Origin of the sequence: Paenibacillus allorhizosphaerae, assembly GCF_042659105.1 — a bacterium.
GTDB classification, from domain to species: Bacteria; Bacillota; Bacilli; order Paenibacillales; family NBRC-103111; genus Paenibacillus_G; species Paenibacillus_G allorhizosphaerae.
The window spans coordinates 230686-288356 of the sequence record NZ_JBHSRV010000003.1; the positions used below are offsets into that span (position 1 = coordinate 230686).

Below are 57671 nucleotides of genomic sequence, written 5' to 3' on the forward strand. Positions count from 1 at the left end.
AGTATCGCGAAATTCCTCACCCATATCCCGATCTGCAGCAGAACGTTCGACATGATAATCGTTTGTATGAAGCGATTGCGGAAAAGACTTGGGGCCTTGGCGGCAGCCTGTTGCGAATCCAAACTGAATACAACTCCTTTTACAAAAATGATTGGTGGTCCATCGCTTGCAATCTTATGATAAACCGAAACGTATCGGCAGGTTTCTTCTGAATTGCTGTCTTTTTATCTTCCTTTGGATATGATGGGCGCCGATCAAATTTTCCGAAAGCTTCTTGTTATCGCTCGTACCGCGCGTTCTCAGATCGGCCACCCAATCACTCGCTTTTCCCGCCAAGTCGGGACAGCCTTTCGATTTCACGAATAAAAAGTCGCCGGGTAGCAAATATTGATTATCGACGATCAAAAAGTGCTGCCAATCGTATGGCCCGGCGAATAGCCCCCCCCCTATTCAATGCCCACCCACGTAAAAAGACCGCACTCGCGTCAACCGCTTACGACACGAATGCGCTCCTTTCTTCTCGTTCCTTATGGGCTCACTTCCATGAGATCCAACAGCTTCTTGGGGCCGACTGCTTGAATTAACCATGGGATGCGTGGACCTTCATTTTGATTTAGGACCAAATTATAAATGATCGTAAATAAACGTTTTTGATTCGATCTCATTACTTTTTTATCTTCATCATGACAAATCGCGTATATTTGTTCCATTAATTGCTCGCCTTCTACTTCGGAACTTTTCAGCAAACCGCAAAATGCTTGCACCCATCCGCGTTCCGTCGAACTTAGCGTATTATAAAAGGCGGTGTCGGCGCACTCTTTCACCTCTACTTGCTTTTGCGGATACCAGCACTTAATCCAGTGCTCCGCGCGTCGGACGATCGGCTCAAGCTCCTCTATCGAGTACTCCTCGCCGTTTCGGGTTAAGATGTCCTTTAGCAGCGCCCTATCGAAATGAACCAGCGGCAATAAACTGGAAACGTGGCTGAATTTCGGCGTCTTTCCCCAGGGCTCCGTCGTCATCATGGACAATTCCAACGCTTCCTTGAGTTCGCTGTTCAACGTGCCGGAATCGTACCCCTCACGGTATCTTTCATATTCCGTATAATTCCGGATCACGTCCTCGTCCATCCCGATATGAAAAGCGGCGCTCGGTTGATACTTGGCGAACATGAACAATATCAGCTCCGGGCTGTATACGTTCAGCAGATCGTCAGGCGTATAGTTGTGTCCGGAAGAACTGGACATTTTGGTGTGACTGCCTTTGATGCTAATAAATTCGTAAGGCAAATACGCCGGCGGCACGTTCTCGAAAATGATTTCCGATAAGGCCTTGGCTACATTGTAGCTGCCGGTCTCCGATGAGTGGTCGCGGCCTCCAGGCTCGAACAACACGCCTTCTCTGCTCCAACGCATCGGCCAATCCAGTTTCCATTGCAGTTTGATGTTCGTTGCATCGGGGATATAGAGCATGTCTTGGCGACCGCATTGACAGCTATACGCCAACGTATCCGTTTGTTCATCGAACGATTGAATCGTGGTCGTATCCTTCCGGCAAACCTCGCAGTATACATGAACAGGAAAGTAACCATCACGTTCGTCCTCGCTGGCATCGCCCGTTTTGAAGGCCATGACGATATCGTAAATTTCTTTTCTCTTCCTAAGAACATGAAGGATGGATGGATTGTATCTTTTCGATTGATACTCCCGGCTCTGGTATATAAACTCCGGTTGTATGCCAAACACCGATAAAGCATTTTCGAACTGCCTCTCAAAATGCTGCGCGTAGGAATCGTGACATCCGTACGGACACGGAACCTCCGAGTAAGGCATCCCGATATATTTTTCAAAGGCTGGATCTATCCCGGCGGGAACTTTCCGGAACCGGTCGAAGTCGTCCCACGAAAATATAAATCGTAGGTTTTGGTCCGACTGTTCGAGCGCTCTCACGACAAAATAGGTCGTTACAATTTCCCTGAAATTGCCGATGTGTACAGCCCCTGACGGGCTGATCCCCGATGCGCACACAAACGTACTGCGGTCAGGATGCTGCTCAATTAAACGGTTTGCGATGCTATAAGCCCAATGCATAATTCTTCACCTCTGTTTTGGAATAATTAGAAAAAGCCCCCGTCCGCAAGATTGTCATCTTGAGGACGAGAGCTTATGTCAGCGCCGTGGTACCACCCCAGTTTGTGAATATGTTGCCATATTCACCTCTTCGGGTACGGCCATTACGCTTATACCCTATCTCTGTAACGGGAGATCCCGTCATACCATCCTTGAGCGCTGTGCTCAATTCCATATGAAGCTCCGAGTTTTTTTTCGTTAAGAACGCCGCTGCCCCATTTCACCGTGCTGGAGCTCTCTGTGAACGCCGGTTCTTAATTACTCTTCTCATCATCGCATTATTCGCGTTTGTTATTTTATGTAATATTAGCGTGAAGATGGGGTGATGTCAAATCCAATTTTTCAGAAAAAATTTGCAATTCAACCTTATGCGCCGATGCTCTTGAGCTCTTTCGTTAAACTGTCTAACGTTTCCGCACGGTCTTGCGCATCTTGGTCGTCGAATAATAGCTGCTCGATGAATTCCCATATATCCTCCAGTTTCCGTCTCCCTTGGTAAAACTGCAGCGCCTCGAGATTCACTTCGTAATTGACATGATGTTTCCGATACTCGCTAAAAAACATACCGTAGTACGGCTTGTCCACCATAAACATCAGATCCGCCTCCGCCGGCGCTAACCGCAGCCCTTCCCAATCAATCCATATGAGCTTCTCCCCGGACTGCATCAGATTCCAGTAATGTATGTCCGTATGGCATAAGACCATGCGCACCGAACTGTCCTTCAAGACGGCGGACAGCTTCTCAACCGTATTGATCCGTTCATGAAGCTGTGCGGAGAAAGGATGCAGCACTGAGCCGATATCGTCAGGAATATCCTTATTTCCCGGGTGCAGCACATCCCGTAACTGCTGCAAATACGGCACGTGATAGTTTTCTTGTATCGCACGCGTTTCCACGGTAATTTCCGCTCCATACTTGTGCAGTTCCGCAATCATTTGCGAAAGCTGGCTTACTTGCTCATCGCTTAACGCTTGATCGCCGATCGTGTCTCCTTCAATGTACTCGTAAAGCAGATAAACGCCGTGATCGTCCTCGCATTTATACTGGCCATTCTTGGTATGAACAGGCACGGGAATTTTTCCTTGCAAGCCGCTATGATGCATCAGCCAACCCATGATCGGCATATAGGCATCGATCAGAGCCGTCCATTTGGGTGTCGAAACTCTGCTTTTTTCATACATCTTCAAAAAGTACGGTCGTTCATGGCTTGTCACTCGAAACGCTAAAGCGGCCCATCCGCCCTTTTGCGGCGTTACGTCAATCGGATCGATACCGTAGTGCGCCTGTAGAACGGCGGTTAAATCGTATAAATGGTTCATCTCGTTCCCTCCCTTGCTCACTATTCTCTTCATCCTGTAGCTGTTCCCCATTCTTGTTATGCATAGCTGAGCGCGAATCTCCGCTGCCTGAAAATCCCTCGGTATCCTATATATGATAGATCAAAGCGGTCGCCTGATCAACAATCATTAGTGCGAAGATACTCCATTCGGTTCCGTAATTCATCATCTGTCCCAGTTTGGCAATCAACCTGTCGAGCATCTTGCGAACTTCACCTTCTTTTTCATTACGGTCCTCCAGTGTGCAGCGAAATTGCTCATTTGCGGTCAAACAAAGGCGTAACGGCTCGAATTACCAAACGTTTCAGCTTGACATCCGAGAGGCAGTTCACTATCATTTGAAACTATTCTACGATTTTTGTCGTAATAGAAGATAAGCGAGGTGATAGGATGAGATAAAAGAGAGTGAGATGCATTTATTGTTGTAGGTATCCGATGACAATAACAACAAGGGGAGGAATAAATTTATGAAAAAACTTGTCATTGCAATGGCTTTACTATTAACTGCTGTCGGGTGCTCGGCTGTTGACAATCCGAACCAATCCGCAGCCCCAGCCCCCACCAGTCCCCAAACCGATGCAACGGCTGCTCCGAACAATGTGCCGGAGACGACTCCACCTACAACGAATCCGCCGGCGGCACCTGCGCCTGCTCCGGTAGCGCCTGCTCCTGAACAGACCGCTCCAGCGCCGACTCCGCCCAAGCCAGTCATTCCTGCACCGCCAACTGGAGCAAAAGAAGTGCCATATGTGACCAAGCAGCAGATCGACTCCGTTGAACTGAACTCTACATACGATCAGGTGTCCACGAAGATCGGTCTCGGTAAACTCGTTTCCCAAAACGAACATCAAGCGATTTATCAGTATCAGGGAAAAAATGGAGGCACCGCGAAGTTAATATTTTGGGACGGAAAGCTGAACAGCAAAGGCGTTAGCGATTTGAATTAATCAAAAAGTTTGTGCAGCCCCTAAAAACGTACTGACGCGGCTGAATATGAAAAAGGGATATTGGCTGTACGTCGACAAGCACGATGTACTGTCAATATCCCTCTATTTGTTAATCCCCGTACCAGGGCGGCATTTTTTCATCCAATATAGGGTTATTTTCTCCATTACCCACGCATACTTTTTCCGATATTTGAGGTCCTCTTCCGTTTCAATCATATTCAAGGCCGTTTGCTTGACAATTTCATCATGATTATCAAGGCTGTACCGTTATCCTCCCGACAGTACCATTTTCCCCAAAAAGAAAAGGTTCAACCTCATGGCTGAACCTGCGGATATTCGGATTGCTATATCAATGATGTCATGGTTATGTAAACATGTGAAGCTGGGCTAACGCATTAGTCAACCCTTTGCGGTGCGCCTCCACAGACCCTGAATAGCGGTGGTCTTCCAACTCGATGCAAACCGGTCCGCGATATCCCGCTTGATCCAGCTCGAATGTCACCGTCAGCCAATGGATGCTCCCTTCACCGGGTATCGTATAACGCCACGGGCCCTCGCTGAACTTGGCAGTTTTTGCAAACACCGGACGTTGCGAACGGCCGAATAAATAGACGTTTTCGTCTAAAATGGCACAATCTTTCGCATGAACATGGGCGATCCGTTCGGCGAATTCGCGCAAGAAACGGATGTGGTCAATGCCCAGACGAACCAAATGCGACGGATCATAATTAATGCACAGCGCCGGCGAAGGAATGGCTGCAAACATTGCGCGCAGCATCTCCGGCGTGCAGCCGAGCGTCGGATAATGCGGGGCGGGTCCCGGGTAACCCTCAAGTACAAGCTTGATGCCAAGCCGCTCGGCCTGCTCCGTAATGGCCGGAAAGACGTCGCAAAACATGCCGAACGATTCGGATAGCGGCGTCGCCGCTTGTTCCGGCACAAGGCACATAAAGCATGTTGTCGCACCGAGTTCGGCCGCTTCGGACAGCTGGACGATCAGCTCCCGCACGGCTTCGTTACGTTTGCCCTCATCTCTGCTAAGCAGCTGCGGAACTTTACGGGCATCGAAGCTGCCGAGCGATAAACCGGCCTCGGATAGCGCCGTCATATTCTCTTTCGTGATCGACTGCAAGTCTACGTAACCGAATCCTGCCTCTTTCAGCCAATGAAACCATTCATTCCATTGCTCCGGTTCTTTTGCCATCGCAACACCTTGCGTCAGTCTGACGCCTACTCTGCTGGACATGCTGAATATTCAACCTCCTTCATTTCCGTAACATGTTTGGTTTAAAGCGAAATCCATTGCCCTGCATTTGCTGCGCTTGTCCAAGCAGCCTCCGTCAGCCGTGCGATGCGAAGTCCGCAGGAAGCGGGAGCGGCGGCTTCTTCTTTGCGGCCAAGAATGAGGTTGACGAAGTCTTTGTCGGGATCAGAGGATGCGGGAAATTCATCTGTGGTGATCGCAATGGGTTGATTTTGTCCTTCCCTGGCGACAAGCAGCGTATTGTTCCGATACATTGCCGTTCCTTTGTCTCCATGGAATGTAATGTCTTCATACAGGCCGATGCTGGCGCTGCCGACGACGTTGAACGTACCGAACGCGCCGCCCTTGAACCGGACCGTCAGCGCAGAATCGATGTCGACCGGAGTGCCCCGGTTATCGATGCAAGCCGATACGGACTGCGGCTCCAGTCCGGTAACCCACAGCACGACATCGAGCAGATGGCTGCCGGAGTCGTTCAGCTGTCCGCCGCAAGACAATGCGGGGTCCTGTCTCCATGTTCCTGCCGTTGCCTGCATCCATTTTTGCGCCTGGTAAGCGCATACATATTGAATGCGGCCCAGTTCGCCACTTTGCACCAAGTCTCTAAGGTACACGAATGGGCCCAACCCATGGCGTTGGTACGCAACGGCCAAATGTTTCTTGCACGCTTCGGCATGTTGAATGATGCGCTGCGCATTCTCCGAGCCCGCGACAAAAGGCTTCTCCATCAGCACGTGTAATCCTGCGTCAAGACAAGCCATCCCCTGCTCGTAATGCTGACTGTGCGGCGTTACGATCACTGCGGCATCCGCTGCCGTATGCTCCAGAGCCTGGCGGTAATCCGCATAGACCGGAACCTCGGCAAGCTGCGGAAACCTGCGTTTCGTCTCCTCCAGCGACTTTTCGGAAGGGTCCGCCAGCGCTGCAATTTCCGCTTCCGGCACTTGCAGCAGCTTCTGAATATGGCTTCTCCCCATTCCTCCGACACCGATCATCAAAAAACGAACTTTCTCCATCACAGCATCCTCCTCATTGGCTAAGGCTAACCATCGGATCGTCATCGGGAGCTCTTCGTCGATGCGTTGCAGAGTACATGATTCAGGCACAAGATGCGGTATCGAACTGGCCGGCTTATACTTCATATTCGATCGCTGTACGGTTTATGACCGATGGATGACCCGTTCTTATACGGGAAACCATCGGTCATCCGGCTCGCTCCGTTAGCCTGCGAGCAGAATAGCGGCAATGAACACAAGCTGCAGCACCGTTCTTAAGCCAAGCGGCGTGGGCGCTCTTCCGCCCAGCGTTATCGCGTTCCGTGCGGCGCGAACGTTGGCAGGAAACATCGCGATCAGCATCACGGCCAGACCAACGGAAGCGATGGATGCCGTGGGTGGATACAACAGAAGGAGCGCGCCTGCCATTTCGGCAATGCCGGTTAACGTCACAATCCAATCCGGCCTGGGCAAAGACGGAGGCACCATCCGGATCAAATCCGGCCTCCGCTTTCCCCAGTGAGCGGATGCGGCAATAAGCAGCATGGCGGAGACGGCGTATTGAAGCGATGTATGCCAGTCACCCATATACGTCCATCCTGAAAGACCGGCTCCGTACAGCACAAGGAACGTTGCAACCATAACGATAAACGGAATCATGTGCCTCTCTCCCCATTATATACTTTGACTGATCATCAAATAAAGAATAATGATCGGAAGCAGCGTCGCTGCCGTCCCGTAGATGGCCCATGACTTGGATGCGCGCTTATAGTCGGCCGATATCGCGCCTGTACCGAGCGCTTCCCGGCTGTAACGGATCATCCGCCGCTGAAGCGGGATTAAGACAGCAAGCCAAATGATGCCCGTTATCGCAAACAGGAACAGCGAAGACGTCAGCCAGTTGAATCCGGAGAAGGAATGCCCCGCTTGCACCGCCATCACGTTGCCGGAGACGATAATGAGAAGCAGTCCCGGCAGTGTAAAGCAATAGTCCGCCAACATGACGTTTTTGGCGGCGCTGTGGATGACTTCCGCATTGCCTCCGATATCGGCTCTCACTTTCCAGAACGCAGCCGTCATAATGTTGCCGACAAACAATATGACCCCAAGCACATGCAGGAACAACCAGAATGACATGTTCATTGCTCCCCTTTCTCAAATTTTATGCCGAGCAGATCGCCCATGAGCGCCGCATAGTCGGCGGAACGGAACGAGTGATTCAGGTTCACGCTCTCGCCAATCACCGAGCGGATGCGGATGCCGAAGGAGATAAGCACGAACAGCTCCGATGTTTTCGCAGCGTCGATTTTGCTTGAGAGCACGCCTTTTCGCTGTCCGGCTTCGATCCAGGATACGGAACGAAGCACCGATGCTTCGTAAAACCGGCGAAGAATTTCATTCACTGCCGGCAGTCCGGCTCTGCCGACCAAATAGGCGATGACCCGATTCGTAATCTCATCCCCCTTCTCGATTTCCGGCAAGCCCGCCGTAATTTGGCTCATCGGGCCGATTGCATCATCGCCATTCTCCTGAACCTTGCGAACGAACCGTTCATTGATTTGATCAAGCCGTTCTTCCAGCACTTTGGCGAACAATTCCTCTTTGCTGTCCACATAATGAAATATTGCACCCTTTGATAAGCCGGACTCTTCCATAATATGCTTCATCGTTATCGACTCGCAGCCTTTCTCGGCAATGAGCTTCTTCACGGTCTGAAGGAGAAGCTCTATTGTTTTTTGCCTGCGTTCTTCCTGTTTCACTCCAATCACCTCTTGTTCCTCATTATACATACCGACCATCGGTTTGTAAATAGACTATTTACAATCATTTACTGTTCCTTCCTTGCCAACGAAAAAAAACCATCACCTAGCGATGGTTCCCTCCCCTTTCACGTTCGAACGGCGTGGCCAGGCCGTCCAACTTCCATATCAAAGACGCGGCTATGGGATCGTTCGCCGAACTTTTATTTTGCCGCGAACTCGGCAAGAACACTCTGCAGCTCATAAATATCGAGGCTCTTGTTGAACTTTTTCACAAGCGGCACGCCGCTACCGGAGATGTAAATTTTTAGTTCCGCATCCAAATCGAAATGTCCCGCCGTCTCAATGCTGAAATGCGTAATAGCTCGATAAGGGATCGAATGATACTCGACTTTTCTTCCCGTTAACCCTTGCCTGTCAACGAGAATGAGCCGCTTGTCCGTGAAAATGAACATATCGCGGATCAATTTATACGCCTTTTCTATTTTTTCCGTTCTCGCCAAAATTTTTCCGTATTCCTTCTGTACATCGGCAATAGTGACTTCCGACGCATTTCCCATTAAGCCATCGAGAATCCCCATTCGCATCCCTCCAATAACCTTATTTAAATGGAATCATTGAATAGCGGCGCTTCATTCAGTCTTTAATTCCCGGGAGCCGATGTTCCAAGCATCGTATGAGCTCATCGTAAACTTGCCGCAGCTCGTTTATCGTGAGTAATTCAGGCGTGTTTTGCCGCTCTTCCTCCGTATGCGTTTGCAGGACGCCATCCAGACCGTGATAATTAAACGTTAAGTCCTTGTACGTTTGGTCCAATTTTTCCAAAACGACGCCAATCAAGGTTTGATATTTCTCCACCAGATCACCTCCCGCGACACCTCATTATATTCCTATAAATGAAATCGAATCAATGATTTTTGTTGGCTTCCGGATACTGCTTATTACTCTGAGCTACCCTACGCGCTCCATAGTTATGCCCCAACGGATGAACTAGTGCCCGCGGCTGTGATTTTCCCATTGGACATGCTGCCATATTCCAAATGCGATAAGGAGTACAGCCACGGCAATGAGCCCGTAACCGGTCCATCGCAATAGGCTGCTGCTGCCGCTCCGTTGTCGATCCGATCCGGTATGCCTAATAAACAACCATCCGACCCCTACCAACAATGCGATCACGACTACAAACGGTACATAGACGGTCATAGGCAACTCCTTTCATTCGCGTATTATGTTAATCCACTCTTTGCCATTTTACCAAATACGCCGGTAAATCATAACCCACATTCAACTGATGAGCTGGTGATAGCTTGGAAGGATTCTATTGACCAAACCCCAGTATATGGTATAATGTGCGAGCAGGAAGGTGTTCACAAGCACCTTCCTTTCCTTGTCTTCAAAGCACGTGTTACGAAAGGAGAGAGCGAATGCCGGAAGAAGACGCGATCCAATTATCCGTTATTCAGGATTACGTTGAGTGCTTGCGTCAAGCAACAGCCGTTTCAAAAATTCACAAAGGTTATTCATTTGACGGGAAATACTTGATATACGAGTCGTCAAGCGAAACTCCCGTTTACGTGCTTCGCACCGCTCCATTGAAACAGCTCGAACGCAAACGGGGCGAGTTTGAGGCGGTTCGGCACGTGTACGCGTTGGGTGTGAAAACTTCGGAGCCAATCGCGTTCGGGACGATGGAACCTCATGAGCTGTGCTATATGGTGCTGCGTTACGTCGAGGGGGAAGATGCGTTCGACGTTCTTCCATCGCTAACGGAGGAAGAACAATACCGCATCGGATTAACTGCAGGCCGGGAGCTGCGACTGATGCACCAATTAGAAGCGGCTGCCGATTTGCAGCCATGGCACATTCGTCAAACCGCCAAATACCACCGTCAATTCACGGGTTACAGGGATTGCGGCATCAAACTGCCAGAAGAGGACACCGTCGTCGCCTTTATTAACGATCACCTCCCGCTGATGGCCGGCCGCCCGAATCGCTTTCAGCATGACGACTTTCATGCGAGCAACCTGCTCGTTCATAACCGCCGGTACGCCGCAGCCATCGATTTTAACCGCTTTGACTGGGGCGATCCGTATCACGATTTCTTGAAAATCGCTTATTTTAGCCGTGAAGCCAGCATCCCGTTTTGCATCGGGCAAATTCACGGATATTTTGACGGGAACATCCCGGAACACTTCTGGCAATTGTATGCCTTATATACCGCCATCATCCTCTTCCCCAGCATCACCTGGACGCTTAAAGTCGTACCGCACCAACTCGATTCCATGCTTGCGCGGATCCGCATCATTCTGGAGGATCACCGCAATTTCGAAAGCGTAGTGCCCTCATGGTACACGTCAAACCCTATAAGGCTGTAAAATGGTTCAAAAAAAAGCCTATGGACGATGTCCAAAGGCTTTTTGTATCGCTATTTGTTCCCTCGTGTAAATCACGATTGCTTTCTCAGCACAAACAGCGCCGGATGAAGCCCCTTTAAATGGAGCGTCATCGTTTTGGAGCAGTCCAGCTCGGCACGCTCTGCGGCGGATTGTAGTGCAGCTTCCGCATCGGTTAAGCAAATTGCGCTGCCGTCCATTTTCAGCACCCGTTTCATCTCACCGAATAATTCGAGATACAGCTCGAGTATGTCTTCGTTCGCAGCGATTTGCTTGCCGAACGGCAAGTTGGTGACGATTTTGTCGACGCAACCGGCATCGATCGGCAGACTCCGGGCGTTCCAATGATGGATTTTGGCCCTCTCGCAATGGCCGATGTTTTCCGCAGCGCTGGCCACGGCTTCTCTGGATAAATCGCCGCCCTCCACTCGAAGGTACGGGTAGGTGAGACGCTCGGACATGATCGTCCCAGAGCCGCAGCACGGGTCAATGAATACGTCGCTCCTTTGAGGATCGGACAGCCACACAAGCGCATGAGCCACCGTGGGGCGCAGTGCGGCCTGAGTGAATCTTCGCTCCTCTCCCCGGAATCGATACGAGGCGTCGGTCAGTCTTACGGCGAGCACAGCTTCGTCATGCTGAACATCCATCCGGAATTCCACTTCGTGCATCCCGGTTTCGCAGGGTCGAAAACGGGAGTTACGCTTCCCAATTCCCCGTGCCGCCGCTTCCGCTGCCTCGAAACGGGAATACGTATGCTTGCCGACGCGGCTTGCGTTGACTTTAAAACGGGTCGTGCCTATACGATTCGCCTTGATCCAAGATAAGTCCAAACGGGAGATTTCCTGCTCGATTCCGGCCAAATGCAGCTTATGCAGGCCAACCTGGAAACGATGAATCCATTGGTACAAATTATCCGCCGTCCTCAGCACCATGAGCGCTTCTTCGGGCAGTCCCGAGGCAAAATAAACTTTGCCCCGCTCCGTGAATTCAATATGCGCACCGGCGAGTTTCGCCCGAATTTCATGTGCCAACACCTGTTCCAACCCCGGCAATACGGTTGCAATGTATCGTTTCATAGCGTATATACTCCTTCGTATTTGATATTTTGGGCATAAAAAAAACGCAAATGAACAAAGTTCATTCGCGTCTCCTATGCGACCAAACAAGGCATTGCCGTTTAGCAAGCCCGGAAAAGAGCGTGATTGAATATACCGTTCATTGACTGCCGACCGCATGAAACAAGCAACGGAAAGCTGAGCCCGGGAAACATGCGTTTGGGCCCTCTCATGCAAATCGTGTTATTCAGTTGATTATCAACCGATAACCGCTGTCAAAAATACGGACATCATCATCAACGCACTCATTCCTCCATCAATACGAATATGCAACATTATACCATCGATCGGTGAAATTAGACAACGCCAAGAAGCGGCCATAAGTCATGTCATGCAGTGCTCGTTGCTCTGGTTGCCCTCGTTGCTTCGGTGTATCCAAGCTTCGCTCTCCGCCGGATTGGAATGGATGATGGCTTGTGCGATATGGACCGGATCCGTTTCGCGGATCGCGTAAATTCGCGGCGGTCTAGGTATGCGTAAGCTTGTATGGTCATGAAAAACCTGCGTCACTAACGTCCCTAGCGCAATGTCGTTTTGGTAAATCACACTGCGGCACTGCTTGACGACGCTGCCGATGGAATCATGATTTGGATCGATTCCACCATTTCATCATGAAAAATCCAGTCAATATGCATCCTGCTACGATAAACAAAATCTTTAAATATTGTTCTACAAGGCTGAAGACATAATGCCACTGTTCCCCGAAAACATATCCGATGGCAAAGAAATCCATAACCCACAAGCAAGTGCCCAAATATGCATAAATAACGACCGTACGAAACGGAACGCGTATGATCCCTATGAAATACCCGATAAATTGCCGGATTCCGGGAATAAAAAAGCTGATGAGCAGCAGTTTGTTTCCGTATTTGTCGTAATAAAGGCGCGTTTTCTGCACCAGGGACGGCTTCACCGATAGCCACTTGCCGTACCGGTCGATCAGCGGCATGCCCAGCTTATAACCGATACCGTACGTGATCGTGACGCCCAAGATCGCTCCCGTCAAAGCCGCTAAGATTGCAGGCACTATATCCATTATGCCTTTATACGCTAAATAACCGGTATAGGTCAAAGTACTGTTGCCCGGTGGAATGGGCAGCACGATAAAATCCAAAGGAAGTCCGATCAACAGCACGAAATAACCGTATTGTTCGAACAATCGTTCTACTATGTGTATCAGGTTCATAGGTTCCCCTCGTTCATTTCATTGTTGTGCGCCACTTCTTCCAGTGTACTCTGAAAAGGTTAAGCAAAAGTAAAACCCTTGCATCAACAATGTATAAGATTATCTTAACATTACCTTAACTCTCCACGGCGGGCTTTTCTGGATGAACGATAAAAAACCGAAATGCTCCTCTCGCAAGGTGCACTTCGGTTTTCTCCGAAACCTCTAATTTGTTTTATGCATGGAAGTCTTGCCCCGCACGAACTTCCTTGATGTGGCCGGCACGGATGACGAAATCGCCGAAGTGCTCACCGTCGCGCCGCTCTTTCGCATACTGAGCGAGCATCGGCTTCAAGGAATCCAATATTTCCTGCTCGCCGATGTTTTCCTTGTACAGCTTATTCAACCGCTCGCCGGCAAACCCGCCGCCCAAATACATATTGTATTTGCCGGGCGCCTTGCCCACGAATGCGATTTCGGCCAGAAACGGACGTGCGCAGCCGTTCGGACAGCCGGTCATGCGGATGACGATGTCCTCGTCTCGCAGTCCGACTTCTTCAAGCATCGGCTCGATTTTGGACAACAGCTCTGGCAAGTAACGCTCCGATTCGGCCATCGCCAGTCCACAGGTCGGAAGCGCGACGCAAGCCATGGAATTTTGGCGCAGCGCCGAATTTTCAACGCCGTCGGTCAGTCCGAATTTCTTGGCCAGTTCGTCGATCTTTTTCTTTTGCTGCGTGCTCACGCTGCCGATAATGAGGTTCTGGTTCGCGGTCAGACGGAAGTCGCCGTTATGGATTTTGGCAATCTCACGCAACCCGGTCATCAGCTGATGCTGACCCTCGTCTTTCACGCGGCCGTTTTGAATGAACAACGTCAAATGCCATTTATTGTTGCTGCCCTTCACCCAGCCGTAGCGGTCGCCGTTCGAATCGAAATGATACGGGCGCGGCGCTTCCAGCTTCCAACCGAGACGTGCATGCAATTCGCCAATGAACCAGTCGATGCCGCGATCGTCGATCGTGTATTTGAAACGCGCATGCTTCCGAACGGAACGGTCGCCGTAGTCCCGCTGGATAGTGACCGTCTTCTCCGCTAAGTCGGTAACTTGCTCCGGTGTAATAAAACCGATCACCTGCGCCACTTGCGGGTACGTCTTCGGATCACCGTGAGACATTCCCATGCCGCCGCCTACCGTCACGTTGAAGCCTTGCAATCGCCCGTCTTCGACAATGGCGATGAACCCCAAGTCTTGGGAGAACACATCCACGTCGTTCGAAGGAGGGACGGCTATGCCGATCTTGAACTTACGCGGCAAGTAGACCGGCCCGTAAATCGGCTCCTGTACTTCGTTGTCGCGGCTGTCGATTACTTTCTCTTCGTCGAGCCAAATCTCGTGATACGCGCGCGTATGCGGATCAAGATGCTTGCTTACGCGGGAAGCCCACTCGTAGACTTCGGCATGCACATCCGACTGGTGCGGGTTCGGATTGCACATCACGTTGCGGTTCACGTCGCCGCAGGCGGCTAGCGTGCTGAGCAGCGCCTCGTTCACTTCCTTGATCGTCTGTTTCATGTTCCACTTGAGCACACCGTGCAATTGGAACGACTGTCTTGTCGTCAATCGAATCGTACCGTTCGCATACTTCTGGGCGATCCGATCCATCATCAGCCATTGATCCGGGGTTACAACCCCGCCGGCTGCGCGTACGCGCAGCATGAACTGATACGCCGGCTCAAGTTTTTGCTTTTGGCGCTCGTTGCGAAGATCCCGGTCGTCCTGCATGTAACTTCCGTGAAACTTCATAAGCCGGTTATCGTCTTCGGGGATGGAACCGGTAATTCGGTCCTCAAGCGTTTCCTTGAGGCTCCCCCGCAAGTAATTGCTTCGGCGTTTAATATCTTCTACGTCGCTGTGCGGCGCACTGTTCGGTGAAAGCAAATTATTATCTGACATGCTGGCTATCTCCTCTCGCGATCTTCGGGACTTGTGCTTAGTAGACGTCCCGCTGATAACGGTTGTCCTGTTGCATACGGCTTAAGTATTCCGCTGCTTGCGCCGCGCTCATGCCGCCCTCTTGTTCGAGGATGGCGGCAAGCGCCGCATGAACGTCATGCGCCATTTTCTTCTCGTCGCCGCAGATGTAGACATAAGCGCCTTCCTGCAGCCACTGATAGAACTCGCGGCTCTTTTCCATCATGCGATGCTGTACATAGACCTTCTTATCGGTATCGCGCGAGAACGCGACATCCATGCGAGTCAGCACGCCGTCCTTAAGCCAGCGCTGCCATTCGGTCTGATACAGAAAATCGGTGGAGAAGTGCTGATCGCCGAAGAACAGCCACGACTTGCCCTCGGCGCCGGTCTCTTCCCTCTCGGCAAGAAAAGCACGGAACGGTGCAACCCCGGTGCCGGGCCCGATCATAATGATTGGCGCGTCGGCGCTCGCCGGCAGCTTGAAATTCGGATTATGTTGAATGAACACCGGCAGCGCCGTTCCCGACTCGGTGCGTTCGGCCAGATGAACGGAGCAGACGCCATAGCGTTCGCGTCCATGAGCCTCGTAACGCACCGCGCGAACCGTGAGATGAACCTCGTTCGGCGTCGCTTTCGGCGAACTCGAAATCGAGTACAAGCGTGCCGGCAGCTTGCGAAGAATCGCGACGAACTCGGCGGCCGAAGCCCCTTTCAGCGCAAATTCCTGCACCAAATCCAGCAAATCGCGGTCATGGATATATGATTTCAAATCTTGCTCGCGTCCAGCCTCAAGCAGCTCTTGAAGCTTTTTGCTGGAGGTCAGCTTTGCCGCTTGTTCGAGCAGCGGTTTCGTCAGCACGGTAATTTCGTAATGGCGGAGCAGCGCTTCGCGCAAAGGCCGTTGATCGCCGTTTTTGTTGACGGGAACCGGCTCATCCGCTTTCCAGCCCATCGTTTCGATCAATTTATCAACGAGGCGCGGATGGTTTTCCGGATATACCCCCAAGCTATCGCCCGGTTCATACTGGAGATTCGATCCTTCCAGAGAAATTTCGATATGCCTTGTTTCCCGGTCGGATCCGCGTCCGTTCAAGTTCAAATTATCCAGAACTTCCGCCTGAAACGGATTCGACCTCGAATATTCCGACTCCGTCCCGCCGGTTACGGCATTAGCTACGGCAGTTGCTGTTGCCGGAGCCGCCGATGCCTGGCTCAATGCATTCACGACCTGATTCATCCACTCGCCGGCCGTTTCTTCAAAATCTACATCGCAATCGGCGCGGGAAACGAGCCGTTTGCCGCCCAAGTCTTCCAGACGTTTGTCGAAATCTTTGCCCGTCTGGCAAAAGAATTCATAAGACGTATCGCCGAGCGCAAGTACGGAATAGCGCAGTTCTTCCAGTTGCGGCGCCCTCTTGCTGTGCAGAAACTCGTAGAAGGTAACGGCGTTATCCGGCGGCTCTCCATCTCCGTGCGTACTTACGATGATCAAGAGGTTGTGAACTTTCTTCAGATTGTTCGGCTTAAAATCTTTCATCGACGCGATCGTCACTTGGCAGCCGCGTTCCTCCAGCTTTTTGGTAACCTTCTTCGCCAGCCCCTGCGAGTTGCCGGTTTGAGATCCGAAGAGAACCGTCACTTCCGGAGCGACAGCCGGCGCATCCGCCGCCGGAACGGCTGACGGCGCAGAACCTGCGGCAGACCCCGCCGCTCCCTGGAGCGCTGTCAAATATCCGCTCAGCCAATTGCGCTGCGATTCCGACAAAGTAGGCAGCAGCCGATTCAACAATTCGACCTGTTCTTGATTAAAAGGACTGTTCGTTACTTGAAGTTCCAACAATATCCACCCCACGTAGTCATTCTGCATATTCGCTTTCTTGAAACTATCACAACTATCAGATCGGATCAAATCATATGATTTTATAGGTTCTATTAGTAATCGTAATAAAACACGATTTGAACCGATCGATGTTCTGACGAAAAAAACTTGTCACCTCGCGGGTCAACAAGTTCTCCCCTATCGTTCCTTATGTATGTGCGGTGCCGTTACCTGGAACGGATAATAAATGCACATATTTCACATAAGTTTAGTATGATTAATTGCATTATACATGGCGATGGTGCGAATGTACATACCCGAATGTCTAGATTTATTACATTTAATCCTCCGTGTTCGTCCAGCACTCAAAAAAAGGGAACGTCCCGCTTGCCCGCATCCTTTAGGCTGCGTGCGCACGAATCGTTCCCTGATCTACTTTTTATGCCCATTCGGCCGGATGGCGACGCGCCAGTTCCTCAATCGCATGCCCTCTACCCGACGCTTCCAGCCATTCGGCGTACTTCTTTAAATGCCCCTTGGCGTGGAACGGTCCCCCTTCTTTCATGACCGTCCAGAGCGGGTCGACGTCATGCTTCATTGAATTCATCATGTCGTCGTGCCAATCGTTTAACCGGTACACCGCTTCCATGCACACATCCCGTCGTTCCTGAGCCAAGTTCACCTGTTCATGCGGGTCTTCTTTGATATTAAACAGCATTTCTTTATCGAACAAATGATATCCGTCATGATAAGTGCGAATATACAGCCAATCGCCGAATCGGACGCTGCGCTGGCATACATGGGCGCATTGCGATACGACAAGCGCCTCGCGCCCGCATTCCTTTCCTTCCAGGATTGCGGGCGCGTAGCTTTGCCCGTCCCAGCTTTTCATCGGAGGACGCTGGAACAATTCCGCAAGCGTCGGTCCGAGATCGAGATGGTAATGCAGACCGTGATCGACATGACCTTGCTCTGCCCCCGGCCAACGGATAATCATCGGAATCCGGCACGTTCCCTGATCGGCCGTGCCATGTTCGCCGTAAATGCCAAGCTCGCCCTGGTTCTCGCCGTGATCGGCGGTAATGATAATCGCGACTTCATCCATGACGCCGGCCTCTTCGAGCAAGGCAAAGATGGCTCCGATCTGATCGTCGATATAACGGATCGCCGTATCATAACCGTCAATCATTTGACGCAAGCCCGATTCATCTTTGATTTCGCCAGGATGCCGAGGAAACTTCGGTAGCGTGCGGTTATTGTACATATTAATTTCGCTGGCGCTATGCGGACCGACCTTTTGCTTATGCCGTTCCAACACTTCCGCCGTAATCCAAGCCGGTAGCGGATCGTTCTCGAACGGGTTGCCATACGAAAGCGGTGCTCGGTATGGCGTATGAGCATCCCAGTAATTCACATAAAGGAACCAATTATCTTGCGCAGCGTTATTGCGGATCCACTCGGTAACGACGGGGGTCACGACTTCCGCAGACTCCATTCCCCCTAGGCCGGTGTTGAATATTTCGTTAAATCCGGCATTAAACGTCCAGGCTGCATGCCGCTCAGCGAACGGGCTGATCAGCGAAGTTTTGAATCCGGCGTTCCGAAGCAGCATCGGCAAGCACTCGCGGCCAGTCAAATCTCTGAACTTCCGTTCGGGACCGTCATGCCTTACATCGGCCGCTGTGCCGCCATGCCCGACCACTCCGTTATGTATGCCGAAACGGCCCGTCATCAGCGCAGTGCGCGACGGGAAACATGGCGCATCGGACGTATAATAATTGGTAAACGTGACGCCTTGTTCGGCTACTTGATCGATATGAGGCGACGTATTGCGGTGATATCCGTAGCATCCGAGATGGTCCGGTCTCAAGGAATCCAGATCGAGCAGCAAAATCCTCATCGATAATCTTTCCCTTCTATTATTATTGTAGGAATTGAAACGCAAGCCGAAGAAATTAACCATAGTTTATACAATCCGTGCGCATCGTGGAATATCATTATGTATTAGGCGGCTTGTCATTATGTCGGTATTTTAATAAATATGAATTTGGGTGTGCGGCAGGCAAGTACAACGGTTCATAAAATTAACCAATTTCCATATACGTCATACAATAAACTTAGGTTCAATCGAAAAGAGGGAATGCGCCATGGGTATGCCGGAAATACCAAGTGGAAAAAACAGGCCCAGCCTTGAAGAAGCGGGCATTGATTTGTTAGAATCCATCGCTCTTGAAGAAATGGCTATCGCTCACCTCGTGAATGCTGAAGCGGAAAATGTTCAGGCGTTTGTTGGCAAACATTTGAATTTCCCGACAGATCCTACGAATGACCAGATTATTACGTTCAATGTGACGATTGGCCGAATCATGGAGACGCTGATGTTCAAAGAGCTGTTCCTGCTTCGCAAGCTGGAAACCATAAGCGCGTTAAAATCACAAAATAATGATGGGGAATAAGCATCATGGAACATACAAGCCGTCAGCAGAGCGTTTTTCAAAAACTGATGCAAGCCGATACCGCGCTGGATTTGGCCATGGTCCATTTTATGGAGCAATATGTCCAATGGCTCATTGCGGTGAAACGGAACCGAGGTATCCATCCGGCGATCGGCACAGGAATAACCAACCTCTTGCTGTCACTATCAACCATCCAAAACATACAGCTTCAAAAAAATAAAATGTACGCTTCGCTGCTTGGAAATGAATCACGGCATTATATGTCGGTCCGGCTTCGGAAAACGGGAACTGCATTGGAGCCAAGAATTCACCGATTGCTGCATCCGTTCAAAACGCTTATCGCCGATTTCGACCCGGGCATGTTCCCGAGCGCGCTATACTATCTCAGCGAGATACACCGGTATTACGCTAAGAAAAAAAAGCTGTTCCCCCGAGCAAACTCCCCTTCTTCGGCACCCTGGATCAATCCGTCGATGAAAATAATCAGCTGCTAAAGTTTATAAGCTTCGTGTTTGCGAGCGTGTCCCCCACTTCATCCTCTGGATGCCTGGGTGTGCGGGTATGCGTTCGTCTGCGGGGCTGTTTTGCCGTTTCTTTTGGGAGCGAATAGCATCCGATGATGCGCGGCCCAACAAAATAATCGGCCTTCGACCGATATTCCTTCATCATTCGCCCTCCGTCGCAAGCCAAACCCTGCGTGCAAAAAAAGACGCTGCATTATTTATGCGGCGTCTCTAGCTGTCCGGTAGACTTGTTGTTCTCATTATACTATGGAACGGACAACTTGAAAATGACGAGACTCCGCCCTTGTCTCGAACACATTTCTTGACGCTGCATGGCGCCCAACGCTTGTCCAGAAAAATTCCTTTCCCCTTGTTGGACAAAGTACTGACAAACGGCCGTCCATGAAGTATAATTTCATCATTGTCCATTAATTATGAAATGTTATTTTACAGAAACATTTTGCTGGCGCTATCATTATTTCTTCGAGAGGATCTGCTGCAATGAAATTCAAAGATTTTCATCCCAACGTCAAGATTCGGCTGCTTGAAAAGTTTATTTCCGATGTGATCGGCGGCATGGTTTATCCGTTTATGGCAATTTATTCGGCAGAGCGACTGGGAAGCGGCTTAACCGGAGCGCTGATCATGATCAACGTCGCCGTCGGTTTTTTTGCCGGTTTCTACGGCGGTTACTTCGCGGATATCGCAGGACGAAAAAAAGTAATCGCTTTCGCAGAGGTGTTGCGCCTTGCCGCCATCACGTCGATGGCTCTAGCCAATATTCCAGGAGCGATTCCCCCGGTCACGGCTGCCTGGATCACGATGGCGATGATGATGCTGGGCAGCATCTGTTCCGGCTTGTCGGATCCAGCCTCGACCGCGATGCTGATCGACGTTACCCCGCCGCAGCACCGGCGGTTTATATACGGCATTACATATTGGACTTCCAATTTATCGGTCGCGGTCGGCGGCATTGTAGGCGGTTTTTTCTTCAGTCATTATTTATTTGAAATTTTCGTCACGCTGGCTTTCGCTTCGCTGCTTTCCGTCATTCTCGTGTTGTTCTTCATTACGGAAAGCCGGCCTGCATCCGGGAAGTCCTTCGCGGTGAAGAAGCCCCGCCTTGTGGCTGACGTGGCGCAAAATTATAAGACGGTCGCCCGGGACACTCCCTTCATGCTTTTCACTTTGGCGACCATGCTTGTGCTTTCGCTGGAGTTCAACTTGACAAGCTATATCAGCGTCCGTCTGAACGACGAGATGCCCGCGCAGGCGTTATCGCTGTTCGGCTATACCGTGCCGGTGAACGGAGTCAGCATTCTTGGCATTTTACGGACGGAGAATACAGCGTTAGTCGTATTGTTCGCGATTTTCGTCAACCGTCTTATCGACCGCAATGGAGAAAAACAATCATTTTTCACCGGACTGTTCATCTTCACCGCGGGATTTCTGACGATTTCCTACAGCAACCACGGCTGGACGCTCATTGTGGCCATGCTGGTCGTAACGATCGGCGAGCTGATGAATGTTCCCGTCAGACAAGCCTATCTTGCCGATCTGCCGCCGACCGAAGCAAGAAGCTCCTACATGGCGATGTTCAATCTCGTTTATCGCGGCGCGATGATGATCGCCGGGCTGAATATCACGCTCGGCACCTTTTTGCCGAAAGAAATGATGGTGTTCATGTTCGCGGCGACGGGACTTTCCGGCATATGGATCTACTCGCGAATTATGCCGCAGTTGGATAGGCGGCGATCCATCGCTCGGGATGAATCTACGACGCAATCGATCGCGATGTAGATCAAGAGAGATGCTCACGCATTACCATTCGACATCCGTTGACATTTGGTGTTGAGATATGGCGAATGGAGGAGTATGATGGTTTTATTGTTTTTTAAAGGAGCGATAGACACATCATGCAGAAATTATCTCGAATCCAGTCCTTCTTCCTCATTACATTCCTTGTTGCGGTGTGGGGCGCTTCCTGGCCGATTTATAAAATAGCGCTGGCGTATACGCCACCTCTACTATTCGCAGGAATGCGCACGCTGCTGGGCGGCCTTATGCTGGCGGCTTTATTATATCCTAGAAGGAACCTGATCCGTTGGAAACAAAATTGGCCGGTGTATTTGATTTCTTCCGTCTTTAACGTCATTTTATTTTACGGGCTGCAGACGGTCGGGTTGATGTACATGCCATCGGGCCTGTTCTCCGTTCTGGTTTATCTTCAACCCGTGCTAGTCGGGATTTTTGCCTGGCTGTGGCTCGGTGAACCGATGACGGCTTCCAAAATCGTCGGGTTGATCATCGGCTTTCTCGGCGTCGCGACGGTGAGTGCCGGTGGCTTCTCCGGTCATATTGCAGCCGTCGGCATTATCCTCGCGCTGATCACGGGACTCAGTTGGGCGCTCGGCACCGTATACGTGAAAAAGGAGAGCGGCCGCGTCGATTCCTTGTGGCTCGTCGCCTTTCAATGCTTCGTCGGGGGGATCGTCCTGACAGGAGCCGGTTCTTTATCAGAAGGCTTTGAGTCCATCGTTTGGAACGTTCCTTACGTATTCGGCCTTGTCTTTGGCATCGTGATCGGGATATCGGCATCCTGGGCCGTTTATTTTAAGCTCGTGAAGTCGGGCGACGCCAGCAAGGTTGCTTCTTATACGTTTCTCGTTCCACTGATTTCGGTGTTCAGCGGCACGCTGTTTTTGAAAGAGCCCTTTACCGTCAATTTGGTCATTGGGCTGGTCTTAATCGGGGTAAGCATCTATTTGGTCAACCATAAATCCGCGGCGCTGAAGCAAGCAGCGGCGATGCCCAATATGATGAATCAATCGAGCTCCTGATCCGTTCATCCATCCGAATAATGGCTCGTTACGCTGCCAGCCGCTGAGCCACACTTATGCAGCAAAGGCATCCAATCATTGAATTGAATTGGATGCCTTTTTCATGTCTGTTAAAGGTCTCTATTCCTAACGGAATGGGCAAAAACCAGCATTGACCACTCTGGTCAATACTGTTATTATGCAGTTATGCGTTGACCAATGCGGTCAATCTAATTTCTGGAAAGAAGGAAATATGATGTTCTCCAAATTTTTAAGTTTGGAACCGGAAAAACAAGAACGGATTTTAAACGCGGCAATGAAGGAATTCGCGCAAAAAGGGTATAAAAATGCGTCTACGAATGAGATCGTAACCGAAGCGAACATCTCTAAAGGTTTGCTGTTCCATTATTTTAACAACAAAAAAGATTTGTACTTATATTTGTACGATTACATTCTGGATATGCTGATCCGAGAATTTTTCGAAAAAATCCGCTGGGATGAAAACGATATATTGATGCGGCTCCGGCATTACTCCGAGCTTAAAATCGAAATCATCAAGAAACATCCGGAAATGTTCAATTTCACCCTTTCGGCTTATTTGGAGCAATCCGCTGAAATCAAGCACGAGCTAAATCGTCGAAACAAAGACCGCGCGGCCGCTTTATACGATCGATTATTCGTCGATTTCGATACGTCAAAATTCAAAGAAGGCACGGATATTCAGCGGGCGATTCAAATTATGATATGGACATTCGAAGGATTTTCGTCCAGGGAACAGCAAAAAATAAATTCCATTACATTTGACCAACACTATTACGATGAAGTCATGGCCGATCTGGATCAGTATTTGGATGTGCTTCGTAAGACGTTTTACCGCGAAATGTAATGATGGGAGCTGATGATTATGGTAAATATGATCAAAAGCTTTAACGAATTGACCCCTGAGTATCGCGCCTTTGCAGGCGGTAAGGGCGGAATGCTTGCTTTAATGTACCAGCAAGGGTATCCGGTACCGGAAGGCTTCGTCGTGTTGCCGAAAGCCTTTCAAGACGGAGAACTCCGCCCTTCCGCCTGGACTGAGATTCAAGCTCGCTTGAACACCATTCGCAGCCGCAACACCACAGCTCGGTTCGCTGTCCGATCTTCCGCGTTAAGCGAAGACTCGGCTCAGGCATCATTTGCCGGTGAATTTGAAACGGTGCTGAATACTTCAACGGACGAATCAGTCAGAGACGCCATTGATACCGTATACGCATCGCGTGAATCCGAACGCGTGAAAGCTTACAGCATCGTTCAAGGCATCGATCAATCGCATCAAATCGCTGTCGTCGTTCAGCTAATGGTTCCGTCCGAAATATCCGGCGTCTTGTTTACCGCCGATCCCGTGACCGGCAGCTATCGAACCATGACAGGCAATTACGTGTACGGTCTCGGCGAACAGCTAGTTTCCGGCGAATCCAATGCGGAATCTTTTTCATTCGCGAGACCTAAGGGAATTTATAACGGTCCGAACGCGTTAAAACGATACGCAAACCAGCTGTTCTCCATCGCGGCTAAGCTTGAAAAAGATTTAGACGGTCCGCAAGATATAGAATGGGCTGTTGCCCGAGGCAAATTATACATTCTTCAAGCACGGCCTATAACAACATTGTCTCCGGGTAACCCGGATACGTTCGAATGGAACGATTCGCTGACTGGCGATTTCTTATGGACCAATACCAACGTAGGGGAAGCTATGTCGGATGTATTCACACCGCTCAGCTGGTCGATCATCCGAATGCTTGATGAAGAACAAAGCCCTCTTCCCGGATACTATTTGATGTCCGGCAATATTTGCGGGAGAGTGTATTCGAATATAAGTATTGCATTATCCCTGTACCCGGTATTCGGTAAAGATGCCAAGTCGTTGTTGAAAAAAATGAGCAACGTCTTCGGTCAATTTCCCGAAGAAGCAACGATCCCAGTGTTCCCTTTTACACGATACGGACTAATCAAATCCATGGTACCCAAAATTATGTATCGCATGAAGAAAATGCGTGATGCGTTTGCCTCGATACCGGATCATCTCAAGGAAACGCCCGACTGGTGCAAGGAAATGACCGTGCACATCGGAAACGCGCAAACGAAAGAACAACTGCTCGAAATATGGAACAATCAACTGTATCACGCTAATATAAAAGCACTATGGGTGGCGCTTGCCGGCGGCCGTAAAATTGTCGTGTCCTTCAAGCTTAAAGAAAAGCTTTCCCAACTTGTAGGATCCGAAGACGCGACTACGTTACTCTCCAACCTTCGAGGAACTTCGGGACTTGCCAGTCTGGGGCCTCTTGTCGGGATTTCGAAGATTATAAAAGGACAGATGAGCCGCGAGCAATATTTGATGCAATACGGGCACCGCGGGCCTCATGAATTCGAACTGTCCATCCCGCATCCGGGGGAAGAACGTAGCTGGCTGGAAAAACAAATAGCGGAATTCCAAGAGTCGAATACGGATGTAGAGACGCTTCTGGCGAAACAGCATGCACAATATGAGGAAGCGTGGGAAAGAGTACTACGTCGATATCCAGACAAAGCCGATCGGATAGCCAAGAAAATCGCGCAAGCCGCCGAATATGGCCGTCTTCGCGAAGCCGTACGTTCCGAATGGACGCGGGTGCTCCGGGTGAATCGCGCTTTTGCGCTAAAAGCTGGAGAGTTTGCGGGAATCGGGGAAGACATCTTTTTTCTTTACCTGAGCGAAGTGCTGCAGGTGCTTGCCGGCAATGAGTCCGCGGTAAAACATATTCCCGCCAGACAAAACACGTACGAACGATACAAGTCCCTACCGCCCTTTCCGTCGATTATCCGGGGACGATTCGATCCGGCCAATTGGGCACAGGACCCGAATCGCAGGCTTGACTTCTATGATCCGTCCATTCCGGCAACAATGGCTGATTCCGTAACGCTAACCGGTTTTGCCGGCGCTGCAGGAAAAATCGAAGGTTGCGTTCGCGTTCTGAGCCAACCGGAAGAAGGAGAACAGCTGCTGCCCGGCGAAATATTGGTTGCCTCGACAACGAATGTGGGATGGACCCCTCTCTTCCCTCGCGCCGCGGCGATCATAACCGACATCGGGGCACCGTTGTCACATGCCGCCATCGTAGCGCGCGAACTCGGCATTCCGGCTGTTGTCGGCTGCGGCAATGCTACGGCCAAACTTAGAACCGGGGACCGGGTTATCGTTGACGGGGCACAAGGCAAGGTGCATATCATACCAAATTAACTCTCTGCAAATAAAAAAATGCCTCCGGCAAGTCTGCTAGCGCAGTCCCGGAGGCATTTTCTCATACAAACGAATCAGTATAAATTGTTAAAGAACTGGTTAAACCAATCGTAAGGATTTCTTGTCTCCCTTTGATTACCCGAATCCGATTGATCGTTCCGATTGCGGTCACGGTCCTGGTAGTACGGAGGCGTATACGAATCGTTATAAGATGGTTGTTCTACGGCAGGTGCCGGCTCTTTGGCCGGTTTTGGCGTTTCCTTCACCGGCGTCTGCGAATCCGTATTGCTCTGCCGGTCGCCGCCGATCACGTCGCGCGCCGTTACGAACGTTTCATCCCAAATGCTGCCCTTAAAATCGGAAATCGTTACGCCAATGCCGACTTTGTACGTGTGAAGCAGCTTGCCGTTCCCCATATAAATCGATACATGGTTGATCGTGCCGTCCCGGTCTGTGTCGGAGAACACCAGATCGCCCGGCTGCAGTTCGCTTTTCTTCACTACTTTTCCGACTTTCGATTGCTGTCTGGACGAGCGCGGCAGTTCTATTCCGTTTTGCTTGAAAACATATTGTGTAAACGAGGAGCAGTCAAACGCATCCGTTCTTCCTGCATCGGCTCCATGCAAATATCGAACGTTCATATATTGCTTTCCTGTCGATATAATATGATCGGCCACGGAAGCTTTGGAAGCTACTGCGGCATGAGCGGATTGCGGCGCAACCGCTACCGTTCCGGACACGGCCAACAGCAAGCTGAAACTGATTCCCATGACGGTTTTAGTAATTCGTTGTTTATTGGTATTCATCTATGTGTCCCTCCTAGTTAATCGCTTGGTTTGGGTGATGCGCTACAACCACGATAACATAGTTTTTGCATCCATAAATTGTTACAATGGACACAAACCCTGCGTCCTTCTGGTATAAACCGCTATTATTAGAAAACGATTAGAAAGTCAATCGACAAATTAACTTGACAAACATAATCCATTGCAGTTCTAGCCAACCGCAGAAGGAATTACGTGAATCAGCCACCAGAATTTCGACTTATATATAGTAAGAAACGCTTCTGCATCGAAGCATTCGATGAAAAAAAAGACATCCGAATATCGAATGCCTTCTTCCAAATCGACCGTAGGTCGTTATTTTGCTTTGGGTGCTAGAGCGGCCGCGATGTATTGACTGACGTCCGATAGCAGATCTTTGTGATCGAATGAGCCTTTTTGAATGACGCTTTTCACAAAACCGTTCAGTTTCAGCCGGTCCTCGGATGTGATTGTTTTTGCCGTACATACGATGATCGGTATACTGCTCCATGCCTCCTGCTTGCGCAGCTCCGCTACGAATTGAAATCCATCCATCTCCGGCATCATCAAGTCTAACAAGATCAATTCCGGCACTTCCCGCTTCATACATTCCAATGCGATGCGTCCGTTTCCTGCCTGTGTGACGGAATACCCTTCCTTTTCGAGCAGCTTGGCCATCATTTCACTTGTAGTCGTATCGTCCTCAATCACCAGAACGGAATGATCGGCCCGATTCGGAACATATTTGTTCATCACCTCAATGAGCCGATCGCGTTGAATGGGCTTTGCTACAAACTCGGATGCCCCGAGCGTATAACCGAGCTGCCTGTCGCTCGTCATTGACCAGATGACGACGGGAATGTCCGCCAGTTCCGGATCGCTCTTGAGCAGCGACAACACGCTCCAGCCATCCATGCTCGGCATGAGAATATCCAGACAAATCACTTTCGGGCGAAGTTTCTTCGCCAGTTCCAGCCCTTGCGGTCCGCTATCGGCAAATGCCAGCGTCCATCCTTCTTTGGCCAAATACCGGCGCATCAATTGTTGATTGAAAGGTTCGTCATCAATGAGCAAAATGCTAACCTCGCCCGGATTGCCTTCAAATACCGGTTGCGAGGATGGCTTCTCCGCATCGAGGGTTTGCCCAGGTGGGGCTATCGGAAGCCAGCACGTAAACGTACTGCCGGCTCCATACTCGCTTTCCACGAAGATGTCGCCGCCCATAATGTTGCAAAAGCGCCTGCTGATCGCGAGTCCCAACCCGGTGCCGCCGTATTTGCGGGTTGTCGAGGCGTCAGCCTGCGTAAACGGCTGGAACAGCTTCTCCACTTGATCCGGGGTCATCCCGATTCCGGAGTCCTTGACTTTGAAGCTGTACCCCGCGGTGTCCTCTCTCGTTTCGTGGGCAATCTCGCACTCGATTGTGCCGTTTTCCGTAAACTTGCTCGCATTGCTGAGCAGGTTGAACAATATTTGCCGCAGTTTCGTTACATCGGTGATCATGTCGCTGTCAATACTGCGAATATCCAACCGGTTCCCGTTTTTCTCGATCAACGGCCTCGCCGTACTTGCCACATCTTGGATCAATGCGTTCAATTCGCAGGTCTCGTAATAGATTTCCATTTTCCCGGCTTCAATCTTCGATATATCCAAAATATCGTTAATGAGCGCAAGCAGATGTTTCCCCGACTTGTTAATTTTGCCGAGGTCCTCGACGAAGGTCGGTTCCCCCAAATCTTCCGCTTCCTCGATCAGCATTTCGCTGTACCCGATAATCGCATTGAGCGGAGTCCGCAGCTCATGACTCATATTGGCCAAAAACTGGCTTTTGATCATATTCGCCTTGATCGCCTCATCATGCGCTTTTTCCAGCTGTGCCGTACGCTCCTGAACCAGCTGCTCCAAATTTTCGTTCAGCATCCGCAGTTCCTGATTCATGACATAAATTTCATGCGCTTTTTCTTGAATTTCCGAGTCTTTGGAAGAAAATCGTTTGGAGATAAATATGCCAAGCAAAGACAAGCCGAGCGTAAATAAGGTACCGCCGGAAATAAAGTAAGCAAGCAGCTTTTGATCGAGCATCGTACCTGTCGATAACGTCATTTTACCGTCCATGTGAAAACTTGCGGCCGCCATCCCCGTGTAGTGCATGCCGACAACCGCGGCGCCCATAATGAAGCCGCTCCCCAGCTTCTTCCATACTTCTTCTCCTTGTTCCCCATCCTTGCGGAAATAGAACGCAAGCCATAAGGCGGCAACGGACGCAACAAGAGCAATGACGATGGAAAGCGCGAAATAGAACGGATCATATGTAATATCGATCTGCATCGCGGCCATTCCGATATAGTGCATAGCCGATATGCCCGTCGCAAGCAGCACGCCGCCTCCGAGCAATTGCCCCGGCTTCAGGCGATGGCGCCCAACGATAAACAACGCGATGAATGACGCGATCACCGCGGCCAAAATGGACAACAGGACAAGCCTCAAATTATACGGGACCTGGACGGATAACGTAAAGGCGAGCATGCCGACAAAATGCATCGACCATATCCCCATCCCCATGGCGACGGCCCCGAATAAAGTCCACAGCAGCCGCCTGATTCCCCTGGCCGTGCTGATTCTTCCTGCCAAATCAAGAACCGTGTACGAAGCCACAACGGCTACGACATACGAACAAAACACAAGCACCACATCGTAAGAACCATGAACATGTTCCAACGGACAACCCACTTCCCCTCTTCATGTACCCACTTCCTGCTGAATCCCGACTTTAAAACCGTGTTCAACCGTATAGGTCTTTCGACTATATATCGGCATTTGCTTGCCGTTTTTTTAATTGTTTTTTGGAAACATATGTACGGAACACCCGGACCGCTTCTCCACATTTGCGAGGTAACAGCCTTCTTCTTCGAAGGCGAATTTCCTTTTTGAAAAATACAGAAAAGCCCATCCCGATAAGGATGGACTTCCAGGTAAGGAACCGAAACAGCCGTATGTAAATTTTTCGTTGATGCTTCACCTGTTGGCCTTCACAAAGACGGGCCGGCGCAGCTCCATCCAGACGTCACCCGAATAAACCCGATCGGTGTAAAAGCGGGAGTCCGACCGATGGAGCTTATGGTTTCCGTTGACAGGATCGACGGCGCTCGGGAAGAAGAGCATTCTGGCGCCGGCGGGCGTCACTTCGAAGCCGGGCGGCTGCTGCAGAACGATGGTGCTGCCGCCTTCTATTTTTTCGATTCGCATGCCGTAACCGGAACGGTCGGGAAACTCTGTGCGCAGCCACGCGCCGTTAAGCGAGCCGTCGTCCGGAAGCTTGCCGTCGACCGTCAGCGTATTCGCCGTCGTTTTGTTAAGCGAGCCTTCCGCACGCAATACCTTCCGTTTAGAGTCGGGCAACCCTTGAACGTTAAAATCTCCGGCACGGATCATACCTTGGCCGTATACGTAACCCCATAACACGCTGCCGGTCGACGATTCCTTGCGAACGAAGGCTATTTTACCCGAGAAGCGCATGCCCGCGACTATTCGTTCTTTCGTATCGTCGCTGATGTATATCGTGTCGGTATACCGCTCCGTTTCAATCACAGCCGCCGCCGTCATATCGTCCGTTTGATTCTGGATTAGCCAAGTAACCGAACGAAGCAGCGGCGTCTCTTCTTTTCGCCACGTTTCATAAATTGCGCCATAACGGGTCGCTTCCCCGGAACTGACCACATGCCTGCGATACAGATGCCATGCGGGAAAATCATCGGCTTTGGCCGGATCGTTGCCGCTTCGGCGGATCGACGGGATTTGCGAGAAGATGACTTCTCCGCCTGGTACTCCGTTCATATAAGCTCCTATGCTCGAACCGCTTGACGCTCCCGTCCAAGTAAATTGGAAGTCGGAGCTGCCGTCTCCCGTTTGCGGCGATCTCATTTTATCCCGGTAGAACGATAACCCTTGTTCCTTGCCGATCGTCTTCATATAATCCTGGACCGTGCCGTCGTGACCGGTTAAAGGCAGCGATGCGCTCATCTCCGTGTCCTCATCCTCCGACGAGTGCATGAACAGCTCATGTGCCTGCCCTCCCTTTAGCCGGCTCACGTCCACCGCATAAGAGCGGTTCCCTTCGATCTGCACAAGCATGAGCAGACGCCGCTTGACCTCGGCTTGGTCGCGGGCCGGGCCCGGCTCGGAGGCTTCGATCAACTGCACCTGCTTCTTGCTGGCATCGCCCGGATCGTAAGCAAGCAGCGAAGGCCGCGTGAACAAACTTTGCGATTGCTTGTAAGGCTCCGCGTCTTTGGACCAGACCCAAGGAGCGTTATGGTATACCGTATCCATCGAAAAGTAACGGTTCGGCCCCTTCGGGTAACCGGCGTCAGGCAGCATTTCCATACCGGCTCCCCATAAGATGAGCCCCAGATGATTGCCGTGGTAATGTCCCGCCGTGTAAGGCAGTCCTTCGGACAGCGGCGGAAACGTCAGATGGACTTGTGTCGCACTTCGCTCATCGCCATGGGTCAGCGCAAAGTGGCCGAAATGCCACAGCTCGATATTTTTCAGTTTGTTTTTCAAAATCGGCGAAACTTCACTCGGATCTTTGGGCCACGTATCATGTAAAGCGACAGGCGCGCCGGTCGGAAACGACATGATGCTTGCGACTTCTTTGGATTTGGCCAGAATCGGGTATCTCACAGACAAATCGGTCCGGTCTAGACGGCCGTAGCGGGAATCGATATACCCCTCCGGGTCTTGATACGATTCTTTGAGCAGCTGGAACGCTAGCAGCGCATTGGCCGCGACCTGGTTGTTGTACGACGGCGTTCCTTCCTGCCACATGCCGTCGGCATGGAACTGCCGTCCGCTGAACATCGTATCGGCCCACGGCAAAAATAAACGTATGATGTCCGGGTCTCCAAGTACGACCGCGGCTCCGAATGCGTTGCGCAGCCCATATGGTACAATATTACTGTAATATTCATCGTTGCACAGATTATACAGATCGAGTACGGCGGACCGGATCCATCCTTCCACAAGATCGCGCGACGAGATTCCCAGCTTCGCGTCGAGCTGCTGCCACGCGCCGGAATTGTAAATCATATCGTACCCGTACAGCACGTCCATCGGTATGTATTTGCCGTGCGAGTGAAATAAGTCGTTATCTTTAATCAGTTTGGGCACGTCGGGATGGCCGCTGGCGAATTGAACCATAATCAAGATCGCCCGGCGGGCGTATGCTTCGTCCTTCGTTTTACTGTACATCATAGACAACCGGCGGGCCATCGCTTCATATTCCGTATGATCGTCCACGTATTTCCGTTTCGCGGCATCTGCTTGAGCGGCGGCTACAAGCTCATTTTCATCCATCCGCATCAAAGGGGCGATGGCCTTCCGAATATCCGCTTCGGTTTCTTTGGCGATCGGCGCCCACTGCCACGAAGCGAACATCTTGGCAAGATCGCCCGCGACCGGATGCTTCACCCGTGAACTGTCGTATTTGCCGATCCTCTCCTGCCACTGCGGACGTCTCTCGACTGACGCTTCCGCAAACCAGACTTTTCCCGGGCCGGCGAGCTGAAATTGCACTTTGACGCTGTCGGCTTCCTTCGGCGCGATGAAATAAGCGCGCAACCTTGTGAATTCCGTATCCCGTTCGTGCACGGGGCTCTCGAACCGGATCGGCGTCAGCGACTTCGTCAGCTCCTGTTCGTTTTGGAGCGGTGTGACAACGGTCTTCACCGCCGACTTGCCGGTTTTCAAGCCGTCGGCTTTCATCCATACATCGACGACGTACGGCATTCCGCCGGAAACCGGATAATGCTTCCAAATGGCTCCTTCCGCCGAAGAAAGAGCTTCCATGCGAATGGCCGCGCCTGCTCGATGTATGGTCTGGGGGTCCTGCGCGATGTCCATGCTCCCCCTGGCGATGATCTTCCGCCAGCTTCCGTCGTTAGCGTTCACCGCACCGTCCCCCAGCTGCATTCGTTCCGGAACTTTGCCCGTGCCGGGGCCTGGGTCAGTCCCCTGCCCTGGAGTCGTATTTTTTTGCCGCAAGCTATCCGATCTCATCGCCGGAGCAACGACCAGCAGCGCCGCAAATAAGAGCACGAACCCGGCTATGGCCGCAAGCCTCATGTATCCCACTCCCTTCCTTGCTTTATCGCCGCTGCTGAATGGTAAGCCGTGCTGTCTCGCGCCGGCTTTATTTTTTGAAAGCCGCCACATCTTTCGACGCCGTTTCCTGCGCTTCGCGCAGCGCCGTAACCGCATCCTTCGTACCTGCGGCCATATCGGCAAAAGCGGTGTTCATTCTTTTCGCGATGGCGTCGTCGTACTTCGTCACGAATGACGGGGTAGGCCGCTTTTGCGGAAAGAAAGCGCTAACATTTTTCCCTCTGAAATTTCTGCCGCTTGCCGCATCGGCAGTTTGACCGAACGCTTTAATGACCTCAGGCGTTCGCACGATCGGCAGCGTTCCGCTCTTGGAAATGTTCATTTGGTATTCGTCGGAAGTTAATGCCATTAATATTTCGAAGGCTTGATCTTTATATTTGCTTGTGCTGGAGATGTTCATAAAGGTCGAATAATTTTGCGGTCCCACTCCGGGCGCTTCTTTAAAGGTAGGCATGCTGACCATGTCCCAGCTGTCGAAATCCCAGCGGCCGATCTGGTACGCCATCATCGCAACGTTCTTTTCTTTCATGAACATATCGGTCGTCGCTTTCTCGTTGCCCGGAATTTGCACAAAACGCGTGAAATTTTCCATGAACAGCTTAAACTTGTCGTCGGAGACGGTGACGCTTTGCGTTTTCGGATTATAGTAGGAAAGCGACAGTTGATTCGTATTGTACATGAATGGGTAGCGGGTGGCGAAGCCGTAATACGGCGTGCCGCCATCGGTGCGCGTCAGCTTCTTGGCCAGCTCGTACGTTTCGTCCCATGTCATGCCGTCCTTCGGATAAGGGACGCCGAACTTGTCGAAAATGTCTTTATTGTAAAAGAGCGCTACCGGGGTGCTGCTTACCGGGAAGCCGTAGATCGCGCCGTTGCCGAACAGCTTTTGAAATTCGATGGCCGACGGCTCAAGCCGGCCGATGTCATATTTATTTTTAGCGATCAGGTCGGACATGTCGTACAGCAAGCTGTTGTCTGCCAGCACCGGATACGAGTAAATGGAGGAAATGATGAGGTCGATGGGTTGCCCGGAAATCGCCAGCTCGGCGGGCGTCGTTCCTTTGCCGGTCGCGATGAATTTAATCGTGACATGTGGAAATTTCGCCTTTATTTCTTTGCCGATGTCGCTTTCCATGAACGCTTCCGCGGTTGCGCCCGCATTGGAGACGTTGTAAACGACCAGTTCTACCGGTTCTTTGGTTTTGGTGCCGGCCTGTGGCGCTTCCTGAACCGGCTTGTCGCCGCCGCTCTGAGAGCATGCCGTCGCAAGCGAAAGCGAGAAAAGCAGCATGGTTACGGATGAACTTGCTCCCAATAAACGATATCTTTTCATTGCTTAGTCCCCCTATTGATATATAGTTGGCACGAGGCCAGGCGACACGCAGGGCAATCCGGTATGAACGCTCAACCTATGCCTTTGAAACCCGATAACGGTCAATCCAACGAAAATGGGTCTTCCAGCTTCACGAGCCACGCTTTCAATTGATCTTCCAGCGCTTTGGCTTCGCCTTCCTGAGGCGCGGACGTGAACGTTCGCGGATTCAACTGGTAAGGATCCGTCTCGTTATCGTACAGCAGCCTTGCCGCTGAAGCGGCGCCGAAGTTTTTTTGCGCGACATAGGTGTATCGCTCCGTACGGATTCCTCTCCAGCCGTATGCGTTAATGTTGTGGCCCTGTTCCCCGGCCTTGCGGTGCTCCTCGATCCCTCCGGGATAGTGGCAGATGAACGCGGATGAAGGTCTGCGAGCTTGCGCTTCCAATTCCTTTCCGCAAAAAATCGGCGAAAAGTCCGTTCCCTGCATCCGTCTCCGTACCTCGTCGGGTACGTCTGCATTCATCAGCCCGAGCAGCGTCGGAACGATATCCGCACTGTTAAACAGGATAAGCTCCGTTCCATTTTTTACTCGTCCAGGGTAGCGGATCAAAAATGGTACGGCGATCGATTCTTCATACCAGATGTTTTTATGCTCCATCCATCCGTGGGAACCCATCATTTCGCCGTGGTCCGAAGTCAGCACGACAATCGTATCTTCGCTAAGCCCTTCCTGCTCCAATGCTTCCAGCAGTCGGCCGAACTGATCGTCCGTCGCGGTCACGGCGGCGAAATAATCCTGCTGATGCCGCTCCGCCTGCGCGATGCCTTCCCCTTTCACATTCGGACGGAGCGTTAGCGGCCGGTCGGCGTACATCGCTTTGTAGTGCTCAGGCACCTGCTCGAACGGCTGATGCGGCGGATTCCAGGAAACGAACAGGCAGAACGGCTTATCGCGGTCCCTGCCTCGGATAAAGTCGATCGCAACATCCGTCTCGTGCTCTGTCGACCATCGATTCGGCTCGATCATTTCCTGCGTATCTCGCCAGTAATGCGGGCTCATATGCTTGTCGAATGCATTGTAAGCGTACCAGAAGTCGAAGCCGAACCGGCGCGGACCGGGCGGAATATAAGCGTCCCAATGTTTCGCGCCGGACGCCGGCTCAGCTTCGAACGATTGTTCCGGCAGGTCCAAATGCCATTTGCCGATATATCCGGTCTGGTATCCTTCCTGCTTCAGCAGGTTGCCGATCGTAAGCTCATCGTCGCCCAGCTTGACGGGGAGTCCCAGCTTGCAGTTGGTCGTCACGCCGGTGGATAACGGGTAGCGGCCCGTCAGCATAACGGAACGGTTCGGCGAACAAAGCGGAAAACAGCTGATCGCGTGATCCAGCGAAAGGCTTTCGCAGGCAAACCGGTCGATATTCGGCGTCGCCACTTCGTCTTCGTTGCGGAACCCTACCGCCTGTTTTCTCCATTGATCGGGAAACACAAATAACAAATTCGGTTTTTTTGTACGCATGTCAACATCCCCTCTTCACAAATACTGCCAGTCTCGCGTTCTGACCAGGGCAATCTCGATCGGCGCGGCATCCTTGCAAAGGAAAGTAAGCAGCGTCCGTTCATCGTCGTGACGGCTTACGCTCACACGGGCACCGTCGGTCGTTTCCGCGAGCTCCCACGTTCCCCGCAAAGTAAGGTCATCCGGTGCGGCCGGCTTTCCGCATGAACCCATGACCGCGAGTAGACGCTTACTTCTTTTTGAATGCCGCACTCGTCATATTGGTCGGCCTCTATGCCGTCATATAGCCGCAAATCGGGATCCAAGGCGCTTAAGATCAGCCGATCGTCTTCCGCTTCCGGTCATGCACCCCCTTTTTGTCTAAAGATGAGCATCGTTTGGGTTCATTGTAACGTGACATCCGTTTCCCAAGAAGATGAATGTTTTATTCCCCCTCCCCATGCACCCAGCTCTTTGAAACTAGGGAAAGCCCGGTTTCCGCATGGGAAACTCTCGTTTACACGATGGTACACGGTGATTTTTCACCCCTGCTCTAGCGCCCGCAGGCGCGCTACTACAATGATGTACTGTAGCTTTTACTTTGCAATTTGTAGTTATTTGAAAAAATTCAACTGTAAGGAAAGCGTGAAAAGACCGTCCGGGATTGTCGGACGGTCCATTAGAGTGTAAACCCATGCGTATGTGCGTGAGAAGGAATGGGGATGGGATTCCAATCGCTTTTGAAATCGTATGTTTGGAATGGAATGATTAGCGGTATACATACGATTTCAAAGGTTGGCTGCATACCCAAGCAGTCACCGTAGGTGACGACCAGGGCGACCGCTGCCGCTTTTCCACCCCATACCCATTCCTCTTGTTGCATCTGACTGGCTGATACTTCTCCTTGCCTATAGCGTATATGCTCATCATTTGTGCCGTGACCTCAGGCTGCAGTCCGTACTGCATGCCCCGCGTTTCCGCCCGGCACACTGCTTTATCCGACGGGTCACCAATACCCTTTGATCCCACACTCGATCCGAAGCAGTGCCTCCAAATAGTAATAATCGCCCCAGATCATGTAATCGTCCGGTGCATTGTTTCCTCTCACGCTGTACGATCCGTGAAGAAGCAGCCCTTCCGCCTCCGGCTGCCCGATCGTAGCGTACCGTTCCGTGAGCGATCTCAGCGATCGTTCCAGTCCGAGCCGCAGCCATTCCCGGTCGGGATCGCCGTCCGGCTGCTGCTCAAGCAGCTCCAGAAGCCCGGCGCATACGATCGCGGAAGCCGAACTATCACGGTACGTTCCCGCCTGCACCGGCACGTCAAAGTCCCAATAAGCCACATGATCTTCCGGCAAATGCGTCAAGAAATAACGGGCCATCCGCTTAGACGTGTCTAAGAACTGCACATTTCCGGTATACCTGTAGGACAATGCAAACCCGTAAACGCCCCATGCTTGCCCACGGGTCCAGGTCGAACCTTGGCGGTAGCCTTGCGCCGTCGCTCCGCCGATCGGTTCGCCGGTTTCCTGATCGAAATAAAACGTATGATAGCTGGAGTCGTCGCCGCGAACGAGGTACCGTCTGCTCAATTCTGCCTGAGCGGCGGCAATGTCCGCGAAACGCGCTTCCCCGGTCGTCTGTGAAGCCCAATACAATAGCGGCAAGTTCATCAGGCAGTCGATGATGATCCGGCCGCCTTGCTCCGGACATCCGAGCGGTCCCCACGCTTGAATGTACCCGCCTTGCTCGCGCCAACGGCCGCATAATTTCTTTGCCGCTTGCACCGTCAACTGCTTGGCGGCTTCGTCGTTTTCGATCATCCACTGGGCTTTCGATGATAACGTATAGAGGAAGCCGATATCATGATGCTCGATCGCGTCGTTTCGGATGAGCCGCTGCTTAAAACTTTCGACCGTTCTTCCCGCCGCATCCCGGAATACCGAATCTTTCGTATACTCGTAGGACAGCCATAACATGCCGGACCAAAAGCCGGACGTCCATTCGTTGTTCGGATTCAAATATCCGCTGTAGCTGCCTTGCTGTCCGACGTGAGGAAAGCCGTCCCCGAACTTCAGCATATTGCGGCGCACCTTCTCCACCGCGTCGTCTATCGCCTGTTTCCACATGATTATTTCTCTCCTCCGACTTTATCCTTTTACCGCACCGGCGGCGATCCCTTCGACAAAATGATCCTGAGCCAAAAAGTAGATGACGATGGTCGGCACGATGGCGGACACCGCAGCGGCCATCAACGGACCGTATTCCGTCGCATGCTCCGATTGGAAATGCTGCATGCCGAGCTGCAGCGTAAATAAATCGTCCGAGTTCAAATAAATGAGCGGCCCGAGAAAATCATTCCAGGCATGCATGAAAGTAAAGATCGTCAAGCTCGCGATCGCCGGACGCGTCAAGGGCAAAATAACGCGGCAATAAATGCCGAATTCGCTCAGCCCGTCAATGCGCGCCGCCTCCGACAGCTCCTCCGGAATCGACATGAAAAACTGCCGGAACAAAAATACGCCAAAGGGGCTAAAGGCACCCAGCATGATGAGCGCCCAGTGGGAATCGATCAGCCCAAGCTGCTTCATCAGCAAAAACTGCGGAATCATCATCACCTGGAACGGAATCATCATCGTCGCCACGTACATAAAAAACAGTTTGTCCCGTTCCGGAAAACGGACTTTGGCGAATGCGTACGCAGCCATCGAGCAAGTAACGATTTGCAGCACGGTGGTCGACACCGCAATTTTGATCGTGTTCAAATAGTAAGAAAAAAACGGAAGCTTTACCCATACTTTCTCGTAATTCGACCAATAAAACGCGCTCGGAATCCAGCGGATCGGAAAGCTGAACACTTCCGCCTCCGATTTGAGCGACGCCGAAATCATCCACACGAAAGGCAATACCATCGATAAGGAGACGACGATGAGAACGGCGTACAATAATGTGCTTCGGACCCATGACGACAGTCGGAACGGCTTCGGAGCGGCATATGCTTCTGCCCGCGAATGGGTCAACTTCATTTCAATTCCTCCCTGTACTCCGCTTAGGAATAATTGACCCAGCGGCTTTGTCCCTTAAACTGAACGAATGTAATGACGGCAATGATGGCGAACAGGACGTAGGCCATAGCCGAAGCATAGCCGTATTCGTACCTTTGGAAAGCGGTATAGTAAATATCGTAAACCAACATATGTGTCGATCGTCCAGGTCCGCCTTTGGTCAGCACGTAGACGAGGTCAAACACTTTGAATGAATTGATGATGCCGATAATGACCGTAAAAAAGATGACCGGCGACAGCATCGGAAGTGTAACGTTGCGAAATTGGGATACTTTCCCCGCCCCGTCGATTTCCGCCGCTTCGTACAAATCTTTCGGTATGCCCTGCAAGCCCGCCAAATAAAGCACCATGTAGTATCCGATGGAGTGCCAGATGCTTACGATAATGACGGACAATAACGCCCAATCGCCGGATGCGAGCCATGCGGGCGGATGTTCCACGCCTATTGTTCGAAGGAAGCCGTTGATCGGACCCATTGTCGGGTTGTACAGCAGCTGCCAAACGACAGCCACGGCAATCGTCGCGGTAATATGGGGCAAAAAGATCGCGGTGCGGAACAGCTTGATGCCGCGAATGCCTTTATTGAGCGCGACGGCCGCAAGAATGGCGAGCAGCAGCGTAGCGGGTACGGAAACGACGGTCATGATCAAGCTGTTGAGCAGCGAGATGCGAAACGTATCGTCCCCCCATAGCCGGGTATAATTATCGAATCCGGTAAAGTTGACATTGCCGAAGCCGTTCCAATCGGTAAAGCTCATGAGGAACGAGGCAATTACGGGAAAACAAATAAACACGAGAAAACCGATCATATTAGGCAGCAAAAAAAGATAGCCGGTTATTCTGCTGCGGTTGATTGCATTTTTATGAGGCCGGGTCAAAAGTCTCACTCCTGTCTTGACGGCCGAGCTTCACCATATTGAAAGTGAGGCTCGGCCCGGGCTTAAAGCGTTATTTCTTGGAGGTCTTGAATTCTTTTTCGTACTTGTCCGCCCATTCCTTCTGAACCCTCGCGCCGATTTTCTGGATCGCCTGTTCGGCCGTTTGTCCGCCGGTTAAAGCGATCTCGCCCTCTTGCTTGTAAATATTGTTGAGCACAATATTTTTCACGCCTGGCAGCAGCGGATACTCGGGATATTCTTTCTGTTCGACGAAATAACGAATGTTTTTCGGTTTCATGCTTCCGTCGCCTACATAAGCTTTCCGGATCTCGTCATTGCTGTACCCGGTCAGAAACCCTTTGGAAGCGAATATTTTCGCTCCTTTGGCGCCTGTCATATATTCCAGCACCTTGAACGCTTCCTCTTTGTGCTTGGAATTTTTGTTCACCATGAGAGATACAGGCGTCGCAAGACTTGTATTGGCCGGAACGCCCGAAGGATGCGGCACCGGAACGACGTCCCAATCGAAATTGATCTTTTTCTCTTCCTCCGCCTGTCTGAGCTGGGCCACATGCCAGTCGCCGATCAGGTTCATCGCCACATTGCCTTTTTGAAAAGCGGAATTGTAGTGGGCCGACGTCGAGATTTGCTCCGCCCAAGACATGATTGAGCCGTCCTTCTCCATGTCCATCCGAAACTGCAGCGCCTTCTTGAACGGCGTCAAATCTTTATCGATAATGGTGGAACCGCCCTGTACCGCCTGGATGTACCACGTTTGTGCCCACGGATGGAGGAACGCTCCGTATATTTTGTTCGCTCCTTCGCCTTTCGTCATTTTTTTGGCCAAATCCCGGAACTCGTCCCACGTCATGTCTGCTTTCGGATACGGCACCTTCGCTTGATCGAATAACGTTTTGTTGTAATAGAGCATCCAGTTCGACTTCCGGTAAGGAAGGCCGTACATCTTATCGTTCACCTTCAGACTGTCGTATAGCGGTCCGAAGCCGGAAACGTCGATTTTATTTTTTTTGATATAGTCGTCGAGCGGTTCCAAAATCCCGGTATCCAGGAACACGTCCATATTGCCGCCGATAATGTCGATATCTTCGCCGGAAGACAATTGAAGCCGTAGCTTGTCATAGTACTGCTGCTGCGGGATCGTCTCGATCTGGACATCGATGTTCGGGTTCTCTTTCTTGAACTCGTCATAGGCCAGCTTGAACGTATTCAAATCGTCCGACAGCACCGTCATCTTCAGCTTCACCGGCTTGCCTTCTCCGCCGCTTCCGGCTCCGTTCCCGCCTTGAGCGGACGGTTTCGAAGAAGAACAGCCCGCGGCTAGTCCCGCCACCAGGGCGCTCGCCAAGGTCAGGCTAACAAATTTATTCATTTTACATCCACCCTTTGGTTTTGTTATGATTTTTGTATGCGCTTCCCATGACGTTATTGTAAACCGGAATCCGAAATGCCGGGAGTTGAAAGTTTTATTCCCCCCGGACAGGACGAGTCCGGCCATTCTTCCCAGCTGAAGAGGTTCTCATCATGATTATTGTCACGCTTATCTTTTTGTCGGTCTCGGTTCTGGTCACTTACAACAAGCTGAACAGCACTTCTACGCGCTTCATGTACGGCATTATTGTCGGATGGGTTGTTTCCTTTGTCTCGTTTATTCTTTATTTGAGCAAATTTAACTATTATTACAACATCATTCATTCCGTATTCAATTTCAGCCCCGGCACGTGGAATTATCTTGTGCTGGCCAAGTTCAATCCGCTGCTGCTGATTCGGTTGCTGAACCTCGGCGTAATTCTGTTTTATTGCTCGCTGCTCGGCTTTGCCGTTTCGTTCACCCGCAGCCTCAAGCCGAGGACGCAGCGCCGGACATACGTTTTCCTTGCAACGCTCTTCGTTCTCATGCTGGTTCTTTACGATCCTGCGCTCCATATTGCCGTACAGAGCGAATCGCTTCGTTTCGCCTTGGAGCTGTCGGGTCACGCCCTTCATTTTGCAAAATATGCTATGTTGACCATAGCTTTTGGGCTGATGATGCATTATTACTTAAAATATCCGAACATCCGGTTTATTAAAAACATGACTTTGGTGCATACGCTCAGCTTGATTCCTGTCGCGCTCCTTCATGTACTGCTATTTTCATGGGCACCCAAAAATTTGGTCAAGGCCACCTATTTGGAAGGGTATTACAATTACTTACAGCCTTCGTTCGGCACGCACAAGCTCCTGCTGTCCATTATGCCCTATGTGGTGTATGCCGCGCTGACGTTTATGCTCGTTATTCTTTATAAGTATAACTCGATTGAGACATACCGCAGAAACCGCGATATTCAAATTAACAAGAGCATCGATACGGCGACACTCGGAACAAGAGCGTTCACCCATGCGCTGAAAAATCACTTGATCGCGATTCAATCGGAAGCCGGTTATTTGAAGGACCGGCATGCGGACGATCAGGAAACCGCCTACAGCCTGAACCTGATCCTGAAATCATGTGACGCGGCGATGAGCAGCATTGGCGAGGCGGCGGATAAATTAAAGCGAATTCAGCTCAATTTGCAAGTGCAGCCGCTCGATGCGCCTGTCCGGCAGGCGCTATCGTTGATCGAACCGCGCAAAGCAGCCGTCGACATCCGGTTTATGCCCGGACAAGCGCCGCCGATCGCCTATATCGATGTGCCGCATTTGAGCGAAGCGATATACAATTTGCTGAAAAATGCGATGGAATCGTTAGCGCAGCAAGATCAGGGGATCATTACGGTGGAAATTAAGCAGCAGAACGGCTGGGGGATGATCCGCATCTCGGATAACGGGTTGGGCGTCTCCGAGGAGCATCTGGACCAAATCTTCGATCCCTTCTTTACGACGAAAGCGTCCGTCAATAATTGGGGGATCGGCTTATCGTATTGCCATAAAATCGTGACCGGTCACGACGGGAAAATTCAAGTGGAAAGCAAGGCCGGTGCCGGCACGTCATTCATTATCTTTTTGCCTATCATTTGACGAGAGAAATCAGGGGGAATAAAACGTTCCCCTGTACATCAAGGGGGGTCCGTACATGACCGAACAAAAGATCCGCATTCTGATCGCCGACGATATGGAAGCGCACCGGAGAAGACTGGAGCGGGTCATCGCCCAGTCCGGGACGATGGAATGCGTCGCCGGAGCGGCATCAGGCTACGAAGCCGCGATGCAGGCGGCGATGCATCATCCAGATGTGATCCTGCTGGATATCGAAATGGAAAGCCAGTATGCGGGCATTGAAGCGGCTAAACAAATTAATGAGAAGCTGCCGCATATTAAAATTATCGTACTCACGGTGCACAAAGACGACAATTTTATTTTTGCCGCTTTTCAAACCGGCATTAATGACTATTTGTTAAAAACGGCCACTAATGAGGAAATTATCGAAGCCATCCGGTCCGCCTACCATAATCAATCTCCGATCCGCCCGATGATTGCCGAAAAAATACGCGAGGAGTTCGCCCGAGTGAAGCGGACGGAAAGCAGTCTGCTGTTCGTCATTCAGATCATCTCGGATTTGACGCCCAGCGAACTGCAAGTGCTGCGTCAGCTGTGCGAGGGAAAATCGAGGAAAACGATTGCCGAGGAACGCAGCGTTGAATACGAAACGATCAAAAAGCAGATCAACAGCATATTGAAAAAATTCAAGCTTCCCAGCATTTCGGACGTCATTCGCAGCGTCAATGAACTGCGGATTTTCGAGGCATTGAAAAAGCTGTAAAGCTGGAACGATGCTTAGAACTGAGCGTATGATGACGTTCCAGTAAAACAATCGCAAAAAAAGAAGCTTAAGGTGCAACCGATTGCAACCCGAAGCTTCTTTTTTTTGGCTTTGATGGATGCTCCACGACGGATCGATGTGCCCCTCCTGTACTTCGCTTACTGCGATATGTCCAGGGCCCATCGTCGTACTGTTACGTAAACGCCGTTTTTCCGCCGCCGTCCGGACCCGCCAGCCGCAATTGACCGCCTCCCCGGACCGGCTCCCGCACCCCGTCGCGCTCCGGATCGGCGTACCGGACAAACCACCGGTCCAGCTCCGCCTTCATCCGCGCGATCCGGTCCTGCTGCTCCGGCACGTCGATCAGATTCGTTCGCTCCCCCGGATCCTGGAGCAGGTCATACAGTTCATGCGGCCCATACGGGTACCGGTGAACATACTTCCACTCTCGACTTCGCACCATGCGCACCGGACCGTATTCATCGTAGATGAACACATGCTCCCGCTCCACCATCGGTTCGCCCAGCAGCAGCGGGGTGAAGCTGCCCCCAGGCAATCCACCCGGCATCGTATCCGGAATGCCTGTGTAATCCAGCAGCGTCGGCATCACATCGTAACCGCTCAGCATGGAAGAGCACACTTTTCCTTGGGGAATCGTCCCTGGGTGGCTGAAGATCGCAGGCACTTTGACCGACGTGTCGTACATGTTTTGCGGAAACGTACCGTTTCCCTTTCCCCAAAACCCGTGATGACCGCAATTGAAGCCGTTATCCCCCATGAACACAAGGAGCGTTTGCTCCCTCAACCCTTTCGCCTCCAGCCTGTCGATCAACCGGCCGATCTGCAAGTCCATTGCCGTGACTGCGGCGAAATACCCTTTTAAATTTTCGCGCCATTTGTTTCCCCACGGTGCATTCGGAATCGCCCACGGATGGGACGGTCCTTGAGGGCAGCTATCGAACGGGCAGTCTTCATACAAGGCGACGATATCCTCCGGATGCTGGCCAATCCACGGACTGTGCGGCGCCGTATAATGTACGCTAAGATAGAACGGGGCTTGTCCTGTCTGCCTGTCGATAAACGCCAGCGCATCCTCTGTAATGACTTCCGTTACGTATCCTTTTTCCTTCACGGGTTTTCCGTCCCGTATCATCGGAGCGTCATAGTACGGGCTTCCTCCCGATTGATGAACGAACCAATGCGTGAAGCCTTTTTGCGGCGTCAAGCTATCGCCCAAATGCCATTTGCCGCTAATCCCGCAGACGTATCCGTTTGCTGCGAGCAGCTCCGTGTACGCAGTCTGGCCGTCCAGGTAAGGGATCGCTCCCTCCCCCATATTTCCCTCCTTGATCCAGTCGTGCACCCCATGCTGCGAAGGGATTCGGCCGGTTAGCAAGGAGGCTCGGGCCGGCGAACAAACCGGAGACGTGCAAAAAAAGTTATCAAACCGTGTGCCGGTAGCGGCAAGCCGGTCCAAATTCGGCGTACGGATCTCAGGGTTGCCTGCGCATCCCATCGCCCATGACCCTTGGTCGTCGGAAAGAATAAACACGATATTCGGTTGATTCACGTTGGCTTCTCCTCTCTTCTTTGGTAGCGTAGTATTTTGGTTTCAGGCGGTTCCCCCAAGATCAGGTTCTTGATTTCATCGCACAGCTGTTTTCCTTCGATGCTTCTATCCGGAGAGGCCGGGTTTCATATATTCAAATGACTCGAACCGTGTCGCCTTTGTTGATCCGCCCTTCCCGCTCCACGGAACAAACAATGCCTCTCGATTTCTTGGCGGCAGCTACAAATTTGCGATGAAGTCCGGGTTGATCATGCATGCTTTCGATTACTTTACCTGGCCCCACGCAAGGCAAGTTCTCCCCTTCGCATATAAGGCCCGTGCCGTCCGGAAAAAGCAGCCGGGTGCCTGCCGCGAGCTCCGTCAAGCTCTCCAGCCCGCTCACCATCAGGTTCGCGCCGAGCCATTCCGGCTTAATGACCGGTAGTCCCATTAGTCCGGCGATCCGCGCGCACTCCTCCCGAGAGACGATGCTGATTTGTCGCCGGTTCGCGATCATCGTTCCCCGAGGGTATATGTTTTGCCGCGAATCCGCCGGACGGAGAATTCCGTAATGACGGTCGTTCGGGATACCTCCAATCTCCACTTGAACGCTGAATACCTCGCGAGTGACGAACGTCGTCGGGTCGTCTGCGAGCAATACACAATCAACTACGATCTTAGAATCGTTCAATGCATGTCCTCCTCCATTTCACTAGCTTGCATCGTGCTGACTATCGTTTCAAAAGCGCTGTTAAGCGTTTGCAGCTCGCTATCCGAGAGCGGCGCGGCAAAGTACCACCAAGGAACAATCGCTGAGCCTCATGGCCCTGCATACACTTTCTTCATATTCTTCGTATAAAGCTCGACCACGTTGCCTTCCGTGTCTTTGAAATAAAGATTGCTTGCTTCCGGGTTCTCCTTTGAAAAAACGAGGAAATCGACATTCAACGATTTTAACGTAGCAATGGTATCTTCAAATAATTCCGGCTTGATATATAAAGCAAAATGAACATGGATGCCGCCTTCATCGTACAATCCATTTTTCCATTGGCTGACTGGAGATTGCTTGATGGCGATTTGCTCTTCAGAAAAATTTCTTGGCAGCCATAAACCGAGCCGCGTATTCCCGCCGATGTATAACCATGTTGCCCAAATCATCCCTTTGCCGCACGTGTCAAATTGGCCGTTGTTGTATCCCCATTGGTCTACTATCGGAAAACCCAGTTTTTCCGACCAGAAGTTGACGGCTCTTTCCATGGATTGAACTTGTAAGACTAGTTCCGAAACACCTTCAACCTGTAATTTCAAACCTATTCCCCCTGGATCTTATGGTAAGCGACTTCACTTCCGCAGCCTTCCCGCAGTTCGCTCAAGTCCAAAGTCTTGTTACAGCGGCCAACGTTTGATTTTCGAATTGCACCGTAGCAGGGCGAATCCGCATGCCTGACAAAATATACGGTCGTTGTCATCCAAACACACCATCCTTCCGTTTTTCAGTTTTACCGTCTACAGCCCAGCCTTCCACAGTTTACTTTGTCAATACGCGCATTAAAAAATCAACACTCGGCATACCATGCTCTTCCTGTCCTACTTCTTCCATAATAAGTGAATTTATGGTGTATATGTACCAAGACAATAGCTTCAAAGGGTCCCCTTCGGTAAATTCTCCAGCTTGCTGACCTTTTATAAAGACAGGGACCAAGCGAATAAGCAAACCGTCGACAGGATTTTGTTCCAGAATCTGCGCGGCCTCTATCGGGATAGCATCCGCCTTTCGTGCCCTCTGCATGAACATAAAAGCATACTTGTTGTTCTCGTCAAGCATATCTTCGGTAAATGCTTTGATTTGTTCAAATGGCGATCCGGGCAAGAATTGAACGTCCCCGGTCTCTTTCCTCGCTTCTTCCATCAACTCTTCGAAAAGAGTGGTGAAAAGTTCGTCTTTTGATTTGAAATAACGGAAAATCAACCCTTCGCTAATGCCGGCCTCCGCGGCGATCATGCTCGTTTTCGTTCCTGCATATCCGCGACGGGCGAATATTTTGAGCGCAGCTTGTTTGATCTGTTCTCTTCGTTCGTCGCGGATATCAATTAGTTGTTGTTTGTTTCGTGGCGACAATGAGCTTCAATCTCCGATCTTTGATAAATTATTCTCATTGTAACACGAAATCCCCAAATTTATCTCTACCGCGGCTATTTAGCCTTATCTGCTATGAGCGGGTATACCCGATTCAGGAGTTCCTCCAAAAATTGCTCGGATCGGGCAAAACACGCAAGGTGGCCGGCATTCCGGATTAAGACAAATTCTTTATAAGGAGCTTCAATCTTGTTGAAGTACGATTGAGCCAAATCCGTTGGCGTTACAATGTCTTTATCGCCATGAAAAACAAAGAAGGGTAGTTTAAAGCTGGTTCCAACCTTATTGAAGTCGAAAGTCAATAATTCTTCAAACAGGTGATCTAGAGAGAAACGCATTCCTTTAAAGAAATCGATGAGATCGCGCATTTTATGTTCCGGGGATGAGAGCATAGACGGCAAAATAAGATCCGTAATCATATTCGGTACATCTTGGACAGCTTTGACGATATATTGATTTCTTTTATCAAAATCTTTACGACTCCAGTTGGATCGATCCGGTCCCATTTTCTCTACCAACCGACTTCCCTTTGAATGACCCGAAACACGGAGAGCATCCAACGTCAGTTGGTACGCCAGAAGCTGAGGATCGGGAGCATTCTGATCCGTTCCAATATAAGCATGAAAAAGGTCCGGGCGCTGTTTGGCCATCATGATGCCGATCAGGCTCCCTACGGAACTGCCGATAAGAATCACTTTTGGATGATGGAGTTTATTTATCAGGTATTCTGTAAGTTCGATCCCGTCTTGAGAAAGGCGGTCAAAGCCGATGGGGCCGCATCCGTCTATACCATTCCGGGTATACGTCTTACCGGCACCACGCTGATCCCACTGTACAATTGTGAAATTTTTCTCCCAAGAACGCAACAACGGGCTGAAAATCGAGTATGTCGATGCAGGTCCGCCATGGATAAACAACAAAATTGGATTATGATGATCTTCCCCTCGGATCGTAACCCACTGGTCGATGCCTCCGATTTTTACGTACGTGCTCTCAACGATACAATTTGTTGTGTTGATCTGAAGTATCTTTGCGTTTTTGCGTTGATTTCGTTTGCGCAGTAATAAATCCGGCAGTATATTCGGTTTATTCAAGTATTTCACTCCTCTAATCGAGATCACATCAATGAGTGAGTTATTCACTCATTGTTAAACTAAACTATTTTCCGATTATTGTCAATCGCGAAAAACTTCTGAACCTATTTTGTATCCGCTCTTGTTTGCAGCCCCCTTCCCCTCCATTCAGAAAAAAAGGCTCACCCGAATAGGGAGAGCTTATGTTCGTAATTTTTCTTTCAGCAAACTTTTAAGAAAAGGGAAGTATCAGACCGTCCGCATTAACGATAGTTAGAATGACGATTAACGAAATAAACACAACGGCCGTCGCCGTTTTGCTGATCGGATCTTTGACCCTGAAATGCGCAAGGCACGCCAGTAACATCGTTATTCCAAGCCAAACGCCGGCCCATGCGACCACCCCAGCATACCAGTAACCGGTGACGAGTAATGCGGCTCCGATCAACTGGACGACTCCTGTGATGACAAGATCACCGAGATTGTCATGATTGCCAATCAAGAACGCATTCGCCAGCTCGATTTAGCAGAAATGAACGACACTTAGGCTAGCTTCACAAGTAAAATAGAAATGTAAAAAGCACAGAAAAACGCATGTTGCTAACATTGCGTTTTTTTGTGCTTTGTATCTGTAGATAACCCGTAGAATCGAGGATCCGTCACTTTTTCATGGTTTCAATTTCTTTATCGGCTTTTTCTTTGGCTTCCCGAAGAGCGGTATTAACATCGACGCCTTCGATGGCGACGCTATCCATCGCCTTGTTCATAATCGCATTCATTGGGCCATCGTATGGAGTTGACAGAGGCGAAGGGGCAGGCTTTGCCTTAAACACACCTTGCAAATTTTTCCCTTCATATATCTTTAAGGCAGAAGCGAACTGGCTTTTCAGCTGCGGATCTTTCAATACCGTCAGGCGTGTGCCTTTATTCATCTCCGTTTGCGCTTCCGTGCTGATCAGCACCTCAAGCACGCGGTAGGCCGCTTCCTTGTTTTTGCTAGTCGGTGGAACAATCATCACATGAAAATCGGACTGTCTGCCGATTCCCGGCTTGTCGTCGAAGCTCGGCCATGAAACGAGATCCCAATTAAATGCTCGGCCCGATTCCTTCAAAGCCGGGAGTCGAGTGGTCAGATTGACGATCCAATAAGGGAACAAAGCCATATTCTGGTCTTTAAGGAAGCTATCGATGCCATATTTATATTTTTTGTTCGGGCTGACAATGCCCGGTATGGCATACAACTGGGCGAATAAATCAAACACCTTTTTATACCCGGGTCCGTCCAAGAGAGCTTTATGATTTGCATCGACCGTAGGAAGCGAATAGGAACGGGTTAAATCCTGTGGTGAGCTCATGTCGAGGCCAATGTATTGCACGCCATTTTCCATGCGGGTCAACCGCTTGGCCAATTCGATCGTTTCGTTCCATGTCATATTGTCCTTCGGGTACGGCACGCCGAATCTGTCGAAAATATCTTTATTGTAGGGCATGACGCCATAGTTCATGGATAGCGGGAGCGCAAATAACTCTCCCTTCGCCGAAAATTTCTTGAGGATGTCAATGGTCCCCGGCTCCAGTTGGCTCAGATCGATCTTATCTCTCTGAATGAACGGGTTAAGGTCACTCGCGATGCCTGCGGCAATCATATCATACATGTACACGTTGGCGGAACCGATCAAGTCGGGCAGCTCCCCGGAGGCTACCATCTGATCCAACGTAGCCCCTGTAACCCGCTCGAACGAAATATTCGGATATTTCTTCTGCACGGGTTTGACGATAAGGGAGTTCATCTCCTCCTCAGTCACAACGCCGGCGGTATGATTGTAAAACTTCAGGACAACCGGCTCGCTGCCGAATGCCGGCTTTTCTTGGCTCGGTGTTTGCGCCTGATTCGCTTCTTCCGCTTTGCCGCCGCAACCTGCCATAGCTGCGGATGCAATCGATAAGGTGGTCAGCAATCGTAAAATGGTTATCGCTCTCATCTACTCTACCTCCAAGCACATTGGTTTCTCAATACCTCTCCGGGTGGTTTTTAATCAATAGGCAGAGCTTTCAATTTCTCGGGTTAAGGAGTCATATGGCTAGTGTATCGCAAATGATGGGGGGCTAAAATGTCTGTAAACGGCCTTCTTTTATCTGAAATTGATACCTTATCGCCTTGAAAATTGAAGAACGAACGCTCGCGTCAAAAAAAGAGGGCTCGAGACCGCCGTCTCGCAAAGCCCTCTCCCGTATCGAAGCATATCGTTGTTGACTGTCGGCGCCGTTCTGTGGCATCTATCACCCATAGTAAAGAATATGAAGAACGGTGTTTTAGACGAAAGGCCAACGCGGATAATTATTTGCGGCTAAGCAGCCATGTTCCGGAACGTCTGGTTAAATACAGCGAGATCCAGAACAAAAGCAGCGCATTCACCGTATGCAGGGCGGGAAATACCCCGCCGAACAGTTGCAGCGTCATATGCTGCAATACGGTAAGCGCAAACAGCCCTAGCGGCAGCCAGCGCAAAGAGCCGCGGATGCGCCCGGCAAACGATAAACCAAACATAACGACCGGTACGAATTCAAAGGAATTGGCAAATGTGCGATGCCATTGCAAGTTATCCGAATTAACGAACAAGCCCATCCCGGCGAAAAACACTTGCAGGATCACGCATATCAAATATATCGCCGCCAGCAATCCGTAGACGAAACGTGTCGCTCGGATAAGCCTGCTTCGTTCGTTTGCATTCGCTTCAGCATTATGGATACGATCCGGGGATTCTTGATTCATAGATACAAAACTCCTCTCCATGCACAATGAGAATTAATAATGCCAGCCGGGGCCTTGCGCTCCATGGTTCCACTCGCCTGCCTTTGCGGGTTCCCATGGTTTGCCCGTCAAGTCGATCCGATCGGGAACCGTCTGATCCACATCGGAAATAACGGCAAGAAGCTGAATGGCGACGACGTGCTGTTTCCCCGATTCGTCTGTTCCGGATACAATGATTTCCAACGTTTGCTTCTCCATCCGGCCGTCCGCGCCAATCTTGGCGTCAAGATGGATCTGCTGCACGCCAGCGTTCTTGGTCAATTTCGGAACATGTTCCCACTTCTCGTTGTCCGCGGCCTTTGCAATCATCAGTGCTCCTGCCGCTTTGATCGGAGCGGGAAGCTCGTTCTCGGATAGATGCAGCGTTACCTGCGTCCCGCCATCGGCAGCAGCTTCCACCTGTGCATGCTCCCACATGCGGCCTGCCACATTGTCGATGATCTGTTCCACCGCTTTGGGTGGTCCGTCCTGTTTCCAGTTTGCATGGTGTGGTTCCAACACTTTGTATACGTCGCTTTCGCTACTTTTCAGTATCGCTTTTCCGTCTTGCCGATACACATTCATCGAGCGCGTATCGCCTTGACTGTCCAACGCAGCCGCTACGCTTACGGTTTCAAAATCGCGGTTCTGCTTGACGATCGCCTGTGCGCCGACTACCTTCGTACCGTTATCGGTAACCGACAGATCGGCGTTGACCGTGAAACTCGCCGCCGCATGCGTATGTTTCAGCGCTGTCTTGTACATCTCGTATCCAGGCGCGTCGGCTCTGGCCGAATACGCGCTAGCCACAAACAGCATTGCGCATATCCCGAAACCGACGCCAATCATCCACCATTTCTTCCTCATCCTGTTTCCTCCTACCTTATATATGGATTTGCTTCAGGAGCAATCGTGTTCACATAGCCGCCATGAAGTATGGCCTGAAGCTTTCTACAAATCCATCTTAACGAACAGGTGTAAAGCGCATCTAAATGAAATCTAAAAAAACTATAAAACCATTTTTTTCCCTGGACACCGCAGCTGAGTAGACAAAAAAACCGCCCGGTCCCCGTAAGGAACAGAGCGGTCTATGAACATTACCGTTTAGCCGGCCGCGCGTTTCAAATGTTTCAAATACCGGGCGCGAATGAACAGGAAATAGACGAATTGCGCTGCCAGAAAGACGCTGCACACCGTCGCAGCCGAGCGAACAACGGGCGACTGCAGCATGTTATGGAGAGCGTACAGCGCAACCGAGCTGTGGATCAGAGCGACCGCGAACGGAATGAAGAACAATAGAGCGATTTGCGTCGAAGCGACCTTTACAAGCTCTTTGTCGGTCAAACCAAGCTTGCGGATCGATCGATACTTTTCCTTGTCATCGTTCAAATCGGTATATAATCGGAAGTATAGGAAGCTGCCCGAGGCGACGAAAAATACGCAGCTGACAAACAGACCGACGAATAGTAACAAATTATAGCCTTGCTTCACCTGCGCTATGACCAGAGCCGACGAGGCGAACCAATAATATTCGGAAGTTTTCGCCGATTCAAGCCGTTTGGAGATCGCTTCTCCCGTTTCCGCCGTCGATTGGGATGCCTCGGTATGATAAGCTACATAAACGTCATTCTTCTTCGGAGCCGGAGCAGTATCGATTGCCTCGTCCGGTACGACAAGCACCGGCCCGCCGACGACTGGAGGGAATACCGTTTGATCGACAACCGATTTTACGTTGAACGTAATGTCCGTCCCCTTAACCGTCCAATTCCGATTCGGCAGCGGCTGATTTTTCACAATCCAAATGGCGGCCGCTTCATTTCCCTTCAATGATTGCAAAGGCTGATTCACCGCTTTGGCAAGCTTGTTGTAGTCGGACAATCGGACCATCATCACCGATTTCCCGTCCTGCAAATCATAAGAACGCAATCGCGTTTCAAGTTTGTCGTAACGGACATTCCGTGTAGCCAGCTCGTCTTCCATCGTCTCGATTTGCCGGGTCAGCGCTTTGCTGCCCTCCGCAGACAAGTAACTGTAAGCAAACGGATAGCTGTTCGTGATTTGTTTATGGAACGCTTCCTGGAACCCCATGAATGTCCCCATCGCGCAGATCGATACCGTCGTTACGATCGTCACCAGGAAAAACATGCGTGCGTTGTCTTTCATTCGGTAGGCGAGGTCGGAGAACAGCAGCACATTCGTTTTGCGCAGAAAAAGGTAGCGGTTGCCTCGAATTGCGCGAATGACGGTAACGCTCAGCTGGGAGAACATAAAGTATGTTCCAACAGTAACCATGACGGTCACGGGAATCAGCGCTGCCGCAACGGCGACGCCTTTGACCAGAAATGAAGTCACATAGCCTGCCAGCAGCAGCATGGCCGCGAGCAGCGAAAGAACAATGGACGATTTCGGTTCCGGCTTCGGTTTGGCGCTTCCTTTCAGCAGATCGATCGGCTTGCTTGCCCGTACAAATACGGCGGTAAACATAGAGATGATAAGAAACAGTGCAATAAATGCGGCGCCGGTGAGCGCAATGGCTTTGTACGGCATATAGAAAGGCATTTCGCCCATCCCCATCATACTGGCCCCGGTCATCATGAACAGCTTTACGAATAACATGCCGACGATAAGGCCGACGGCGATGGCCGTCACGCCGATCATCATGTTCTCGATAAATACCATCCATCTCAGCTGATGGTACGTCATCCCGTGCATCACGAGTACGCCAAACTCCCGTTTGCGCGACTTCAGGAAGCTGCTGACCGAATAAAATACGAAGAAAATCGAAAAGATGTATACGATATATTCGGCAAGCGTCATAGCCATCACGGCCGCGCGATGAAATTCGGCATGTGAAATGGCCGGATGAAATATGAAAGCTGCATATATGAAAAAGATCATGACCGAAAACGCGCTGCTCAAAAAAAAGGCCGCATACGTCCGTTTGTTCCGGCTTACGTTACGAATGGCGAACTGGCGAAAAGTCATTCCGTCCACCCCCTAATTGACACGCAGCGGCGAAAGCTCGTGGGCATTCCCGCCGAGCAGCGAGAGTACGTCGATAATTTGTTGGAAGAACATCTGCCGGTTGTTCCCCCGATGAATTTCATTGAACAGCCGTCCGTCTTTAATAAAAACGACCCGGTGGCAATAGCTTGCGGCTAGTGCGTCATGGGTAACGAGCATCATTGTCGTTCCGTCGTTCTGATTGATCGATTCCATTGTCTCCATTACATCGCGAGACGATTTGGAATCCAGATTACCGGTCGGTTCGTCGGCCAAAAGCAGAGAAGGCGAATGAATGATCGCCCGTGCAATGGCGGTACGCTGCCGCTGTCCCCCGGAAACCTCGTAGGTTCGTTTGCCCAAGATCGGCGTAATTCCCAGCTTATCCGCTACACGCCTCAGCTTGTCCTCCATTTCTTTTACACTTACGCCGTCGAGCGTCAGCGGCAAAATAATATTTTCTCCGATCGTGAGCGTATCCAGCAAATTAAAATCTTGAAACACAAATCCGAGATTGCGTCTGCGAAACAAAGCCAGTTTATGACTGGATAGCGTGTGCGGATTTTCGTTGTTAATTAATACTTCGCCGGAGGTAGGCGAATCGATCGTAGATACCAGATTCAGAAGCGTCGTTTTGCCGCTTCCCGACGGGCCCATTATGCCGACAAACTCCCCGTTCTCGATGACCAGATCAATGTCGCTCAGCGCTTGGTACGAAACGTTGCCGCCATATACTTTGCCTAAATTTTTTGTAATCAGCATTCCCATCTCTGTCTCTCTCCTTCCTTTCCGGTGTATTCTGCTGTTTCATTTGTATACCGGATCGTTATTACGTTTCCCATCATATCTTATCCGCGGCTCGCGTCCCATCGCCTTTTCTTAAGCTAACCTTACAATGTTGTAAGGAAACAATGTTTCAGCTCCGCTGCGAACTTACCGATGGATCAGGTCGCAGCGCTTATGGCGGTACGCATCCATATACGCACCGCGGTTCCTTGGCCCGGCTCGGATTCCAGCTCGACGCGGTGATCGAGCCGCGCGCATATTTCCCGCACCAAGTAGAGTCCCATACCGGTCGATTCGCCGTATCGCCTGCCGTTTTCGCCTGTAAAATAAGGATCAAATACCCTCCTGATATCCTGCTGCGGAATGCCGATGCCGTAATCGCGCACTTCCAGACAAGTTCGGTTCCCGCGAATCGAAGCCCCGAACGTGACCCGGTGACCGCGACCGGCTGAATAACGGACGGCGTTCGTAACCAATTGGCCGATCGCGAACGCCAGCCATTTGTCATCCGACATGACGATGAGCTGATCGTCCACTTGGAGTTCGGGAAAAACGCTGCTGCGAATGAACAAGTTTTTATGTTCGGATACGACTTTACCGACCAATTGATGAAGCCTCACCGGTTGAACGACAAAATCTTGCTCGAACGCTTCCAGTCTGGCGGTATACAATACCGTCTCCAACCCTTTCTTCATGCGGTCCAGTTCTTCGCGAATACTGTCGAATACCGGATCGTTCTCCTCCTGGATCGCCAAATGGACGACGGAGAGCGGCGTTTTCATTTGATGCACCCATTGATGAATGAACGTGAGCTGGTCGTCGAGTTTTTTGCGATACCGTCCGATATCGTTCTGGTAATGCCTATACTGCGACTGCATCAACTGTTCAAGCGCTTCCGCCAGCGGCGCAGCACCCAGCTGAACAATCGATTCGTCCAGCGTCTTCGGCGGCCGAGCGAGCATTCGGTACAATTTGGCGTGCATCCCATAACGGTACAACAAGTAAAAAGCAAACAACGACACGCTGAGAAGCGCAATATAAGCCAAAGCGGAATAGTCTTTAAACCCGGCCAAACGGCATACGGTTATGGTCAATAACAGTTGGCCGGCGTACATAAATGCCAGCGGGACATGTTCGCGCCAAAACAGCTTCACGTCAGCTCCCTCCAAACCGGCTTCAGCATATATCCGGCACCTCGCACCGTTTCGATCGCTTCTTCAATCCCGAGCTCGGCCAATTTCTTACGCACACGCGTAATATAAACGTTCAGCGTGTTATCGTCGATGAAATGCTGTTCGTCCCACAATTTTTCCAAAAGCCTGTCGCGGCTTACGATCCGCGAACTTCGTTCCATTAACGTTTCTATCAGTTTCGATTCCTTTTGGCTGAGTTCAATCGTGGTTCCGTGCAGCGTCAGTGTTAGCCGTTCCGGATAAAGCACAAGCCCGGCGCATTCCACCGTTCTTTCATTTTTGCCGGAAGCGTACGACCCGTACGCGCGGCGAAGCTGGCTTTTGATTTTCGCCATCACCACATCGTAGTCGAACGGCTTGGCGATATAGTCGTCAGCCCCGTTTTCCAGAGCCATGACCTGCTCCATCGTCCCGTCGCGGGCTGATATGAACAGGATCGGACAAGTGGACACTTTGCGGATTTGCCTGCACCAGTAATAACCGTCGAAACGCGGCAAATTTACGTCCATCAAGACAAGATCCGGACGAATCTGAGTAAACGCCTCGGTCACTTGGTCAAACTCCGTTACGGCGACGGCGGTGTAACCGTATTTTTCGATATGCGTCCGCAGCAGCTGCGTCAGTTTCACATCGTCTTCAACGATAAGGATCGTAAACATAACAAGAACTCCTTATGAAAAGAAATATAGTCATCCGTTTCACCCTCCATCATATCGGAAAATTTGAGCGGATGACAATTTAGATACAAAAAGAAGCCGAAATCCCACAGTCTGTAATCGGGGATCCGGCTTCTTATTTCAATTATTATAGCCATATTTGTCCTGGAAGTTTGGTCGGCATCAACATAACCAACTTACGTTACCAGCTCGGTGTAGACGACAAGCCGCTTATCGTAGCTTAGCGTTTTGGCACTGAATGTCCCTGTGCATGTAATGAGGTTCAGCCGCGGCACCGTGGATTCGCCGAAGATTTGTTCCAACGGCGCCTCTTCCGGCAAATAAATTTCCAGCTTCTTCACTGCGAAAGTTAGTTTCTTGCCGGTTTCGTCCGCCACAACCACCTGATCCCCAACCTGTAGCGATTTGAGGAAAAAGAAAATGCCGAGCCCTTCCCGATTATCGACATGTCCGGACATTACGGCGTTGCCGGGTTCGCCGGGCAAATATCCCGATTCGAACCAACCGGCTGTATGCCAGTCCTCCGGCACTCCCATCTCGCCGCCTGGCAGCACGCCAACTTTGATCACTTCGGAGGGCTGCAGCTTGATGGCCGGAATTTCAATGGTTGCCGGCACGATGCCTTCGAACTTCGGCGGCGAATAAACCGAATCGACAACCGTGACAGGGGCGGCGGAAGCGTTCGGTTCCTCGTCCTCGGTTCCCTCTTCCGTTTCCTCCGCCGTTTGCGTCACCACAACGTCTTTCTGCAAGTACGCGGTGATCTGCCTCTTACTTTCGTTCGCATTAGCGTATTCCTTTACCGCCATGGAGACGCATATGATCGCTGCGACGATCAGGCATAGTGCCAGCTTGTCGCGCCGCAGCCGAGCCCACCATTTGTTCACTTGCATCCCCTCTCAGACCGGGCACTACGTACACCGCGCTTCAGCCGTGTACACAGGTTCTATTGCATCCCACAGCATGAAAGCAGCAGCCGGCAAACTGCGCCTGCTGCCGCTGCGAAACTAATGCTGCTACTGCTGCACGGCTTTGCGA

General features: G+C 51.0%; 53 protein-coding genes and 1 other annotated feature (2 of these 54 only partly in view). Of the genes, 10 read left to right on the forward strand and 43 right to left on the reverse strand.

Annotated elements, in window-relative coordinates; all coding sequences use genetic code 11:
• The 4 genes from ACFQI7_RS14330 to ACFQI7_RS14345 all read right to left on the reverse strand — a co-directional run.
• Positions 1-122, reverse strand: partial view of an MFS transporter gene (locus ACFQI7_RS14330; protein WP_218097601.1) — the beginning only. 1144 nt of this gene lie to the left of the window's left edge; only the first 122 of its 1266 coding nucleotides appear in the window; its start codon is at positions 120-122; its stop codon lies beyond the left edge, outside the window.
• 52 nt (positions 123-174) lie between these two features.
• A complete protein-coding gene (locus ACFQI7_RS14335) occupies positions 175-405 on the reverse strand; it encodes a hypothetical protein (RefSeq protein WP_218097602.1) in 231 nt (76 codons plus the stop codon).
• Positions 406-527: 122 nt separating this feature from the next.
• Complete coding sequence (gene lysS / locus ACFQI7_RS14340; protein ID WP_218097603.1) at positions 528-2090, reverse strand: lysine--tRNA ligase; 1563 nt, start codon at positions 2088-2090, stop codon at positions 528-530.
• Between the two features lie 58 nt (positions 2091-2148).
• Positions 2149-2412 (reverse strand) — a binding site (T-box leader).
• A gap of 83 nt (positions 2413-2495) precedes the next feature.
• A complete protein-coding gene (locus ACFQI7_RS14345; RefSeq protein WP_218097604.1) occupies positions 2496-3449 on the reverse strand; it encodes a phosphotransferase enzyme family protein in 954 nt (317 codons plus the stop codon).
• A 485-nt stretch (positions 3450-3934) separates the two neighbouring features.
• Here ACFQI7_RS14345 and ACFQI7_RS14350 point away from each other — a divergent pair, with 485 nt between their 5' ends.
• Positions 3935-4414 (forward strand): hypothetical protein, encoded by a 480-nt coding sequence (locus ACFQI7_RS14350; protein WP_218097605.1) that lies wholly within the window; start codon positions 3935-3937, stop codon positions 4412-4414.
• Positions 4415-4778: 364 nt separating this feature from the next.
• Here the strand turns inward: ACFQI7_RS14350 and ACFQI7_RS14355 are convergent, their stop codons facing one another.
• The 8 genes from ACFQI7_RS14355 to ACFQI7_RS14390 all read right to left on the reverse strand — a co-directional run bounded on the left by ACFQI7_RS14355 (position 4779) and on the right by ACFQI7_RS14390 (position 9636).
• A complete protein-coding gene (locus tag ACFQI7_RS14355) occupies positions 4779-5660 on the reverse strand; it encodes a sugar phosphate isomerase/epimerase family protein (protein ID WP_218097606.1) in 882 nt (293 codons plus the stop codon).
• A 41-nt stretch (positions 5661-5701) separates the two neighbouring features.
• Positions 5702-6694, reverse strand: a complete 993-nt coding sequence (locus tag ACFQI7_RS14360; protein WP_218097607.1) for a Gfo/Idh/MocA family protein — start codon at positions 6692-6694, stop codon at positions 5702-5704.
• 204 nt (positions 6695-6898) lie between these two features.
• Complete coding sequence (locus tag ACFQI7_RS14365) at positions 6899-7333, reverse strand: DoxX family protein (RefSeq protein WP_218097608.1); 435 nt, start codon at positions 7331-7333, stop codon at positions 6899-6901.
• Positions 7334-7348: 15 nt separating this feature from the next.
• Positions 7349-7810, reverse strand: coding sequence for a DUF2269 family protein (locus ACFQI7_RS14370; RefSeq protein WP_218097609.1), 462 nt, complete (start codon positions 7808-7810; stop codon positions 7349-7351).
• Between the two features lie 2 nt (positions 7811-7812).
• Entirely contained in the window at positions 7813-8433 is a 621-nt protein-coding gene (locus tag ACFQI7_RS14375) for a TetR/AcrR family transcriptional regulator (protein ID WP_218097610.1), read from the reverse strand.
• A 203-nt stretch (positions 8434-8636) separates the two neighbouring features.
• Complete coding sequence (locus tag ACFQI7_RS14380; RefSeq protein ID WP_218097611.1) at positions 8637-9014, reverse strand: PH domain-containing protein; 378 nt, start codon at positions 9012-9014, stop codon at positions 8637-8639.
• 55 nt (positions 9015-9069) lie between these two features.
• Complete coding sequence (locus tag ACFQI7_RS14385) at positions 9070-9291, reverse strand: hypothetical protein (RefSeq protein ID WP_218097612.1); 222 nt, start codon at positions 9289-9291, stop codon at positions 9070-9072.
• A gap of 132 nt (positions 9292-9423) precedes the next feature.
• On the reverse strand, positions 9424-9636 hold the full coding sequence (locus tag ACFQI7_RS14390) for a hypothetical protein (protein WP_218097613.1): 213 nt from the start codon (positions 9634-9636) through the stop codon (positions 9424-9426).
• Between the two features lie 221 nt (positions 9637-9857).
• Between ACFQI7_RS14390 and ACFQI7_RS14395 the strand changes: the two genes are divergently transcribed.
• The gene (locus tag ACFQI7_RS14395) at positions 9858-10808 is read left to right on the forward strand and encodes an aminoglycoside phosphotransferase family protein (protein ID WP_218097614.1); all 951 of its coding nucleotides are present in this window, start codon (positions 9858-9860) and stop codon (positions 10806-10808) included.
• Between the two features lie 71 nt (positions 10809-10879).
• Here the strand turns inward: ACFQI7_RS14395 and ACFQI7_RS14400 are convergent, their stop codons facing one another.
• The 6 genes from ACFQI7_RS14400 to ACFQI7_RS14425 form a co-directional block, all read right to left on the reverse strand.
• Complete coding sequence (locus tag ACFQI7_RS14400; protein ID WP_218097615.1) at positions 10880-11905, reverse strand: methyltransferase domain-containing protein; 1026 nt, start codon at positions 11903-11905, stop codon at positions 10880-10882.
• 363 nt (positions 11906-12268) lie between these two features.
• The gene (locus ACFQI7_RS14405) at positions 12269-12490 is read right to left on the reverse strand and encodes a DUF6022 family protein (RefSeq protein ID WP_218097616.1); all 222 of its coding nucleotides are present in this window, start codon (positions 12488-12490) and stop codon (positions 12269-12271) included.
• Positions 12491-12524: 34 nt separating this feature from the next.
• Positions 12525-13130 (reverse strand): DedA family protein, encoded by a 606-nt coding sequence (locus ACFQI7_RS14410; RefSeq protein WP_218097617.1) that lies wholly within the window; start codon positions 13128-13130, stop codon positions 12525-12527.
• A gap of 214 nt (positions 13131-13344) precedes the next feature.
• Complete coding sequence (gene cysI / locus ACFQI7_RS14415; protein ID WP_218097618.1) at positions 13345-15066, reverse strand: assimilatory sulfite reductase (NADPH) hemoprotein subunit; 1722 nt, start codon at positions 15064-15066, stop codon at positions 13345-13347.
• Between the two features lie 37 nt (positions 15067-15103).
• On the reverse strand, positions 15104-16924 hold the full coding sequence (locus ACFQI7_RS14420) for an assimilatory sulfite reductase (NADPH) flavoprotein subunit (protein ID WP_218097619.1): 1821 nt from the start codon (positions 16922-16924) through the stop codon (positions 15104-15106).
• 421 nt (positions 16925-17345) lie between these two features.
• Positions 17346-18806 carry a sulfatase-like hydrolase/transferase gene (locus tag ACFQI7_RS14425; protein ID WP_218097620.1) on the reverse strand — a complete coding sequence of 487 codons (1461 nt, stop codon included), beginning with the start codon at positions 18804-18806 and terminating at the stop codon, positions 17346-17348.
• 247 nt (positions 18807-19053) lie between these two features.
• On the opposite strand from ACFQI7_RS14425, the gene ACFQI7_RS14430 reads away from it, so the two are divergent.
• The 6 genes from ACFQI7_RS14430 (at position 19054) to ACFQI7_RS14455 (ending at position 25946) form a co-directional block, all read left to right on the forward strand.
• Positions 19054-19362 (forward strand): hypothetical protein, encoded by a 309-nt coding sequence (locus ACFQI7_RS14430; RefSeq protein WP_218097621.1) that lies wholly within the window; start codon positions 19054-19056, stop codon positions 19360-19362.
• Between the two features lie 5 nt (positions 19363-19367).
• On the forward strand, positions 19368-19856 hold the full coding sequence (locus ACFQI7_RS14435; RefSeq protein WP_218097622.1) for a hypothetical protein: 489 nt from the start codon (positions 19368-19370) through the stop codon (positions 19854-19856).
• 510 nt (positions 19857-20366) lie between these two features.
• Complete coding sequence (locus ACFQI7_RS14440) at positions 20367-21665, forward strand: MDR family MFS transporter (protein WP_218097623.1); 1299 nt, start codon at positions 20367-20369, stop codon at positions 21663-21665.
• Positions 21666-21781: 116 nt separating this feature from the next.
• Complete coding sequence (locus ACFQI7_RS14445; protein WP_218097624.1) at positions 21782-22705, forward strand: DMT family transporter; 924 nt, start codon at positions 21782-21784, stop codon at positions 22703-22705.
• A gap of 232 nt (positions 22706-22937) precedes the next feature.
• Positions 22938-23570, forward strand: a complete 633-nt coding sequence (locus tag ACFQI7_RS14450) for a TetR/AcrR family transcriptional regulator (RefSeq protein ID WP_377516994.1) — start codon at positions 22938-22940, stop codon at positions 23568-23570.
• Positions 23571-23588: 18 nt separating this feature from the next.
• Positions 23589-25946 (forward strand): PEP/pyruvate-binding domain-containing protein, encoded by a 2358-nt coding sequence (locus ACFQI7_RS14455; RefSeq protein ID WP_218097626.1) that lies wholly within the window; start codon positions 23589-23591, stop codon positions 25944-25946.
• Positions 25947-26020: 74 nt separating this feature from the next.
• Here ACFQI7_RS14455 and ACFQI7_RS14460 read toward each other — a convergent pair whose 3' ends face one another.
• The 10 genes from ACFQI7_RS14460 to ACFQI7_RS14505 form a co-directional block, all read right to left on the reverse strand.
• Positions 26021-26752 carry a C40 family peptidase gene (locus ACFQI7_RS14460; protein WP_218097627.1) on the reverse strand — a complete coding sequence of 244 codons (732 nt, stop codon included), beginning with the start codon at positions 26750-26752 and terminating at the stop codon, positions 26021-26023.
• 333 nt (positions 26753-27085) lie between these two features.
• Entirely contained in the window at positions 27086-29467 is a 2382-nt protein-coding gene (locus tag ACFQI7_RS14465) for a response regulator (protein ID WP_218097628.1), read from the reverse strand.
• Between the two features lie 297 nt (positions 29468-29764).
• Complete coding sequence (locus ACFQI7_RS14470; RefSeq protein ID WP_218097629.1) at positions 29765-32872, reverse strand: heparinase II/III family protein; 3108 nt, start codon at positions 32870-32872, stop codon at positions 29765-29767.
• Positions 32873-32939: 67 nt separating this feature from the next.
• Positions 32940-34244 (reverse strand): ABC transporter substrate-binding protein, encoded by a 1305-nt coding sequence (locus ACFQI7_RS14475; RefSeq protein ID WP_218097630.1) that lies wholly within the window; start codon positions 34242-34244, stop codon positions 32940-32942.
• 101 nt (positions 34245-34345) lie between these two features.
• On the reverse strand, positions 34346-35746 hold the full coding sequence (locus ACFQI7_RS14480; RefSeq protein ID WP_218097631.1) for a sulfatase family protein: 1401 nt from the start codon (positions 35744-35746) through the stop codon (positions 34346-34348).
• Positions 35747-35761: 15 nt separating this feature from the next.
• Positions 35762-35917, reverse strand: a complete 156-nt coding sequence (locus ACFQI7_RS14485) for a hypothetical protein (protein WP_218097632.1) — start codon at positions 35915-35917, stop codon at positions 35762-35764.
• Positions 35918-36731: 814 nt separating this feature from the next.
• The gene (locus ACFQI7_RS14490; RefSeq protein ID WP_218097633.1) at positions 36732-37853 is read right to left on the reverse strand and encodes a glycoside hydrolase family 88 protein; all 1122 of its coding nucleotides are present in this window, start codon (positions 37851-37853) and stop codon (positions 36732-36734) included.
• 21 nt (positions 37854-37874) lie between these two features.
• On the reverse strand, positions 37875-38750 hold the full coding sequence (locus tag ACFQI7_RS14495; protein WP_218097634.1) for a carbohydrate ABC transporter permease: 876 nt from the start codon (positions 38748-38750) through the stop codon (positions 37875-37877).
• Positions 38751-38773: 23 nt separating this feature from the next.
• Positions 38774-39667 carry a carbohydrate ABC transporter permease gene (locus ACFQI7_RS14500; protein WP_230414666.1) on the reverse strand — a complete coding sequence of 298 codons (894 nt, stop codon included), beginning with the start codon at positions 39665-39667 and terminating at the stop codon, positions 38774-38776.
• 70 nt (positions 39668-39737) lie between these two features.
• A complete protein-coding gene (locus ACFQI7_RS14505) occupies positions 39738-41057 on the reverse strand; it encodes an ABC transporter substrate-binding protein (protein ID WP_230414667.1) in 1320 nt (439 codons plus the stop codon).
• A gap of 152 nt (positions 41058-41209) precedes the next feature.
• On the opposite strand from ACFQI7_RS14505, the gene ACFQI7_RS14510 reads away from it, so the two are divergent.
• Positions 41210-42682 (forward strand): sensor histidine kinase, encoded by a 1473-nt coding sequence (locus tag ACFQI7_RS14510; protein WP_218097635.1) that lies wholly within the window; start codon positions 41210-41212, stop codon positions 42680-42682.
• Between the two features lie 55 nt (positions 42683-42737).
• Complete coding sequence (locus tag ACFQI7_RS14515; RefSeq protein WP_218097636.1) at positions 42738-43424, forward strand: response regulator transcription factor; 687 nt, start codon at positions 42738-42740, stop codon at positions 43422-43424.
• A 193-nt stretch (positions 43425-43617) separates the two neighbouring features.
• Here ACFQI7_RS14515 and ACFQI7_RS14520 read toward each other — a convergent pair whose 3' ends face one another.
• The 15 genes from ACFQI7_RS14520 to ACFQI7_RS14590 all read right to left on the reverse strand — a co-directional run.
• The gene (locus tag ACFQI7_RS14520; protein ID WP_230414668.1) at positions 43618-44994 is read right to left on the reverse strand and encodes a sulfatase-like hydrolase/transferase; all 1377 of its coding nucleotides are present in this window, start codon (positions 44992-44994) and stop codon (positions 43618-43620) included.
• 133 nt (positions 44995-45127) lie between these two features.
• Positions 45128-45664, reverse strand: a complete 537-nt coding sequence (locus ACFQI7_RS14525; RefSeq protein WP_218097637.1) for an MOSC domain-containing protein — start codon at positions 45662-45664, stop codon at positions 45128-45130.
• A gap of 128 nt (positions 45665-45792) precedes the next feature.
• Complete coding sequence (locus ACFQI7_RS14530; protein WP_230414669.1) at positions 45793-46281, reverse strand: VOC family protein; 489 nt, start codon at positions 46279-46281, stop codon at positions 45793-45795.
• 220 nt (positions 46282-46501) lie between these two features.
• Positions 46502-47092 carry a TetR/AcrR family transcriptional regulator gene (locus ACFQI7_RS14535; RefSeq protein WP_218097638.1) on the reverse strand — a complete coding sequence of 197 codons (591 nt, stop codon included), beginning with the start codon at positions 47090-47092 and terminating at the stop codon, positions 46502-46504.
• A gap of 74 nt (positions 47093-47166) precedes the next feature.
• Complete coding sequence (locus ACFQI7_RS14540) at positions 47167-48204, reverse strand: alpha/beta fold hydrolase (protein WP_218097639.1); 1038 nt, start codon at positions 48202-48204, stop codon at positions 47167-47169.
• 211 nt (positions 48205-48415) lie between these two features.
• A complete protein-coding gene (locus tag ACFQI7_RS14545; RefSeq protein WP_230414670.1) occupies positions 48416-48685 on the reverse strand; it encodes a DoxX family protein in 270 nt (89 codons plus the stop codon).
• 157 nt (positions 48686-48842) lie between these two features.
• A complete protein-coding gene (locus ACFQI7_RS14550; protein WP_218097640.1) occupies positions 48843-50165 on the reverse strand; it encodes an ABC transporter substrate-binding protein in 1323 nt (440 codons plus the stop codon).
• Positions 50166-50521: 356 nt separating this feature from the next.
• The gene (locus ACFQI7_RS14555) at positions 50522-50956 is read right to left on the reverse strand and encodes a DUF6220 domain-containing protein (RefSeq protein ID WP_218097641.1); all 435 of its coding nucleotides are present in this window, start codon (positions 50954-50956) and stop codon (positions 50522-50524) included.
• A 33-nt stretch (positions 50957-50989) separates the two neighbouring features.
• Positions 50990-51841, reverse strand: coding sequence for a hypothetical protein (locus ACFQI7_RS14560; protein WP_218097642.1), 852 nt, complete (start codon positions 51839-51841; stop codon positions 50990-50992).
• A 237-nt stretch (positions 51842-52078) separates the two neighbouring features.
• Entirely contained in the window at positions 52079-53959 is a 1881-nt protein-coding gene (locus ACFQI7_RS14565) for an FtsX-like permease family protein (RefSeq protein WP_218097643.1), read from the reverse strand.
• Between the two features lie 12 nt (positions 53960-53971).
• Entirely contained in the window at positions 53972-54745 is a 774-nt protein-coding gene (locus ACFQI7_RS14570; RefSeq protein ID WP_218097644.1) for an ABC transporter ATP-binding protein, read from the reverse strand.
• Between the two features lie 176 nt (positions 54746-54921).
• Entirely contained in the window at positions 54922-55917 is a 996-nt protein-coding gene (locus ACFQI7_RS14575) for a sensor histidine kinase (RefSeq protein WP_218097645.1), read from the reverse strand.
• Complete coding sequence (locus ACFQI7_RS14580) at positions 55914-56615, reverse strand: response regulator transcription factor (RefSeq protein WP_218097646.1); 702 nt, start codon at positions 56613-56615, stop codon at positions 55914-55916. The genes ACFQI7_RS14575 and ACFQI7_RS14580 overlap by 4 nt, the downstream gene beginning before the upstream one ends.
• Positions 56616-56809: 194 nt before the next feature.
• On the reverse strand, positions 56810-57520 hold the full coding sequence (locus ACFQI7_RS14585) for a class F sortase (RefSeq protein WP_218097647.1): 711 nt from the start codon (positions 57518-57520) through the stop codon (positions 56810-56812).
• A gap of 129 nt (positions 57521-57649) precedes the next feature.
• Positions 57650-57671: the 3' end of a hypothetical protein gene (locus tag ACFQI7_RS14590; protein WP_218097648.1), read on the reverse strand. It continues 812 nt past the right edge of the window; only the last 22 of its 834 coding nucleotides appear in the window; the start codon falls outside the window, past its right edge; the stop codon is at positions 57650-57652.

What these genes read in the sequence shown, in the direction of transcription:
- ACFQI7_RS14440 (WP_218097623.1), top strand. Translation starts at nt 20,367, where the DNA reads ATGAAATTCAAAGATTTTCATCCCAACGTCAAGATTCGGCTGCTTGAA.
- ACFQI7_RS14510 (WP_218097635.1), top strand. Translation starts at nt 41,210, where the DNA reads ATGATTATTGTCACGCTTATCTTTTTGTCGGTCTCGGTTCTGGTCACT.
- ACFQI7_RS14345 (WP_218097604.1), bottom strand. Translation starts at nt 3,449, where the DNA reads ATGAACCATTTATACGATTTAACCGCCGTTCTACAGGCGCACTACGGT.
- ACFQI7_RS14550 (WP_218097640.1), bottom strand. Translation starts at nt 50,165, where the DNA reads ATGAGAGCGATAACCATTTTACGATTGCTGACCACCTTATCGATTGCA.
- ACFQI7_RS14380 (WP_218097611.1), bottom strand. Translation starts at nt 9,014, where the DNA reads ATGGGGATTCTCGATGGCTTAATGGGAAATGCGTCGGAAGTCACTATT.
- ACFQI7_RS14455 (WP_218097626.1), top strand. Translation starts at nt 23,589, where the DNA reads ATGGTAAATATGATCAAAAGCTTTAACGAATTGACCCCTGAGTATCGC.
- ACFQI7_RS14425 (WP_218097620.1), bottom strand. Translation starts at nt 18,806, where the DNA reads ATGAGGATTTTGCTGCTCGATCTGGATTCCTTGAGACCGGACCATCTC.
- ACFQI7_RS14560 (WP_218097642.1), bottom strand. Translation starts at nt 51,841, where the DNA reads ATGAGGAAGAAATGGTGGATGATTGGCGTCGGTTTCGGGATATGCGCA.
- ACFQI7_RS14450 (WP_377516994.1), top strand. Translation starts at nt 22,938, where the DNA reads ATGATGTTCTCCAAATTTTTAAGTTTGGAACCGGAAAAACAAGAACGG.
- cysI (WP_218097618.1), bottom strand. Translation starts at nt 15,066, where the DNA reads ATGTCAGATAATAATTTGCTTTCACCGAACAGTGCGCCGCACAGCGAC.
- ACFQI7_RS14490 (WP_218097633.1), bottom strand. Translation starts at nt 37,853, where the DNA reads ATGTGGAAACAGGCGATAGACGACGCGGTGGAGAAGGTGCGCCGCAAT.
- ACFQI7_RS14460 (WP_218097627.1), bottom strand. Translation starts at nt 26,752, where the DNA reads ATGAATACCAATAAACAACGAATTACTAAAACCGTCATGGGAATCAGT.
- ACFQI7_RS14470 (WP_218097629.1), bottom strand. Translation starts at nt 32,872, where the DNA reads ATGAGGCTTGCGGCCATAGCCGGGTTCGTGCTCTTATTTGCGGCGCTG.
- ACFQI7_RS14430 (WP_218097621.1), top strand. Translation starts at nt 19,054, where the DNA reads ATGGGTATGCCGGAAATACCAAGTGGAAAAAACAGGCCCAGCCTTGAA.
- ACFQI7_RS14475 (WP_218097630.1), bottom strand. Translation starts at nt 34,244, where the DNA reads ATGAAAAGATATCGTTTATTGGGAGCAAGTTCATCCGTAACCATGCTG.
- ACFQI7_RS14390 (WP_218097613.1), bottom strand. Translation starts at nt 9,636, where the DNA reads ATGACCGTCTATGTACCGTTTGTAGTCGTGATCGCATTGTTGGTAGGG.
- ACFQI7_RS14445 (WP_218097624.1), top strand. Translation starts at nt 21,782, where the DNA reads ATGCAGAAATTATCTCGAATCCAGTCCTTCTTCCTCATTACATTCCTT.
- ACFQI7_RS14410 (WP_218097617.1), bottom strand. Translation starts at nt 13,130, where the DNA reads ATGAACCTGATACACATAGTAGAACGATTGTTCGAACAATACGGTTAT.
- ACFQI7_RS14370 (WP_218097609.1), bottom strand. Translation starts at nt 7,810, where the DNA reads ATGTCATTCTGGTTGTTCCTGCATGTGCTTGGGGTCATATTGTTTGTC.
- ACFQI7_RS14400 (WP_218097615.1), bottom strand. Translation starts at nt 11,905, where the DNA reads ATGAAACGATACATTGCAACCGTATTGCCGGGGTTGGAACAGGTGTTG.
- ACFQI7_RS14395 (WP_218097614.1), top strand. Translation starts at nt 9,858, where the DNA reads ATGCCGGAAGAAGACGCGATCCAATTATCCGTTATTCAGGATTACGTT.
- ACFQI7_RS14495 (WP_218097634.1), bottom strand. Translation starts at nt 38,750, where the DNA reads ATGAAGTTGACCCATTCGCGGGCAGAAGCATATGCCGCTCCGAAGCCG.
- ACFQI7_RS14480 (WP_218097631.1), bottom strand. Translation starts at nt 35,746, where the DNA reads ATGCGTACAAAAAAACCGAATTTGTTATTTGTGTTTCCCGATCAATGG.
- ACFQI7_RS14350 (WP_218097605.1), top strand. Translation starts at nt 3,935, where the DNA reads ATGAAAAAACTTGTCATTGCAATGGCTTTACTATTAACTGCTGTCGGG.
- ACFQI7_RS14580 (WP_218097646.1), bottom strand. Translation starts at nt 56,615, where the DNA reads ATGTTTACGATCCTTATCGTTGAAGACGATGTGAAACTGACGCAGCTG.
- ACFQI7_RS14435 (WP_218097622.1), top strand. Translation starts at nt 19,368, where the DNA reads ATGGAACATACAAGCCGTCAGCAGAGCGTTTTTCAAAAACTGATGCAA.
- ACFQI7_RS14360 (WP_218097607.1), bottom strand. Translation starts at nt 6,694, where the DNA reads ATGGAGAAAGTTCGTTTTTTGATGATCGGTGTCGGAGGAATGGGGAGA.
- ACFQI7_RS14365 (WP_218097608.1), bottom strand. Translation starts at nt 7,333, where the DNA reads ATGATTCCGTTTATCGTTATGGTTGCAACGTTCCTTGTGCTGTACGGA.
- ACFQI7_RS14555 (WP_218097641.1), bottom strand. Translation starts at nt 50,956, where the DNA reads ATGAATCAAGAATCCCCGGATCGTATCCATAATGCTGAAGCGAATGCA.
- ACFQI7_RS14515 (WP_218097636.1), top strand. Translation starts at nt 42,738, where the DNA reads ATGACCGAACAAAAGATCCGCATTCTGATCGCCGACGATATGGAAGCG.
- ACFQI7_RS14355 (WP_218097606.1), bottom strand. Translation starts at nt 5,660, where the DNA reads ATGTCCAGCAGAGTAGGCGTCAGACTGACGCAAGGTGTTGCGATGGCA.
- ACFQI7_RS14505 (WP_230414667.1), bottom strand. Translation starts at nt 41,057, where the DNA reads ATGAATAAATTTGTTAGCCTGACCTTGGCGAGCGCCCTGGTGGCGGGA.
- lysS (WP_218097603.1), bottom strand. Translation starts at nt 2,090, where the DNA reads ATGCATTGGGCTTATAGCATCGCAAACCGTTTAATTGAGCAGCATCCT.
- ACFQI7_RS14565 (WP_218097643.1), bottom strand. Translation starts at nt 53,959, where the DNA reads ATGACTTTTCGCCAGTTCGCCATTCGTAACGTAAGCCGGAACAAACGG.
- ACFQI7_RS14570 (WP_218097644.1), bottom strand. Translation starts at nt 54,745, where the DNA reads ATGGGAATGCTGATTACAAAAAATTTAGGCAAAGTATATGGCGGCAAC.